This is a genomic window from Janthinobacterium rivuli, assembly GCF_009208735.1.
In the GTDB taxonomy this organism is placed as follows: Bacteria; Pseudomonadota; Gammaproteobacteria; order Burkholderiales; family Burkholderiaceae_D; genus Janthinobacterium.
Map to the genome: position 1 here is coordinate 56,133 of NZ_WFLJ01000020.1, position 57,671 is coordinate 113,803.

47 protein-coding genes, 3 tRNA genes and 2 pseudogenes (2 of these 52 cut by a window edge) are annotated in these 57,671 nt (G+C 60.8%); 24 read left to right on the forward strand and 28 right to left on the reverse strand.

All coding sequences use genetic code 11. The features are described from left to right. The 4 genes from GCN78_RS23710 to tnpB all read left to right on the forward strand — a co-directional run. On the forward strand, positions 1-4 hold the final stretch of the coding sequence (locus GCN78_RS23710) for a hypothetical protein (RefSeq protein WP_152253899.1). The gene continues 338 nt to the left of window position 1, outside the view; the window shows 4 of its 342 coding nt (coding positions 339-342); its start codon lies beyond the left edge, outside the window; its stop codon occupies positions 2-4. A 116-nt stretch (positions 5-120) separates the two neighbouring features. Continuing rightward, complete coding sequence (locus GCN78_RS23715; RefSeq protein WP_152253900.1) at positions 121-336, forward strand: ankyrin repeat domain-containing protein; 216 nt, start codon at positions 121-123, stop codon at positions 334-336. Between the two features lie 47 nt (positions 337-383). After that, positions 384-806, forward strand: a complete 423-nt coding sequence (locus tag GCN78_RS23720) for a transposase (RefSeq protein WP_152253901.1) — start codon at positions 384-386, stop codon at positions 804-806. Further along, on the forward strand, positions 803-1,150 hold the full coding sequence (gene tnpB, locus GCN78_RS23725) for an IS66 family insertion sequence element accessory protein TnpB (RefSeq protein ID WP_152253902.1): 348 nt from the start codon (positions 803-805) through the stop codon (positions 1,148-1,150). The genes GCN78_RS23720 and tnpB overlap by 4 nt, the downstream gene beginning before the upstream one ends. 88 nt (positions 1,151-1,238) lie before the next feature. Here the strand turns inward: tnpB and GCN78_RS23730 are convergent. Then, a pseudogene (locus GCN78_RS23730) lies at positions 1,239-1,400 on the reverse strand (integrase core domain-containing protein); the annotation flags it as partial. A gap of 299 nt (positions 1,401-1,699) precedes the next feature. Between GCN78_RS23730 and GCN78_RS23735 the strand changes: the two are divergent. The 6 genes from GCN78_RS23735 (at position 1,700) to GCN78_RS23760 (ending at position 5,125) form a co-directional block, all read left to right on the forward strand. After that, positions 1,700-2,116, forward strand: coding sequence for a PAAR domain-containing protein (locus GCN78_RS23735; RefSeq protein WP_152253903.1), 417 nt, complete (start codon positions 1,700-1,702; stop codon positions 2,114-2,116). Positions 2,117-2,232: 116 nt separating this feature from the next. Then, positions 2,233-2,622, forward strand: coding sequence for a DUF4123 domain-containing protein (locus tag GCN78_RS23740; RefSeq protein ID WP_152253904.1), 390 nt, complete (start codon positions 2,233-2,235; stop codon positions 2,620-2,622). Beyond that, on the forward strand, positions 2,609-2,956 hold the full coding sequence (locus GCN78_RS23745) for a hypothetical protein (RefSeq protein WP_152253905.1): 348 nt from the start codon (positions 2,609-2,611) through the stop codon (positions 2,954-2,956). The genes GCN78_RS23740 and GCN78_RS23745 overlap by 14 nt, the downstream gene beginning before the upstream one ends. 47 nt (positions 2,957-3,003) lie before the next feature. Then, positions 3,004-3,543: a Tox-REase-5 domain-containing protein gene (locus tag GCN78_RS23750; protein ID WP_226939797.1), complete on the forward strand. Its 540-nt coding sequence runs from the start codon at positions 3,004-3,006 to the stop codon at positions 3,541-3,543. Between the two features lie 4 nt (positions 3,544-3,547). Then, entirely contained in the window at positions 3,548-4,282 is a 735-nt protein-coding gene (locus GCN78_RS23755) for an immunity 52 family protein (RefSeq protein ID WP_152253907.1), read from the forward strand. 516 nt (positions 4,283-4,798) lie between these two features. Next, entirely contained in the window at positions 4,799-5,125 is a 327-nt protein-coding gene (locus tag GCN78_RS23760) for an ankyrin repeat domain-containing protein (RefSeq protein WP_152253908.1), read from the forward strand. Between the two features lie 220 nt (positions 5,126-5,345). Here the strand turns inward: GCN78_RS23760 and GCN78_RS23765 are convergent, their stop codons facing one another. The 8 genes from GCN78_RS23765 to GCN78_RS23800 all read right to left on the reverse strand — a co-directional run bounded on the left by GCN78_RS23765 (position 5,346) and on the right by GCN78_RS23800 (position 13,722). After that, positions 5,346-6,707 (reverse strand): toxin-antitoxin system YwqK family antitoxin, encoded by a 1,362-nt coding sequence (locus tag GCN78_RS23765; RefSeq protein ID WP_193316843.1) that lies wholly within the window; start codon positions 6,705-6,707, stop codon positions 5,346-5,348. Further along, on the reverse strand, positions 6,692-8,038 hold the full coding sequence (locus GCN78_RS23770; protein ID WP_152253910.1) for a toxin-antitoxin system YwqK family antitoxin: 1,347 nt from the start codon (positions 8,036-8,038) through the stop codon (positions 6,692-6,694). Before GCN78_RS23770 ends, GCN78_RS23765 begins: the two co-directional genes overlap by 16 nt. 9 nt (positions 8,039-8,047) lie before the next feature. After that, entirely contained in the window at positions 8,048-10,378 is a 2,331-nt protein-coding gene (locus tag GCN78_RS23775) for a hypothetical protein (protein ID WP_152253911.1), read from the reverse strand. Then, a complete protein-coding gene (locus GCN78_RS23780; protein ID WP_152253912.1) occupies positions 10,375-11,133 on the reverse strand; it encodes a PP2C family serine/threonine-protein phosphatase in 759 nt (252 codons plus the stop codon). The genes GCN78_RS23775 and GCN78_RS23780 overlap by 4 nt, the downstream gene beginning before the upstream one ends. Before the next feature lie 14 nt (positions 11,134-11,147). Further along, complete coding sequence (locus GCN78_RS23785; protein WP_152253913.1) at positions 11,148-11,831, reverse strand: vWA domain-containing protein; 684 nt, start codon at positions 11,829-11,831, stop codon at positions 11,148-11,150. A 280-nt stretch (positions 11,832-12,111) separates the two neighbouring features. Further along, on the reverse strand, positions 12,112-12,609 hold the full coding sequence (locus tag GCN78_RS23790; RefSeq protein WP_152253914.1) for a DUF3304 domain-containing protein: 498 nt from the start codon (positions 12,607-12,609) through the stop codon (positions 12,112-12,114). A gap of 68 nt (positions 12,610-12,677) precedes the next feature. Continuing rightward, entirely contained in the window at positions 12,678-13,160 is a 483-nt protein-coding gene (locus GCN78_RS23795; protein WP_193316844.1) for a DUF3304 domain-containing protein, read from the reverse strand. 91 nt (positions 13,161-13,251) lie between these two features. Further along, positions 13,252-13,722, reverse strand: a complete 471-nt coding sequence (locus GCN78_RS23800) for a hypothetical protein (RefSeq protein ID WP_152253916.1) — start codon at positions 13,720-13,722, stop codon at positions 13,252-13,254. 294 nt (positions 13,723-14,016) lie between these two features. On the opposite strand from GCN78_RS23800, the gene GCN78_RS23805 reads away from it, so the two are divergent. The 4 genes from GCN78_RS23805 to GCN78_RS23820 all read left to right on the forward strand — a co-directional run bounded on the left by GCN78_RS23805 (position 14,017) and on the right by GCN78_RS23820 (position 16,394). Next, positions 14,017-14,742, forward strand: coding sequence for a helix-turn-helix transcriptional regulator (locus GCN78_RS23805; protein ID WP_152253917.1), 726 nt, complete (start codon positions 14,017-14,019; stop codon positions 14,740-14,742). Positions 14,743-14,927: 185 nt separating this feature from the next. Then, complete coding sequence (locus GCN78_RS23810; protein ID WP_152253918.1) at positions 14,928-15,377, forward strand: hypothetical protein; 450 nt, start codon at positions 14,928-14,930, stop codon at positions 15,375-15,377. Positions 15,378-15,410: 33 nt separating this feature from the next. Continuing rightward, on the forward strand, positions 15,411-15,803 hold the full coding sequence (locus tag GCN78_RS23815; protein ID WP_152253919.1) for a hypothetical protein: 393 nt from the start codon (positions 15,411-15,413) through the stop codon (positions 15,801-15,803). Between the two features lie 63 nt (positions 15,804-15,866). Then, positions 15,867-16,394, forward strand: a complete 528-nt coding sequence (locus GCN78_RS23820) for a hypothetical protein (RefSeq protein WP_152253920.1) — start codon at positions 15,867-15,869, stop codon at positions 16,392-16,394. A gap of 37 nt (positions 16,395-16,431) precedes the next feature. Here GCN78_RS23820 and GCN78_RS23825 read toward each other — a convergent pair whose 3' ends face one another. Beyond that, positions 16,432-16,887 carry a tellurite resistance TerB family protein gene (locus GCN78_RS23825; RefSeq protein WP_152253921.1) on the reverse strand — a complete coding sequence of 152 codons (456 nt, stop codon included), beginning with the start codon at positions 16,885-16,887 and terminating at the stop codon, positions 16,432-16,434. Between the two features lie 323 nt (positions 16,888-17,210). Between GCN78_RS23825 and GCN78_RS23830 the strand changes: the two are divergent. Both GCN78_RS23830 and GCN78_RS23835 read left to right on the forward strand, forming a co-directional pair. Further along, a pseudogene (locus tag GCN78_RS23830) lies at positions 17,211-18,016 on the forward strand (lipid II flippase Amj family protein). Between the two features lie 35 nt (positions 18,017-18,051). Then, positions 18,052-19,749: an ATP-dependent nuclease gene (locus GCN78_RS23835; protein ID WP_152253922.1), complete on the forward strand. Its 1,698-nt coding sequence runs from the start codon at positions 18,052-18,054 to the stop codon at positions 19,747-19,749. A 114-nt stretch (positions 19,750-19,863) separates the two neighbouring features. Here GCN78_RS23835 and purL read toward each other — a convergent pair whose 3' ends face one another. Both purL and GCN78_RS23845 read right to left on the reverse strand, forming a co-directional pair. Then, positions 19,864-23,901, reverse strand: coding sequence for a phosphoribosylformylglycinamidine synthase (gene purL / locus GCN78_RS23840; protein ID WP_152253923.1), 4,038 nt, complete (start codon positions 23,899-23,901; stop codon positions 19,864-19,866). Between the two features lie 182 nt (positions 23,902-24,083). Then, positions 24,084-25,148 (reverse strand): GGDEF domain-containing protein, encoded by a 1,065-nt coding sequence (locus GCN78_RS23845; RefSeq protein WP_152253924.1) that lies wholly within the window; start codon positions 25,146-25,148, stop codon positions 24,084-24,086. Between the two features lie 324 nt (positions 25,149-25,472). On the opposite strand from GCN78_RS23845, the gene GCN78_RS23850 reads away from it, so the two are divergent. The 3 genes from GCN78_RS23850 (at position 25,473) to GCN78_RS23860 (ending at position 29,050) form a co-directional block, all read left to right on the forward strand. Next, entirely contained in the window at positions 25,473-27,098 is a 1,626-nt protein-coding gene (locus GCN78_RS23850) for a response regulator (protein WP_152253925.1), read from the forward strand. A 142-nt stretch (positions 27,099-27,240) separates the two neighbouring features. After that, positions 27,241-28,572, forward strand: a complete 1,332-nt coding sequence (locus GCN78_RS23855) for a S41 family peptidase (RefSeq protein WP_193316845.1) — start codon at positions 27,241-27,243, stop codon at positions 28,570-28,572. Next, positions 28,565-29,050, forward strand: coding sequence for a MarR family winged helix-turn-helix transcriptional regulator (locus GCN78_RS23860; protein ID WP_193316846.1), 486 nt, complete (start codon positions 28,565-28,567; stop codon positions 29,048-29,050). The genes GCN78_RS23855 and GCN78_RS23860 overlap by 8 nt, the downstream gene beginning before the upstream one ends. Positions 29,051-29,265: 215 nt before the next feature. On the opposite strand, the gene GCN78_RS23865 is transcribed toward GCN78_RS23860, so the two are convergent. From GCN78_RS23865 to GCN78_RS23875, 3 genes are all read right to left on the reverse strand, one after another. Next, positions 29,266-29,907, reverse strand: coding sequence for a TetR/AcrR family transcriptional regulator (locus tag GCN78_RS23865; RefSeq protein WP_152253928.1), 642 nt, complete (start codon positions 29,905-29,907; stop codon positions 29,266-29,268). Between the two features lie 11 nt (positions 29,908-29,918). Continuing rightward, positions 29,919-32,345 carry a membrane-bound PQQ-dependent dehydrogenase, glucose/quinate/shikimate family gene (locus GCN78_RS23870; protein WP_152253929.1) on the reverse strand — a complete coding sequence of 809 codons (2,427 nt, stop codon included), beginning with the start codon at positions 32,343-32,345 and terminating at the stop codon, positions 29,919-29,921. Positions 32,346-32,653: 308 nt separating this feature from the next. Continuing rightward, a complete protein-coding gene (locus GCN78_RS23875; RefSeq protein WP_152253930.1) occupies positions 32,654-33,700 on the reverse strand; it encodes an NAD(P)-dependent alcohol dehydrogenase in 1,047 nt (348 codons plus the stop codon). Between the two features lie 178 nt (positions 33,701-33,878). Between GCN78_RS23875 and GCN78_RS23880 the strand changes: the two genes are divergently transcribed. Then, positions 33,879-34,829 (forward strand): AraC family transcriptional regulator, encoded by a 951-nt coding sequence (locus GCN78_RS23880; protein WP_152253931.1) that lies wholly within the window; start codon positions 33,879-33,881, stop codon positions 34,827-34,829. Here the strand turns inward: GCN78_RS23880 and GCN78_RS23885 are convergent. Continuing rightward, complete coding sequence (locus tag GCN78_RS23885; RefSeq protein ID WP_152253932.1) at positions 34,811-38,383, reverse strand: hydantoinase B/oxoprolinase family protein; 3,573 nt, start codon at positions 38,381-38,383, stop codon at positions 34,811-34,813. The genes GCN78_RS23880 and GCN78_RS23885 overlap by 19 nt on opposite strands. A 132-nt stretch (positions 38,384-38,515) precedes the next feature. Between GCN78_RS23885 and GCN78_RS23890 the strand changes: the two genes are divergently transcribed. Further along, on the forward strand, positions 38,516-40,060 hold the full coding sequence (locus GCN78_RS23890; RefSeq protein WP_152253933.1) for an NAD(P)H-hydrate dehydratase: 1,545 nt from the start codon (positions 38,516-38,518) through the stop codon (positions 40,058-40,060). A 147-nt stretch (positions 40,061-40,207) separates the two neighbouring features. Here the strand turns inward: GCN78_RS23890 and GCN78_RS23895 are convergent, their stop codons facing one another. Next, positions 40,208-40,969 (reverse strand): ABC transporter ATP-binding protein, encoded by a 762-nt coding sequence (locus GCN78_RS23895; RefSeq protein ID WP_413465233.1) that lies wholly within the window; start codon positions 40,967-40,969, stop codon positions 40,208-40,210. On the opposite strand from GCN78_RS23895, the gene GCN78_RS23900 reads away from it, so the two are divergent. Beyond that, positions 40,968-41,657 (forward strand): arylesterase, encoded by a 690-nt coding sequence (locus GCN78_RS23900; protein WP_152253934.1) that lies wholly within the window; start codon positions 40,968-40,970, stop codon positions 41,655-41,657. The genes GCN78_RS23895 and GCN78_RS23900 overlap by 2 nt on opposite strands. A gap of 205 nt (positions 41,658-41,862) precedes the next feature. Here GCN78_RS23900 and GCN78_RS23905 read toward each other — a convergent pair whose 3' ends face one another. The 11 genes from GCN78_RS23905 to GCN78_RS23955 form a co-directional block, all read right to left on the reverse strand. Then, a complete protein-coding gene (locus GCN78_RS23905) occupies positions 41,863-43,788 on the reverse strand; it encodes a SurA N-terminal domain-containing protein (protein WP_193316847.1) in 1,926 nt (641 codons plus the stop codon). Positions 43,789-44,198: 410 nt separating this feature from the next. Beyond that, positions 44,199-44,275 (reverse strand) — tRNA-Asp (locus GCN78_RS23910). 17 nt (positions 44,276-44,292) lie between these two features. Further along, positions 44,293-44,369: transfer RNA gene (locus GCN78_RS23915), tRNA-Asp, on the reverse strand. Positions 44,370-44,494: 125 nt separating this feature from the next. Next, positions 44,495-44,767, reverse strand: a complete 273-nt coding sequence (locus tag GCN78_RS23920) for an HU family DNA-binding protein (RefSeq protein ID WP_010398442.1) — start codon at positions 44,765-44,767, stop codon at positions 44,495-44,497. Between the two features lie 204 nt (positions 44,768-44,971). After that, a complete protein-coding gene (gene lon / locus GCN78_RS23925; protein ID WP_152253936.1) occupies positions 44,972-47,383 on the reverse strand; it encodes an endopeptidase La in 2,412 nt (803 codons plus the stop codon). Between the two features lie 273 nt (positions 47,384-47,656). Next, positions 47,657-48,925 (reverse strand): ATP-dependent Clp protease ATP-binding subunit ClpX, encoded by a 1,269-nt coding sequence (gene clpX, locus GCN78_RS23930; protein WP_010398446.1) that lies wholly within the window; start codon positions 48,923-48,925, stop codon positions 47,657-47,659. A gap of 200 nt (positions 48,926-49,125) precedes the next feature. After that, entirely contained in the window at positions 49,126-49,743 is a 618-nt protein-coding gene (gene clpP, locus GCN78_RS23935) for an ATP-dependent Clp endopeptidase proteolytic subunit ClpP (protein WP_369811567.1), read from the reverse strand. 85 nt (positions 49,744-49,828) lie between these two features. Further along, positions 49,829-51,169: a trigger factor gene (tig, locus tag GCN78_RS23940; protein ID WP_035827113.1), complete on the reverse strand. Its 1,341-nt coding sequence runs from the start codon at positions 51,167-51,169 to the stop codon at positions 49,829-49,831. A 723-nt stretch (positions 51,170-51,892) separates the two neighbouring features. Continuing rightward, positions 51,893-51,975, reverse strand: a tRNA-Leu gene (locus GCN78_RS23945). A 174-nt stretch (positions 51,976-52,149) separates the two neighbouring features. Beyond that, positions 52,150-55,248 (reverse strand): efflux RND transporter permease subunit, encoded by a 3,099-nt coding sequence (locus GCN78_RS23950; RefSeq protein WP_152253937.1) that lies wholly within the window; start codon positions 55,246-55,248, stop codon positions 52,150-52,152. Beyond that, positions 55,245-56,408, reverse strand: coding sequence for an efflux RND transporter periplasmic adaptor subunit (locus tag GCN78_RS23955; RefSeq protein ID WP_152253938.1), 1,164 nt, complete (start codon positions 56,406-56,408; stop codon positions 55,245-55,247). Before GCN78_RS23955 ends, GCN78_RS23950 begins: the two co-directional genes overlap by 4 nt. Positions 56,409-56,697: 289 nt before the next feature. Between GCN78_RS23955 and hpnC the strand changes: the two genes are divergently transcribed. After that, positions 56,698-57,579: a squalene synthase HpnC gene (gene hpnC, locus GCN78_RS23960; RefSeq protein ID WP_152253939.1), complete on the forward strand. Its 882-nt coding sequence runs from the start codon at positions 56,698-56,700 to the stop codon at positions 57,577-57,579. A gap of 46 nt (positions 57,580-57,625) precedes the next feature. Then, positions 57,626-57,671: the 5' end (the start) of a presqualene diphosphate synthase HpnD gene (gene hpnD / locus GCN78_RS23965; RefSeq protein ID WP_139092815.1), read on the forward strand. It continues 788 nt past the right edge of the window; only the first 46 of its 834 coding nucleotides appear in the window; it begins with the start codon at positions 57,626-57,628; the stop codon falls past the right edge of the window.

A 57,671-nucleotide genomic window follows, 5' to 3' on the forward strand; every position in this document is an offset into this window, starting at 1 on the left:
GTAAAGTGAGACGCTGCTCTTCCGCTTTGCTTGGGCAATGCCTTTTAGGCAACCTCCGGCCAGGAGCAGCCATTTCCAATTGTCTATTTTGCTAACCATGTACCGAATAGCGATATCATCATGAGTAAAATAAAGGCAGCCTACGACGCCATTCAGGAGCGGCGAATTGAAAGCTTAGAGCAGCTATTACGCGAAGATTTGGCTCTACTAAACAGTCAGACGCCGTTCGGTCCTCTTTTGCATGTTGCAGCAGGTGCTGGAAATTTAGAAGCTCTCAAACTCCTCCTATCCTGTGGTGCTGACATTGATTCAAGGGACGGTACCTTTGGTGGGTAAGCGTCGGCCCACCACCGTCTTCCCTTGAACACCGCGCGGCTCCATGATTGAATTTGGGACGCAAATTGATTGTGTCCACAAATTTATTTATGGACACAATAATTCAACCAGTCACAACCAGGGCGAAACGCGGCCCGTATCGCCAGCACAGCGATGAATTCAAGCGTGCCGCCGTGGCGCGTACTCAGGTCGATGGGGCCTCCGTTTCGCTGGTCGCCCGCGAGCTGAAGATCAATGCCAATCAGCTGTTCAGTTGGCGCAAGCGCTTCGGCGACGAGGCGCTTTCCGGTAGCACTGCGCCAAGTCAACTGATGGCAGTCACAGTGCTAAACCCACCGTTGGCACCCGCACCGGCCGCTAGCGTCCCGTCCGGCGTGATCGTGCTCAGCATGGGCCAGGCCCAGCTGCGTCTGGAAGGCCTGGTCGACGTGGCCAAGCTGACGCTGTTGCTGGCGCGGCTTCTACCATGATCGGCCTGCCAGCAGGCACCAAGATCTGGCTGGCCGCCGGCGTGACCGACATGCGCGCCGGCATGAGTGGTTTGACGGCCAAGGCGCAGACGGCGCTGACCGAAGATCCGTACCGTGGCCACGTGTTCCTGTTTCGTGGCCGGCGCGGCGACATGGTCAAGGTGCTGTGGTGGAGCGGTGACGGCCTGTGCTTGCTGGCCAAATGGCTCGAGCGTGGGCGCTTCGTCTGGCCGCAGGCTGCCAGCGGCAGCGTGGCATTGACGCAGGCGCAGTTGTCGATGCTGCTTGAGGACATAGACTGGCGCCGGCCGGAACGTACCTGGCGTCCCACATCAGCCTTGTAAACGTCGCGCAGCTCGCGTAAACTCGGTCCATGCTCAGCTCAACCGTCAAGACGGTGCAGGCTTTACGCTTACTCTAGTTCTACCGGTGCATCAGGTAATGGCTGATGTCCCGTTGTGCTTCCTGTGCCGTCACGTAACCAGTTGACGGCAGCCATTCAGTTTTGAAGCTGCGGAACAGCCGTTCCATCGGGGAGTTATCCCAACAATTTCCCCGACGGCTCATACTCTGTCGTATCCGATAGCGCCACAAGCAGATGAGGGGGAGGCTGTCGAAGCCAACTGTGTCGTTATACCGCTCAAAAGCAGGCATTCTGCCGTGGTTGCTCGATCGAAAATAATACCATTTACCATCCGTTATGCCGGGGAAGGTCCAAGTCTACCTTTTACATCGGCATCAATGTCCCAATTCGCATTTAGAACAAAGAAAAGTTCATTGCGCTCCGATCCAACCGCATTATTATTCATATTGAATCGTGCTTACCTGATGCATCTGGAAAATATGCTATAAATGCAACTTATTGCGTTGCAGCACCCATTCAGGAGCATCATTTGAGCAGACCTTTCATTGTCATGGGCGACAAGACCAGTCATGGCGGCACGGTCATCAGCGCCGATTTCACCTGTGACATCAATGGCAAGAATATAGCGCGCGTCGGCGACATGACGGTATGCCCCAAATGCAAGGGCACGTTCCCCATCACATCTGGACCGGCCGACGTCGTGGACGGCAGTGGCAATGGTTATGCGCGTCACATGGATTCGACCGCTTGCGGTGCAAAACTGATTTCCGGCCAAATCACGACGATCTGGTTGGACCAGTCCAGCGTGGGCGACCCGGCTGATGTCGACGACAATGACGTGATGGAAACCGCCGCCAACATCGCCGCAAATACCGACTCCGGCATTTGCCTCGAATGCTTGCTGTCCGCTGCCGCCGCTGGCGCGACCACCGTTATCCGGGAGTGACAATATTGATTGACGTCCTGGAACGCCTGAAGCAACTTCAGCAACATCACTCGGCGCTGTGCCTGTACGCACTGGTCGACGGTGTTCAATAGGAGACACGCCGCCAAGCACGCCTGATGCAGGATGCGACGCGCCATTCGCTGTTCACCGGCACACCCGATGCGGCGCTTGCGCATGCTGGCCCGTGGTTGGTCGACGTGGCGAGATCGACGCCATCCGTTGTTGAGGATCTGGCCGTACTCGAGCACGAGGCGCCTTCTGTTACCTGGCTGTTCGCCGTACAGGACCTCGGTGGCCTGGCGCAACTGCTGCAATTACACTTGGAAACACGGCTACCGGACGGCCGCGCAGCGCTGCTGCGCTTTTGGGATCCGCGCGTGCTGGTGAAGCTGGCACAAATACTTGAGCCGGCACAGCGCGAGGCGATGTTTGGCCATATTCACGAATGGCACCTGCTGCTCGACGGCAAGAGGGCAATCATAGGGAGGCGCGATGCTGACGTTTAGCGAGGAGCAATGGCGTGCAGTGCAGACCGGCGACACCACAGATTTCGTCATCGCAGTAGCGGACCAGTTCTTGGCCAAGAGGGCCGACATGGCAAGCCAGCCAGGCCGGGCGGCCGTGATCGAGCGCATGCTGGCAGCGTATACCTACGCCATTCGAATCGGTTTCAGGTCCACGCCGCATATCGTACATCTGATGTACCTGGCGGCCGACGCGCCCGGGATCCATGACGACCCGCTGGTCGATGCCTACCTGCGCAAGCCCGGCGCCACGCCGGAGCAGCGGTTCGACGAACTGATCGCGGTAATGGATAAAAAACTGGAAGGGGAGCAATAATGCCCGCGCTACCGATATTATTTATACCAGCAGTCGTGGAGAAAATTTTGTTAGCCTTGGGTGTCGCCGCCGCAGGAGCCGTGATCACGGACGAGGCATTGCGCAAACGCAAAAAAGAGGCAGAAGAGGCAAAAGACGCCCGCGTCACGCCCATTGCGCGTGCGGAGACGCGAAGCGAAGCCAAGGAAAGATGCCGTTGCCCGCCAGACAAGGGTATGCTTATGGCTGTTCCACACAGCATGTCGCCAGCCGCGCGCGATTACCAAGCCCGGATTACTGGCTTCCTGATTGGCATGGAATGGGTGTTTGAAGGGAAGGACTTTGACGGCTTTCAATCCCGCCTGTGCTTGTTGCAGGAAGCAAAAGCGGATTATGATCAATTTTTTAAGGCAAACGGCGAATTCAGGTACGATTTTCAAGAAAATATTTTCATGAGGATGGAGTTAAAGCAGGCCACGGACCAGTCAAAGATTGTCATGCGTAACCCGCCGGCCTCGCTGAAATGGTACTTCCAAACCCCACTCGCTTACGAATATATGGAGCCCAAATTAGCTGCGTTGGGGATTACCACCTACTACGTTCCATAAAAATATGACAATAATCAATGCTTCTTATAAGCGCGATGGAACGCGCACCTCCCTCGCTTTCCGACCCAACGTCCAGGAGATCGCGACCACTATCCAGTTTTTGAATAAAACTGCGGCATTTGGGAAAAACTGGTTTCTATCGCAAGATACCAAAGAGAAGTCGTTTCTGTATCCGGTCTTCGATGCATCGGGGGAACTCACCACTGCGGCCGAAGCTGTACTTGAGGCCGAGTTCAAGGGGGAGACATCCCGATTTCTCAGCGCCTGGAATGGCGAGCTCGGAGACGGTGAGGGCGCGACTATGGCGCTTGGGTTCAGCGACAGTGACTGGCCCGCCCGGACTTTTAGGATCAGCGATAAAGGTCAAGGTGTGAAACGGCTTGGTATTGATGGAGTGAAAGAGCTACTGTCCCATATCGCGGGCGCCCTTCGGCCAGTCTTTATCACGGTTGCACGTAATCAGTATTTTAAAAAACAAGTCTTCAAAGATCGTCCAGGTGTTGGCTGGATGTTGTACCTGCCGCGAGTACTGACGACCCAGCAAGTGCCAGAAGCCCGCGCCTTGGTACCCGTCATGGCGACGGGCGAGCAAGGTAAAGACAAGCAGATCGGCACCATCATCGTGAGTGTCACCGACGAGCCTTTCAATGATGAGAATCCTGAGCACGTCAAGATCGCCAATGCCATTGAAATTCGTCTGGTCGATCAGGACTTGCTGCCTCGCTATGTCGATATTTGACGAAGGATAACTCACTTCGATGGTACGAAAATATCCTGCCATGCAGGGGATAATCACTGTTCGACAACAAGGTCAAGTCAATTGGCCTTTGGTACATCGTCCTTATCAGCAGTAGCTGCACGCTGACCGGATTTGATACGGCCTTAGTAAGAGACGGGCACGCCGCCTACTTCGACGCTTCGACCGTCCCCTCTCTGGAACCATGGGTGCGACCAGCTTTACGCTGGTCACGCCCCGTCAACCGATCACATCGTCACGCATTAACGCGGGTAGCCGAGACGCCCTTGCTCGTAAAGACGGTGTCAGCTGAACACTTGGTTGACATTGAAACCATGTTCGCGGGCGGTGCGAGCTACCGAGGCGCCCGGTAGCAGCGACAGCGCCACCCATGCGCGTTTAAACCCCAAGGGATGCTGGCGATGGTGGCCGCGTGTATTCGTGGAAATGATCGTTTGAGAATTTGTGTCTAAAATCGAAAATTGTGGGCACAAATACCGTGACAAGAGTCGATCATAAATGACGCGGTTCAGGCCGTCCAGACGGCACTGGGAAGACGCTTACGTTGGTGGTGATGGCCTAAATTATGCTGCCTCAAAGGCCCATGTGGAAGTCTGCAAATTTCTCCTAAGTCAAGGAGCCAAGTTTGATGTAAGTGAGCCGGAGAGAAACGCGTTATTCAGCGCAGTCTATGTTGGTAGTACCGAGTTGGCTGAATTATTTATTGAATATGGAATTGACTACAGCGTGGCTTATACAGGTCAATCAATGACAAACATGGATGCGAGAGCGTTTGCAATCGAACGTGGGCAAAAAGAAGTTTTGGCTGTTTTACTTACTCAATAACTTCCGCTCCGGGGCGAACGCAGCCGACCACAAAAGGCCCTGCTCGGCGCAAGCATGCCATGCGCCAAGGTCCCTTCCAGGCGGGCAACGGTGCTTGACGCCACCGGTACAGTGCTGCGACAGGACGAACGCTGGACGCCATCCAGTGTCACTCCAGTACCGGTAACTGTCTCGCAAAGGCAGGCCACGCATAGGGATCGAACGGCAGTAAATTCCCTGTTCACGGTTCCGGCATCAGCGGCTCGATGCCATCCTCCGTGTACGACATCCTCGCCGATTCCCCCGCGCACTCCCCCTGCGGCTCGTCCGCCACATAGCGGCACTCGCTTTCCACGCTGCCATCTTCCCGCCAGTGGCGCGTCCAGCCCTGGCGCTCGCCATCGGCGTATTCGATCAGCTGCCTCGGCTTGCCATCCGCATACCAGGAACGCAGCGCGCCGTCCTCGCGGCCGCCCTCGTTCCACTGTTTCTGCACGATCAACACACCAGCCCGGCTGAAGCGCTGTTCGCTGCGCAGCACGTAATGGCCGCTGTGCGTGCGCTTGCTGGCGACTTTACCGTCCGGATAATATTCAACGCTATCGCCAGCGGGCTTGCCGTCGACATAGCTTGCCGTGCTGCGCACTTTGCCATCCGGAAAATAGTCGGTACTCGGTCCCGTCCTGATGCCGTTGACATACTGGCTGCGGCTTTCCACGCTACCGTCGGGATAGAACAGCAGCAGTTCGCCCTCCGGCTGGCCCTTGCGCTGCGTCATGCGCGTGCGCAGCTTGCCATTCTCATCGAAAGTCTCCATCAGGCCATCGGCGCGGGCGCCGTCGCGGTAGGCGCGCGACGCGATGAGCTTGCCATTTTGATGGTAGCTCCGCTCCTCGCCTTCCTGCACGCCATTGCGCCAGCTGACGCGCATGGAAACCTGGCCTTCCGGGTAATAGCGCGTCTGCATGCCTTCCTGCACGCCGCGCCCATCCTGCTCCACCAACATTTCCACCTGACCATGCGGGTAAAACATGCTGTAGTTACCCACCAGCTTGCCGCGCAGGTAATCGGGAGCGTTGACCTGGCCAATCAGCCGCTTCGGCTCGCCTTCGCGCACGTGGAACACTTCGACTTGCCAAGTGCCAGGTGTCTTGCCTGGCGGCAATGGCACGACCAGCGCATAGCGCGCCTCTTCCATGACCTCGCCGCGCGACAGATTGTGATTCAAATACAAGCGCGCCTTGCCGTCGGCACAGTGCGCATCGCAGCCGCCCAGTTTGCTGACTTCGGGCATGGCTATCGCTGCGCCTGGCGCCGGACACGATCGGATGCGCATCAACAAGGGCGTCCCGTCGCGTATCAACGGCGCCAACTGCTGCTTCATGGCCGCGTATTGCTTTGCGTCCAGGCGTACGGACAAGGCATCCATACGCACCTGGCGCCCGCCGCAACCGTTATCGCTGGCCAGTGTCAGCATATCTCCGCCGGTGCTGCCTGGCGCAGCCGTGATCGCCGTGACCACTTGCCGCTGCTCGATCTCGGCATGCGCCAGCGCCGGCAACAACAGCATGGCGCCAAGCACGTGCTTCACAAGGCGCGCCATGCTTGCTCCTTGCGCTGCAGTTCCGGCGCTGGCGGCGCTTCGCCGCAGTCGCCCTCCGCCTTGCCGGCCACATACCGGCATTCATTCTTCAGGCTGCCATCCTCGCGCCAGCTGCGGCTCCAGCCATCGCGCCGGTCGTTCACGTACTCGATCGATTGCTCGGGCTTGCCGCTGGCGTACCACGAACGCGACGTGCCTTGCTCGCGCAGCTGCTTGTCCCAGTTGCGCTCCAGCACCAGCACGCCCTGCGGGCTGTAGCGCTGGAGCTTGAGCAAGGCGCCTTTATCGCCATACTGCTGGCGGCTTTGCACCTTTCCGTCCGGATAGAATTCCATTGCCACGCCCGTGGGCAGGTCGTCGACCTGCGTCATCCTGGCGCGCACGGCGCCATCCGGGTAGTAATTCGTGCTCACACCATTGTATTTGCCGTGCTGCATTTCCGAACGGCTGGAGACTTTTCCATCCGGGAAGTACGTGAGCATCTCGCCTTCCATCTTGCCACCGCGCAGCACATAGCTGCTACTCGGCTTGCCATTTTCGTCGAAGGTCTGCACGGGCCCGTCCACCCGCTTGCCCTCGCGGTACACGCTGGCCTCGCGCAGCTTGCCCGTGGCGTGAAATTGCTGGTGCGTGCCTACCGGCAAGCCGTGGTGCCAGTCGCCGCGCAACTCAAGGGTGTCGTCGGGAAAATACTTGTTGCCAATGCCGTGCTGCCGTCCCTGCCCGTCCTGCGCCACCTGTTTCTCGATCTTGCCATTCGGGTAATATGTGACATAGCCGCCCACCAGTTCACCGGAGGCATAATCGGCCCTGTTGACCTGGCCGGACAGGCGCAGCTTGTGCCCCGCCACGCTGTAAATGTCCACCTTCCACGTGCCCGGCTGCTTGCCTTTCGGCAAGGGCAACAGCAGCACGTTGGCTGCGTTTTCCTGCTCGATGGGGAAGAAGTGTTCGTGCAGGTACAGTCTCGCGCGACCATCGGTGCAGGCGGCCGGCGTGCAGGCGGCGATCTGGCGCACGATGGGCACGCTCGCATCGTCCGGACATTTTTTCAGGGTGACGAGCATGGGCGTCCTGGCGCGCATGCGTTCAGCAAGCTGAACTTTCAGCGCCTCGTAGGGCGCTTCATCCAGGTTGACGGAACGGGCATCCATGCGTATCTGCTTGCCGCCGCAAGCCGTCGTGCCGGCAATCGTGAACACATCGCCGCCTTCGCTATCTGGTTCGGCGGCAATGCTGGTCACCACCAGGCGCTGCACGATTTCCGCCTGCGACAGCGCGGGCCACAGCAAGGAGGCGCCAAGCAGCACACATAAGGTCTTGATTTTCATATTATTCCTTTACTCTTCCGGCGATACACGCGCGTCGGCCGGCACAAAGCTGACCCTGCCATTACGATAGCGCACCAGCACTTCCACCTTGGCATCCTGCAACTGGCCATGCTTGATGGCAGGCAAATAGGTCCAGCGCTTCACGCTATCGAACAGCACCTTGTTGAGCATGGGTTCCATCGGCATTTCCGCCGCCGCATGCGCCAGGCTGCCGTCGGCCCCAATCGACAGGGTCAAGCGGTTTTCGCCTGTCGCATGTTGCTTGTCGAGCACGCCGTAATCAACGGTCGTCATCGTCTCGCGCAGCACGCCCGCAGGCTGGTCCGGCAAGGGCGGCAAGGCCTTGAGTCTGGCCGCCAGCAGCGCGCCATCGGCCAGCGCCTTGTCCCAGCGTTTCTGGTAGGCCCAACCCTGAGCCAGGCGCAGCACCTTGGCGGCCCGGTCCATGCGCTTTGCCGTGGCGGCGACGCCATTGTCGGCCGGCTCGCCCGGTTCCGCCGGCATGGCGTTTTCCACCGCGTAGCGATAAGACGTCAGCTGTGCCAGCGCCACCATGTTGACGGCATCCTGCTCCTCGCCGCCGCGCAGCAGCCCCGTGGCCGCGACGCCCAGCCAGGCCACGCCATCGGTCGGGCGCGCCCACACGGCTTGTTCGAAATACTGGCGCGCCGCCTGCGGTTCGTCCAGGCTCAGGTGCATGCGGCCCATGGCCGCCGCCGCCAGATGGTCGCGCGGGTCGGCTTGCAACTGGTCGAGATAGGTATTCGCCAATTCGGGAGCGTAGCCGGGCATCGCGCCCAGGCCTTCCATCAAGGTGGTACGCAGGCGCGCGCGCACCTTGTCGCCTTCATAGCGCGACGACTTGTCTTCGCCGGCCCGGTACAGCAACTGCAAGCCGCGCGTGACGGCGCCATCGTCGCCCTTGCTGATGGCTTGCGACAGGCTGCGCACGGCCTTGCGCGCATCGGACGGCTGGAAACCGGCCGTCTTGCGCGGGCGCCAGCTGAATACTTCCAGGCCAGCCGCCTGGTCCGCTTGCGCCTGCAAGCCGGCCTTTTCCTTCACCTCATCGGGCGACGAGGTCCAGGCCGTAAAACCGATCAGGAACAGCACGATCAGCACCACCACCACGGCCCAGCCCTTGCCGCTGATGCCGCCGCCCGTGTTGCCGACAACGGGGATGGCGACGGGCGCCTGTCCCGGCGCCGTGCGGCGCGCGCTGCGTTGCTGCGGCAAGGAAATCTGTTGCTGCTGCGCCTGCACGGAGGCTTGCGCGGCCGCGACGATGACCTTGTCGCGCGCGCAGGCCGCGCAACCCTGGCCCGCAAAATGCTGGTGTTCGGGATTGACGGTACACACGACGAGCTTGCCGCCGCTGCGCTGCGCATAGCCGCGCAGCAATTGCGCCCAGTCGGCCGCCGACGGCCGCTGGGCTTGCGGCGATGGCGAAAAGGCGCGGTCGAACATGGCGCGCAGCTCGGGCGGCATCAAGGCATGGCCGCTGGTGGCGTTCGGCGCCAGCTGCTTGTGGCGTTTGACGCCATACGCATAGCAGCCGTCGCGGATGCGCCCGGGAATGTCGGTCGCCACTTGCGCATTGCCGGGCCGCCCGCTGTACGGGTGAATGCCGAAGTTGAGCAACTGGAAGATGACGACGGCCAGCGCGAAGCGGTCTTGCGCCATTTCCGTGCCCGCCGGCATGCCCTTGCGCTGGAATTCCGGCGCCAGGTAATCGGCCGTGAATTGCTCGGCAGGAAACCGCTCCGCATGGCCCTGGATGCTGAAACCGTCGCAATCGAGCATGGCGATGTACAGCGAATCGCGGTAAAAGCGCAAATTCACGGGTTTCAAATCGACCACGTAATGCTGCTGCTGGTGCAGCGCATCGATGACGGCGGCCAGGTTGGCGGCCAGGGTCAGCTTGGGACCGAGTCCCGTGGGCAGGCCTGCCGCGCGCGCTTGCCGCTCCTGCATGATGTGTTCCAGCTCGGCCGTCTGCGCCATGTCCAGCAAAGGCATGACGAAACCGGCAAAGCCGCCCTGGCCATCGAACACGGCCGCTTGCGGCCAGGCGATCTGCACGTAGCGCTTGCCGTTTTCCACTTGATCGGGCAGCTCGGGCGACAGTTCCAGCATCGCTTCGAGCTTGCGCCGGTTGGCGGCCCGGTCCAGGTGCGGGTGGTACAGCTTGGCGACCTGCGCGGGCGCGCCCGGCAACAGATACACGCTGCCCGCGCCGCCGCTCTTGACGAGTTTGCCCAAGACCAGGCTGCGGACTTTATCCAGCCAAATTTTTCCACCCGGACTCAGGCCCGGTGCCACACCTTGCTTCTTGCTCATGCGCGCAAGGCCAGCAGCAGGGTCTTGTCATCGCCCGTGATCTGGTGCGTGCGCGGGTCGGCCAGGGTGGACGCCAGCGCCGTATTGCCCAGCGCGATACTCTCGACCGTGCGCAGATAGCCTTGCACGGCATCCATGAACGGCGCGTACAAGCCCGCATTGTTCTTGCTCATGGCAAAGGGCATGCAGCCATCCGACATCAGCACGACGCCGCGCACTGGCGGGGGAATCGGCAGCAGGCGCAACTGTTCACGCCAGCGCTCGCCCGACAAAAAATAGGTTTCGTTCGCGTATTCGCCGTTGGCCGGCGGCGAGATCAGCTCGTTGCCGTCGGCCAGTTGTGCCACGCCCAGGCCATCGCCCAGGTGGAAGAAAAATCCCGTATCCGGCCCCATCACCACGCCCACCACCGTGCAGGCGTAGTCATCGAGGGTGGCGTCGGCGGCGCGGGCGATGTCGTCCAGCGCGGCGCGGATCTGCGCCAGGGTGCCGGCCAGCGCGCCGTCATGTAAATCCTGCACGGTGGCGCCCTGCTCCAGCCGCCCGGCCAGCGCCTGCACCGTGTGCGTGGCAACGAACTGCGCGCCCTGTTCGCTGAGGCGGGCCGAACCGGCGCCATCGCAAACGATGGCCACCAGAACATCGCCCACGACGGCGTGCGCGTGCGCATCCTGACAAGCGATGGCTTTATCGAGGTGGGCCTTGCCCGTGACGGACGCGCCGAACACGCGCCAGATATTCTGTTCCGCGGTCATGGATCAGCGGGCTTTCACGTATTGACGACGGACCAGCCGTCCGTCGACGCCAGCTGCGCCTGCGCGCCGGGACGCGATTGCGAAACCACTTGCATGCTGGCGCTCAGCCACAGGAACAGCTCGCGGAACTGCAAGCCTTTCAACTGCTTCACGCCGCGCTCGCCCCGGCTGGAAAACTGTCCCAGGGTATCGATATTCGCGTTGTCGCCCACGGCGATGGGGAAGATCGCCACTTTATTCGCCTGCTCGGCCGCGCGCGCCTGCTCGGCGCCCTGCTGCCAGCGGTCCGTCGGTTCGCCGTCGGACATCAAGAACAGCCACGGCCGCGTGTAGGCCACGCCCGCCTGGCGGAAACGCTGCTTTTCCTGCTCGATTTCCGCCAGCGCCAGTTCCACGGCTGCGCCGGTCGGCGTGGTGCCATTCGCTTCCAAACGGGGCGCCGTGAAATCCATGGCGTCGCACCAGTTGCTGGCGACGACCGCTTCGTCGTGCGCGCCATACTGAATCACCAGGATGCGCACGCGCTTGGCGGCGATCACGTCGGCTTTCAATTCCTGTTCCAGCAAGGCCAGGCCTTCGTTGAGGAGCGCGACAGGTTCGCCATCCATGCTGCCGGAGCAATCGAGCACGAGCACCAGTGGCGTGCGTTGTTCGGTATTGTCGACCAAGGCGACGTCGGGGATCATTATGGAAGTCATGTAATTTTGATAGAGTTGCGAAATAGCTTAGCCCCGAAGCTTACCCTATGGATATGTTTTCCATGCGTCCGATTGCTGGGGATTGCAGTATTCGATACCACAATGATAACCTTTAGGGATTCTTTCATCCCTCACCCATCGCGCGCCCGGCGAACTTGCTCTGAAAGCAACAACCTCGTACACAGCACCAGGAAGAATTCTTGGGAGAAAAGCTGATCCCGTTCACATCAGGGCCGCCTGATGATCGATATTCGTGAAGCACAGCCGCAAGTCAGCAGCTCTATTCCCAAATGATTTCCAAGGGCACGCCAGGCTCCAGCTCCGCCTCCTTGCCGGAAAGCGGATATTTTCGATGCCCCAGCGAGTATTTGCTCACGAAGACCTTGTAGCCGCCATCGTGAAGAAAATGCACGACGAACCGACCAGCATCGGCGGGAGCATACTTCGGCACCGCCACGGTTTGCTCCACGCGGACCTCCTTGCCGTTTTTTACCGTATGCATGACGATGGCCGCCTGCATCCCCGGCTTCCATGCCGCCGGTATCGAAAGGCAGCAAGTGTCTCCCCCGCCACCCTCGCCGGGAGCCAGATAACCGGCCTCCGCCGACGCACCATCGGCCAGTGTCACCATATAACTGCCGACGCCGTATTCGCCATGGTTGTAGGCCGTCAGGCTCACGGCGATTTGTCGTTCACTCCTCGCACAGCCGGCATTGAAAAGCGACAAGACCATGCACACGAAATAGGCGGCATATTTACTTTTCGAGAAAAAAATCATTTAGCCCTCAATCCAGCCAGTTATGACAGGGAATTTCATGTGCATGCAACCTCTGCCACGCAGCGTCTTCACTCCCAGATAATTTCAATGGGAACGCCCCGCTCCAATTGCGCCTCTTTCCCGGAAAGCGGGTATTTCCGATGGCCGAGCAGGTATCGGGTGACAAATACCTTGTATTTCCCGTTGCTTAGAAAATGCACGACGAACCGGCCAGCATCGGCGGGAGCATACGGGGGAACCGCCACGGTTTGCTCCACGCGGATCTCCTTGCCATTCTTGATGGTATGCATGACGATATTTGCCGTCATTCCCGCTTGCCACACGCGAGGAATGGACAGGCAGCACGTCAATCCACCGCCGCCCTGGCCCGCGTCCAGGTAGCCGGCCCCCGCGCTGGCGCCATTCGGCAAGGTCACCTCATAACTGCCAATCCCGTGATCGGTATGGTTGTAGCCGCTCAGATTGACCGTCAGATCGCGGCTTTCCTTGCCCTGCGCGGCATGCGACACGGCCATGTAAAGCCACAGGAAACCGATCAGCAGCGGTTTCATCGAAAGACAATTCTTGAGCATGGGACACCCTCGGCAATCGTGAATGAATGGCACCGTCAACTCTGCGTTTTGGTCACGGCCCAACGGTTTTCTATTTCGCCTGCGCATCCCACAACGGCGGCCCCGCCTCCCAGACGGTGTTCGGCAAGGCGTGCAAGGCGTCGTAAAAGGCGTCCAGCGAGGCGGGCGGATTTTTCATCATGGCAATGAACTGCGGCTGTTCCATCGCCTTGCCCGACGTGTAGAGCGCCAGCAGCACATATTGCGTCTGCCGGTCCAGGTCATCGATTCCCGCATCGAGCGCGCGCTGCTGGTATTTGGCAACAAAAGCATTGAGTACGCGCGGTGGCGTGTCATTCGTTTCATCGGTGATCACGCGCCGCAGATGGCTGACCAGGTTGGCGGTATCGGCAGGCTTGACTTTGCCATGCCGTGCCGCGCTGGAAGCCTGTGGCGCCGCCTTGTCGGCAGCCTGCGCCATGGCGTTGCCGCCACTACACGCCAGCGTCACGCACAGGGCCAGGGCCGGGAGCGTCGTCGGGTAATACTTGCCTGCTTGCATAATAACTTTCGATAAGTAAATGACATGCGACTCCCGCCCCACGCCCTGGGATTTATATTTTTAGCAATTTTTATATTGTATCGAGGAATTTTCAATTCAGGAGCGCGATTGCATCGGCCGCATCGCGTTGCAGTAGCGCAGTGCTTGTACTATCTTGATAGTTGCCCAGGACAGATGGCAGCGACCAGACCTTCCTCACAAAGGTGGAGCGGATCGCTGCGCAAGACCGCCCTTACCCAGTTCCGCACCTGCACGCCTGCGGCACACTGATGCAATCGGGCAATGGGAGCAAGCATGGGTACGGCAACAGATGTGGGCAAACTGATCGGCGCCATGTACGACGCCGCCTGCGGCATGGGCGACTGGCCGCAGCTCGACAGCGCTGGCCTGAACGGCCAGCAATGGCAGGAGCTCTTGCCGCATCTGCAACGCGCGCTGTGCCTGCAGCAGCGCCTGCGCGAGGCGCAGCTGGCCAGCCACTGCGCGCTGGCGGCGCTCGACGCCATGGGCGCCGCCGTGCTGGTGCTCGATGCCAACCTCGGCTTGCGCTTCGCCACCCCCGCCGGACACGCCTTGCATGCTGCGCAACTGGAACACGCCGCCGCGCCCGCCCTGATGCGCGCCGTGCGCCTGGTGATCGCCGGCGCCGATGGCGCGGCGCCATGCCAGTCGCTGCGCCTGGCGCGCAAGCAGCAAGCGCCGCTGGCCCTGACCGTCACCGCGCTGGCCGATTGCCAGCCCGCCTGCGCCCTGGTGATCGCACGCGACCCCACAAAAACGTGCACGTCCATCCCGGCCTTGCGCCAGCTGTTCGACTTGACGCAAGCCGAGGCGCAAGTGGGCAAGGCGCTGGCGCAAGGGGCCACCATCGAAGAAATCGCCGCGCAGGGCGGCATCAGCGTCAACACCGTCAAGACGCATCTGCACCACACCTATTTAAAGACCGATACACGGCGCCAGGGCGAGCTGATCGCGCTGATCCACGGCGCAACGGCGCACCTGGCCATCCTCGATGCATGAGACCGTGTCATCCGATCGGATGATGCGCGGTGCATCTTGCCTGCCTACACTGGCAAGACCGGTAGCCCGCACCTTGCAAGAGTGACAGCGGCGTGGCGGACCTGCCGGCGCGTTTTCCCTGGCACCGACAACAACTTCGCCGCGCCGGCAGCGGACGGCACCAAAGTTCAAGGATGGGTAAAAAAATGAAAACATGGATCTTGGCCGGCACCCTGGGCGTCTGCGCCCTGCTGGCAAATGCGCAAACACTCCCCGACAACCAGACCGTCGTCGTTCCCGGCGGACGCCTGCACACGATAGAACTGCCGGCACACAGGTATTTCATGAATGCGGAAACGTTTTCCCCGTTTCGCGGCGGCTATGAGCTGTCGAACGGACAAGTGCTCTACCTGCGCAATACGAGCAACATCGGCGCCTTTATGTATGCGCGCATCGATGACCAGGAAGAACATCGCATCGTCGCCACCGGCAAAGACAGCTTCGTGGCGCTCGACCAGCAACTGGCGATGCGCATCGACTTGCGCGACGACGGCAGCGTGGGCGGCGAAGTGCTGATGCGGGTGCCGGCCGCAAAAATGGCCAGCGGCGAGATCGCGCCCGCCCATGTGCAAAGCATGGGTCTGGCATCGCGCTGAGGCGGCGAGCGGCAAGCCGCATGGGTGGCAGCCATGAGCAAACAGTATTCCGTGCAACAGCAAATCGCGCTGACCCAGGCCGCCATCAAGAAGACGGCGGCCTGGTGGCGCGCCCGCCCCCTGCCCGACGCCTTGCGCCAGTGCGCGGCCAGCCATGGCGTGACGCTCGATGCGGCCCTCATGCTCGACCTGCAACTGGCCTGGCCCGACATGCCCGCCGTGTACGGCAAGCTGCTGAGCCCCGACGGCCACTTCATTCACTTCGAGATGGACCTTGACGACAACTTGCGGCCCCTGCCCGGCAGCGTGGCGTGGGATGACATCAGCGCACGCTACGACCTGACCGCACACAGACGGGGCAAGGGCGTGCGGTACGGCGAACTGTGCAAGCAAGTGCTGCAGGAATTGAATCGCGGCGCGTCCTAGCGGAACCGTTGCCTTCGCATGCTATGATCGGCGCCCCGTTCATGAGACAAATGGCAACGCCACATGCAGCACCCATCCGGCAACAACCCGATCTCGACGCTGCTGCGCGGCGGCCTGCGCCTGCTGGCCTGGCCCCTGCTGGCCCTGGTCAGCGCCGCCTGCACCACCACCACGCGCCATCCCGCGAGCGAGCCCACGCAAGTCGTCCTGCGCTTTACCTTTGACGATGGCAAGCCGATGCGGCATGAAGATCACATGGTCATGGCGCGCCAGCAAACGTATATCAAGTACTGCAGCAAGATAGGCAGCACCCGTGTCTGCGATGTCGGCATCGATATACTGTATGCAAGCGCCGACGCGCCGCTCGATGCCACTGGCGAAGTGCGCGTCACCCTGCGTTCGACCAGCCCCATCGGCGACTTGCCGACCGAACGCTGTATCAATGGCAAGTCCTACCTGTTTAATTCCGGCGACTGGATACGCGGTCCGTTTCACCAAGGGCAGGTGATCGAGATCCGCTACAAGATAAGTGCATTGAAGACGGCATGCCCGAGGTCGGAGAGCGCGCCGCCGTGGTGGGACAAGGATTAAGCTGGCCAGCCCCAGCCGGGGCCGGCTGGCCTGGCGCTTACTGCAGCTCGAACTCGCCGGGATTCAAGCCCAGCTCGCGCGCGATCTTGCTGGCCACGCGCTGCTCGTTGGCGTCGAAATTGCCGTCCGACGAAGCGACGGCGATAATCATGCGCACCAGCAAGCGCGACGCCTCCACATTCGACTTCATCTTGCCCAGCGCCTGATACGCCTTGGCTTCGCCGATATCCTTGTCGAACTCCAGCTGGCCCACATATTCCTGGAAAGCCTTGATCACGTCCGTGGTACTAAACACGGACAGCGCATCATTGCTTTCAATAAACTTCACCATCTTCTGCTTCTCTTCCGCACTGACGCTGCCGTCCGCCATGGCGATCAAGGCCGATCCCGCCATCGCGGCATGCAGGAAATCCTTGTTCTTGTACTTCAGTGCCTCGGTTTTCAGTTCGCTGGCTTTGGTCTTCAGTTTGGACAGAAAGGAATCGAAACTCATGGCGGTTCTCCTGGTTGGTTCGAATGAGGCAGCACTACAGGCTACCACTGTCACCTAGCTGGGGGCGCGGGGGCGGAATGCAAGCGCTGGAAACATGCCTTGCCTCCGCTGACCGCATGGTCCAACCCACAGGCAAAGAGCCGGGGTCAGACCCTAAGGGTCTGACCCCAGTTTCTGCCTTGGGGTGAAATTCAGCCAACGCCACACTAGCGCACATAAAACACCACAAAAGCTAGATCACGTGATAATTATCTTATTTGCAGTTGAAAAATAAGTAACTTCATGGCAGCATGGAATTACATTTTCTTTACTGCAAGGTTGTGATGGACAAGCAATTGCTGCTGATTTGCGCACTGACGTTCATCATCCACATCATCGGCACCCTCGCCTACTCCGTGCGCATCGCCGGCATCCGCACGCGGCGCATCGCCGTATCGCTGGCCCTGTTCAGCATTCTGATGCTGCTGTCGCGTACGTCGAACTCATTCCTTGGACCATTCCTGGCCAAGCGCGTGGAAACAGGCATCGACCAGCATGTGGCCGCCAGCACGCTGTTGGTAGACTTCCGCTGGCTGCTATTTTCCGCCAGCCTGGCGACCTTACTGGGCGCGATACTGATCCCCACCTTCCAGCGAGCCTTCTGCCGCGCCGTCGAGCATTTCCAGGTACACAGGTCCGTGCCGAAACTGCTGTTGCACGCAGTCTTCAAGGGCGGCTTGTCCTACCTCAAGACCTCCGCCAGCCTGCCCAAGCCCGCCAACGTCACGGGCCTGCGCGAAAAATCCGGCGTTTCCATATCCATGACGGCCATGAACGTCATCGCCACAGCCCTGTGGACGGTGGGCGTCTTCGCAGCGTTGTACGCGGGCGTGCTGGACCCCAGCGTGCGCGTCACCTCCAGCACCCTGTCCTCCATCATCAACGGCGGCGCCACCATCATGATGGCCGTCTTCATCGGCACGTGGTGTCGGACATGACGGATGACGTCATCGAGGGAAAAACCGAAGAATCGCTGTTTAGACGGGCGGTGGTGTGGCTGGTGGGGAGCAGATTGGCGGGGACGCTGATTGCACAGTTTTTGCTGGTGCCGTCGGCGGTGGTGATTGTGGGGGTGGCAAACGTTTGGTAAATAACAATATATTTTTAAATTTTAAACCACTTAATATGAAACTAGAATCCATCAAGATAAGAAACTTCCGCACAATAAGAACCGAACAGACTATAGATCTAAGTAACGGCCTAACGATAGTCGGCCCAAATAGCAGCGGAAAAACAAATATTTTAAAGGCCATTGAATTAGTATTCACTGGATACGAAAACTCAGCAGGCTATAACTATGATTCAGATTTCTCCTTCGACTCATCCGGCCAAACCAGTATCGTTGCCAATTTCAGCGGCGACATTCAAGGCGAAGACTCTGATTTCTTCGTTATATACAAGGAACTTTGCTTATTACTAGAAAAAGAAATTGATGTACTTCCGAAATTTTCTTTATATCTATCATTCGCCTCAAAATCTAGCAACCCTAGCTATAGACTATTTTCAAATGAAAAATACAAGACTGGAGCACAAGCAAAATTCTCAAAAAAACAAATTCAAGCAATAAATTTACTTCTAAATAAATTCATCTGCCACTACGTACCATCATCGAAGAGCATAAATGATTTATATTCCTCCCTTTTATTGCCATTCGTTAAAAAATCCATATCAAAAATAATAGATGAAAAAAATGCAGAAATTAAGATAAGACTAAAGGAAATATCAAGTCATTTGGATTCTCAACTGAAAATAGCAGGTCTTGGGCACATAAATTCAGAATTTAGGTACCCAAGCGATTCACTTGAATTGTTACTGGGATCTTTTGAGTTTCATTTATCGGACCCCTCTTCGACTCCAGTCGATAGAAAAGGTATGGGAATTCAAGCAGCATCTATATTGGCATCATTTCTTTGGATCACAAAAGAAGAAAGAATATCAAAAAAGAATACAATATGGTTAATTGAGGAACCCGAGTCATACCTTCATCCGCAATTAACAGAATCTTGCCTAGGCATGCTCAATGAGATCGCCAAAGAATCCTTACTTGTCTCTACAACACATTCTTTAGGATTTGTTGACAAAAATCCGAATAAAATATTAGGAACTGAAGTAGTAAACGCTGAGACAAAAACCAAGACATACAACAACTATCTTGACGCCACCAACTCAATCAGAAGATCATTAGGTGTAAAGTTCAGTGATTTTTATAATCTAGGATTAATAAATATATTTGTCGAAGGCAAAAGCGATAGAGAAATTTTTAGTTGGGCCTTAGAAAAAATAGCTGACGATGGGAAAGGAAATCACTTATGGAGATACTTAAGAAATGCAGATTTCTTAGACTTCACCGGGGTATCCGGCCTAGAAGGATTCATGAAAGCCACATATGAATTTATTCAAAAAGAACGCCCAGTAATTGTGGTTATGGATGGCGATGATGCAGGACAAAAAGCACTTAAAAATCTACAACAATATTTCGGCCAAAAGAAAATCCCGTTTGAAGCAAACAAAGATTCCATAAGCCTACCAACCGGTTTTACTCTCGAGGGTCTTTTCCCTCATGATTGGATTGCAACTGTGTATGCAGAACATCCAAACTGGTTTATTAGCTACTTAATAGATGTCGATGGGAAATTACAGTCATTTGACATGAAAACTGAAGCAAACAAAGATCAATTGAGAAAATACCTAGTCAATAAGGCTGAAATTTCTGAAAATTATGACTGGGCAGAAAAATTTAAAAAAATATTTTCAGTATTAGATGTGGAACTCGAAAAAAAATACATAAAGTTATACGGACACGAAATAAATCCCGCAACGTAAACTTACTTACAGCAATATTAGCAAACAAAAAGCCGCTGTCTCCCGACAGCGGCTTTCTCATTCCTGCCCCAGCAGCAGCGCCTTGAACCAAGACGCCGCGCCGCAACTAGCAAATTACCCCACAAACTTCCGTGCATTCCTGAACATGCGCATCCAAGGCGAATCCTCGCCCCACGCTTCAGGGTGATACGACTGTTGCACGCTGCGGAACACGCGCTCCGCGTGCGGCATCAGCACCGTGAAGCGGCCGTCTGGCGTGGTGACGGAGGTGATGCCTTCCGGCGAGCCGTTCGGGTTGTACGGGTAGGCTTCCGTGGCGGCGCCCTTGTTGTCGACGAAGCGCATGGCTTTGGTGACTTGGGTGATGTCGCCCGTTTGCGAGAAGTCGGCGTAGCCTTCGCCGTGGGCGATGGCGATGCCGGCTTGCGTGCCAGCCATGCCGTTGAAGAAGATCGATGGGGAATCCATCACTTCGACCATGGCAAAGCGGCCTTCGAATTTCTCCGACTTGTTGCGCGTGAATTTCGGCCAGGCGTGGGCGCCGGGGATGATGGATTTCAGGTTGCTCATCATCTGGCAGCCGTTGCAAATGCCCAGGCCGAAGCTGTCCGTGCGGTTGAAGAAGCGCGCGAACTGTTCCGCCAGGCTGGCGTTGAACAGGATGGTTTTCGCCCAGCCCTCGCCCGCGCCCAGCACGTCGCCGTACGAGAAGCCGCCCACGGCGATGACGCCCTGGAAGTCGTCCAGCTTGACGCGGCCCGCGATCAGGTCGCTCATGTGCACGTCGACAGCCGTGAAGCCTGCCTGGTGCATCACGTACGCCGTCTCGATGTGCGAGTTGACGCCCTGCTCGCGCAGGATGGCGACGCGCGGACGCACGCCGGTGGCGATGAATGGCGCGGCGATGTTCTCGTTCTGGTCGAAGGTGACGATCGGCGACATGCCCGGGTCTTGCACGTCCAGCAGGCGGTCGTATTCGGCGTCCGCGCAGGCCGGATTGTCGCGCAGGCGGGCGATGCGCCAGCTCGTATCGCTCCACAGGCGGTGCAGTTCCGCGCGCGGCTGGGTGTAAATCAGCTTGGCGTCGCGCGTGAATTCGATGACGTCGCGGTCGTTCAATTTGCCGATGATATGGCTGCAGGCGCCCAAGTTGAACGTGCGCAGCACGTCCATGACGAGCGATTTTTCTTCCGCGCGCACCTGGATCACGGCGCCCAGCTCTTCACTGAACAAGGCGCGCAGGGTCAGTTCGTTGCGGCGTTCCGCTACCTGGCCCGTCCAGTTTTTGGCGTCGCCCCAGTCGCTGGAATGCTCGCCTTCCATGGTCAGCATGTCCAGGTTGACGGACATGCCCGTGTGGCCGGCGAAGGCCATTTCCGTCAGGGTGGCGTACAGGCCGCCGTCCGAACGGTCATGGTAGGCCAGCAGCTTGTCGTCGCTATTGAGCTTTTGAATGGCGGCGAAGAAGCCTTTCAAGTCTTCCGCGCTGTCCACGTCCGGCGTCTCATTGCCCAACTGGCCCATGACTTGTGCCAGCGCGGAGGCGCCCAAACGGTTCTTGCCGCGACCCAGGTCGATCAGGATCAAGGACGTGTCGCCCTTGTCCGTCTTCAGCTGCGGCGTGAGCGACTTGCGCACGTCCGTCACTGGCGCGAACGAGGACACGATCAAGGACACCGGCGACGTGACGGATTTCGCCGCGCCCGTGCCCTCGTCTTTCCACGTCGTGCGCATCGACAGCGAATCCTTGCCGACGGGGATGCTGATGCCCAGCGCCGGGCACAGGTCCATGCCGACGGCTTTGACCGTGTCGTACAGGGCCGCGTCCTGGCCAGGCTGGCCGCAGGCGGCCATCCAGTTGGCGGACAGCTTGATGTCGGAGATGTCGGCAATCGCTGCGGCGGCGATGTTGGTGACGGCTTCGCCCACGGCCATGCGGCCGGATGCTGCCGCGTCGATGACGGCCAGCGGCGTGCGTTCGCCCATGGCCATCGCTTCGCCCAGATAACCCTCGAAGCTCATGGTGGTGACGGCGCAATCGGCCACCGGCACTTGCCATGGTCCCACCATCTGGTCGCGCACGGTCATGCCGCCCACGCTGCGATCGCCGATGGTGATCAGGAAGGATTTGTCGGCCACGGTCGGCAGCAGCAGCACTTTTTGCGCCACGTCCTTCAAGTCCATGCCGGTCAAGTCAATCGCGGGGAAATCGTTGGCCACGTGGACCACGTCGCGCTGCATCTTCGGCGGCTTGCCCAGCAAGACGTCCATCGGCATGTCGACTGGCTCATTGCCCAGCTCCGGGTCGATCAGTTTGAGTTGACGCTCTTCGGTGGCCACGCCCACGGCGGCGAACAGGCAGCGTTCGCGTTCGCACATGGCTTTGAACAGCGGCAGGCTTTCCGGCGCGATGGCGAGAACGTAGCGTTCCTGCGATTCATTGCTCCAGATTTCCTTCGGCGCCATGCCGGATTCTTCCAGCGGCACTTTGCGCAAGTCGAAAATCGCGCCGCGCTTGGCGTCGTTGGTGATTTCCGGGAAGGCGTTCGACAAGCCGCCCGCACCCACGTCGTGGATCGAGATGATCGGATTGTCCGCGCCCATTTGCCAGCAGGCGTTGATGACTTCCTGGGCGCGGCGTTCCATTTCCGGATTGCCGCGCTGGACGGAGTCGAAGTCCAGGTCAGCCGTGTTGCTGCCGGTGGTCATCGACGAGGCGGCGCTGCCGCCCATGCCGATGCGCATGCCCGGGCCACCCAGCTGCACCAGCAGGCTGCCGACGGGGATGTCGTTCTTGTGCGTGTGCTGCGCCGAGATATTGCCGATGCCGCCGGCGATCATGATCGGCTTGTGGTAGCCGAAGACGGCGTCTTTGTCCGTGCCGACGTTCTGTTCATACGTGCGGAAGTAACCGCCCAGGACCGGACGGCCGAATTCGTTCGAGAACGCGGCGCCGCCCAGCGGGCCTTCAATCATGATCTGCAGCGGCGACGCGATGCGCTCCGGTTTGCCATATTGCTCGGCGTCCGTGCGCGATGCCAATGGCGCCGTCACGGAGGCGGCCGTTTCCCAGCTGCGCACGGCGTCCGGCAGCGACAGATTCGATACGGTGAAACCGGTCAAACCGGCTTTTGGCTTGGCGCCGCGGCCCGTCGCGCCTTCGTCGCGGATCTCGCCGCCCGCGCCCGTGGAGGCGCCAGGGAATGGAGAGATGGCCGTCGGATGGTTATGCGTTTCCACCTTCATCAGGGTGTGCGTCAGTTCGGTCGACGCCGCGTATTCGTGGTTTGCACCGCGCGGGTAGAAGCGCGACACCGTGGCGCCTTCCATGATGGACGAGTTGTCGCTGTAGGCGACGACGGTGCCCTTAGGCTGCAGTTCGTGCGTGTTCTTGATCATGCCGAACAGCGATTTCGGCTGCGCCACGCCGTCGATGGTCCAGTCGGCGTTGAAGATCTTGTGGCGGCAATGCTCGCTGTTCGCCTGCGCGAACATCATCAATTCCACGTCCGTCGGGTTGCGGCCGGCCTTGGTGAAGGCGGCGTCCAGGTAGTCGATTTCGTCTTCCGACATCGCCAGACCCAGTTCGACGTTCGCCGTTTCCAGCGCGGCCTTGCCCTGCCCCAGCAAGTCGATCGATTCCAGCGGGCGCGCTTCCAGGGTGCGGAACAGGTCCTTGGCGTCGTCGGCGCTGCGCAGCACGGATTCCGTCATGCGGTCGTGCAGCAGGTCGGCCACGGCCTGTACCTGCTCGTCCGTCAATTTGCCGGCGCCAATCGCGCTGCCCAGGATGCCCGATTTCAGGTTGATGCGGAAAGCGATGCCGCGTTCGACGCGCTTGATGTGCGCCATGCCGCAGTTGTGCGCAATGTCGGTGGCTTTCGAAGCCCACGGCGAAATCGTGCCGAAACGGGGGATGACGAAGAATTCTTCGGCGGCGCCTTCCGTATTGTCGGCGTGGGCCGGCTCGCCGTACGTCAGCAAGGCGCCAAGGCGCGTGCTGTCGTCGTTGCTGAGAGGCGCGCTGGCATCGATGAAATGGACATAGCGTGCTTGTACGGCAACAATCGCAGGCGAGACGGCTTGCAGTTGGCTTAACAGACGGTGGCTACGGAAATGGGACAGGGCATTGGAACCCGGCAGTATCAACATGATTGGAAGGTGGTTGATGCAGCGTGGCTGCGGGTTAAAGGTAGGTATGACAATATCTTTCGTACGGCAAATTTCCTTTGCGCGCATTATACCCGTTTTACCCCTGCCTTATGACCGGAACTTGGGGCTTTGCCCCCCTTTTGCCCCGCAAAGCGGCCATTTTTGACACGACAACAACAACCTCAGGCGATCACATAGCGGTTCTTGCCCTGGCGCTTGGCCAGGTACAGCGCCTCGTCGGCCAGGCGATAGCTGTGCCCCAGTTCCTTGCTACGGTCCAGCTCGGCCACGCCCACGCTGATCGACACGAACTGCGCGGCCAGGAAAGCCTGGCTGACGGCGTCGACCAGGGCGCCGGCAAAGGCACTGGCCTCGTCGCGGTTGCCCGCATAGACGATGGCGAATTCCTCGCCGCCCAGGCGCCCGCACAGATGACCATGCGCCTTGTCGGCGATGATGGCGGCCGTGCGCATGAGCACCGCGTCGCCCGCGTCATGACCCTGCTGGTCGTTGATGAGCTTGAAATCGTCGATATCGATCATCAGGAAATGCAGCATGCCGCCGTGCAGTGCGCCATGCATCTGCTGGGCGCGCTGCGTGAACATGCGGCGGTTGTTCAAGCCCGTCAGGCCGTCCTGGAAGGCCAGCCGCGTCAATTCCACCTTGGCGTGATAGTTGCGCAAACGCAATAAACTGAAGCTGACATTCAACGCCAGCCCGAACAGCACGCTGACGGCGATCATCAGCGGCGCCCAGGATTGGTCGGGCAAGCCCGCGTTGACCGGATACAGGCCATGGCCCACGTTCCACCACACGCCCGCCACCACGGCGAGGTAGCTGAGGCCGCCATTGAAGATGGAGGCGATGGCCAGGGTCATGAAGACGCCCACGGGCAAGACCCAGAAGCTGGCGTGCTGGACGGCGTCGGCCATGGTGCGCAAACCGAAGGTCAGGGCCAGCACGGCGCAGGCGCCGGTAATCGTCAGCACGGGCAAGGTGGTGCAGCGGTAGCGCACGATCAGGCTCGTCAACATGCCCAGCAACGCCAGCACGGCATGCGTCAAATTTGGATGGTAGGCAGGCGGCATCAACAGCCAGGTCAGGCTGTAGGCGATGATGCCCAGCACTTGCGTGACCAGGCCGACCCGATGCAGCTCGGCGAAATACGTATGCTGCTGTTCGCTGTTGCCGCCAAAAGCGAGGGGGACGGCGATGCGCCGCAGCGAGGAAAGGTCAGGAACGCGCATACGGGTATCGACACCAGAAAGAGATCAGCGCCCGGTACAGCCTTGCGCAAGCCTGGCCGCAATCTGGTGCGGCGTTCAACGTTAGTTGCAATTAGGATACTATCACGCTGATGAACTATCTGTAGCGCAATGCTGGTGCGGCGCATGAATACGGGGCCTCGCCGTCACGAAATACAACGCCGCCCTGCCCCGTGCCCGATTGCATGCATTTTGCTGGCAGTGTCGGGCGCCTTTGCAGTATGCTGATAAAAAACAATACTGCCAGGCAGAGACATATAAGAAGAGTTCCCGCAAATGACCGAACAGATGAACGAGAGCTGAACAATGCCAGAAACTAGCGACTTATCTGTCCTGATCGTCGACCCGAACCCCAGCATGCGGGGCAATCTGCACAATATGCTGAACCAGGCCGCCATCACCAAGGTGGAATATGCCGTCAATTCCGGCACGGCCATCCGCCTGTTGACGAAGAAACCGTTCGACATCATCCTGTGCGAATACGATCTTGGTAGCGGCACGGACGGCCAGGATGGCCAGCAATTGCTGGAAGACTTGCGCCATCACAAGCTGATCGGCCTGTGGACGATCTTCATCATGCTGACCTCGGAGGCCATCCACAGCAAGGTGATCAGCGCGGCAGAGCTGACCCCGTCCGACTACATATTAAAACCGTTCACCGTCGACGTGCTGAGCGGACGCATCGCGCGCGCCATCGAGCGGCGCGCCATGTTCCTGCCCACGTATCAGCTGATCGACAAGGGCGACTTGCGCGAAGCCGTGAAAAGCTGCCGCGCGGCCGAACTGCAGTACCCGCGCCTGGCGGCCGATTTCACCCGCCTGCGCGCCGAGCTGCACCTCACCCTGGGCGAATGGAAGGAAGCGGAACAGCTGTACGCCGACATGCTGGCCACGCGGCCCATGGCCTGGGCCCATCTGGGCCTGGCGCGCACCCTGTTCGAACAGCAGCGCCACGAAGAGGCGCAGGATGCGCTGCTGGAACTGGTGGAAACGTATCCCCGCTTCATGGCCGCCTACGATCTGCTGGCGCAGAACCATGAAGCCATGGGCCAGCAACTGCAGGCGAAGAAAATCCTCGAGGATGCCGTGGCCATCTCGCCGCACATGGTGCGCCGCCTGCGCCACCTGGGCGGCATCGCCTATGACACGGGCGACATCGGCGCGGCCGAACGGGCCTACAAGCAGGTGGTGACGAAAGCGAAGTACTCGGAATTCCGTGACCCGGAAGACCACGTCAACCTGGTGAGAACGCTGGTCAAGAAAGGCGACGCGCCGCAGGCGAGCGGCGTGCTGCGCGACATGGAACGCTCGCTGCGGGGCGGCGCCAATGTGGAAGCGTGTCGCGCCATCTCGGCCGCCATGCTGCATGAATTGTCGGGCAACGACATCGCCGCCGCCAACGAGCTGCAACTGGCCGCCGCCGCTCTGGACACGGCGCGGGGCCTGTCGACGCAGCTGAAGGTGGGCCTCGTGCAAAGCTGCCTGAAGAACAACCTGGAGCAGGCCGCCTCGGACGTCATGATGAAGCTCGTCAACGAAGCGGACAGCGAAGTGACGATGGAAGCGGCCGTCGACGTGTTTGAAAAGGCCGGCCGCCACGACCTGGCGCAAGGCATGGGCCAGCAGATCAGCAACCAGGTGCAGGAACTGATGCAGGATGCGGCCAGCAAGTCGGAAAGCGGCGAGCTCAAGGGAGCCGTCTTCGTGCTGCGCCAGGCCCTGCGCAAGACGCCGGGCAACCTGCCCGTGCTGTTCGCCTCCGTCGACGCCATCCTGCGCCAGCTCAACATGCTGGGCTGGGAAGCCCCGCTGGCTGAGCAGGCCCAGCACCAGATGCAGATGATCCGCAAGATCGACCCCAAGCATCCGCAGCTGGAGTCGCTCAGGCAGCAGTATGCGGCCACGCAGCACAAATACGGTATTGCCACCTGAAACTGCCGTAACCCCGTCACTGCCACGGAGATTGGACGGAAGCGGCAGTGTTTGCTCCCAACATCGACGCCGGAGAATTTTTCTGCAATATATTGCACAATATATTGTACTATCGGGTTTCACCGAGGGAGGTAACATCAGCATGCGCCATCACCTGTTTCTGCTTCAAACGCTGTCGGCACTGTCCATCCTGTGCGCATCGAGCGCTTTTGCCGAGGCGCCGGGCTTCTCACGAGACGAAAAAGGCGCGATCATCGCCTCCCTCGACACCACCCTGAATGCAAACTACGCATTCCCGGACATCGCGCGAAAAATCAGGCCTGTGCTTCAGGAACATCTGAAAAAGGGAGCGTATGACTCGGCGACCACGAAAGCAGCGTTTGCGAGCAAGCTGACCGACGATCTCATCAAAGTCAGCGGCGACCTGCATTTCCTGGTGGCGACGGACCCGGAATGGATCGCGGAATTCAAGGCGAAGGCCAAGCCGGCGCTCAAGGCCAAGATACGACAAGAAGAAGCGAGCCGGCTGGAGGAAACCAATTTCGGTTTCGATGAAGTCGCTCGCCTGGCGGGAAACATCGGTTATATCCGCTTCAGCTATTTTGCCGATCCGGAATTTGCCTATGATACGGCGGCCTCCGTCATGCGCTTCGTGGGCAATACGGATGCCCTTATCATCGATTTGCGCTATAACAATGGCGGACATCTGGAAATGGCGCAATTTATAGCGAGCTATTTCTTCTCCAGCGAGAAAGACCAGCTGCTCTTCGACTACTATTACAACGAGGATGGCAAGCGTATCCAGCGCGGGCAATGGGTGCTGCCGGGCTTGCCCGGCAAGCGCATGGTGGACAAGCCCGTTTATATCCTTACCGGCTCCACGTCGTTTTCCTCCGCGGAGTGGTTTTCCTATGCGATGAAAAAGCTCGGGCGAGCCACCCTGATCGGGGAGCGGACCGCTGGTGGCGCGCATCCGGTGGCACGCAAGCCGCTCAATGATGATTTTTTCGTGCAAGTGCCGATCGGCCAGATCCAGGATCCCGTTGACCATGGAGACTTCGAAGGCGTCGGCGTGCAACCCGATATCGCAAGCCCCTCCATTCGCGCGCTGCCAGTGGCGCACAAGCTGGCGCTGGAACATCTGGCGAAGACCGATGACGCCAGGCGAACGGAGTTTGCCTGGCTGCTCCCCGGCTTGACGGCGGCGATCGAGCGCCCCCACATCGATGCCGCGACGTTGACGAAAGCCGTCGGAAAATATGAAGGACGCCAGATCATTCTGGACAATGGCACTCTTTACTATATCTGGCGCGATCGGTTCCGCGTCGCGCTTGAGCCGATAGGCCCCGACCTGTTCGCGGTGGAAGGCGTATCGGATTTTCGATACCGCTTGCATACTTTGAACGGGAAAGTGACGGCGCTGGAACGCGTGAACAAGGATGGCAGCATCCAGAGGTACCCGCGCCTTGACTAAGCAAACGCATTCCCCCACCGAGATCGATGACGCCGTGTTTCTCGGCCGCGCTGTCGAACGGCTGAGCGTCCTGATCGCCGAGCAATCCAAAACCGTCTTCGATACGATGGGGATCGTCATCCCCGTTCGTTCGTGTTCGCTGATGACGGTTCTTGCAACGCTGGGCGAGGCCTCGGCGTCGGATCTGGCGCGCGAACTCGGACATTCGCACCAGTTGGTCATGCAAAAGATACCCAAGCTGCTCCGTCTGGGCCTCATACAGTATCGGAACGATGACAATGATGCGCGGCGCCGGATATTGATGCCCACGGAGGAAGGCTTGTCGCAGCTTGCGAAATTCGAGCAGTGCACGCTGCTGATTCGGGAAGCCTATGCCGGCTTGTTTGCCGAGGTGGGGAACGTCAGGCAATTCGTGGACCGGGCCACCGATGCGCTCAACGAAAAGCCGCTGGACAAGCGCATAACGCCCCAGGCTTGACGGCGGCGCTGGCAGGTCGATGATGAAACCGGCGCACAGGTCGGCCACGAAGGCACCATGCTCCCTTGGCGTCAAGCTGGAACTCCCCTTGCGTGTAGCTTTTCCAAAGGTTGTTAATAAATTCAACATCCAGCTTGTTCTTGCATGCCGGCGCGATCAGGCCCATATCGTCCGATCGCCTGGTCACGTAGCCCGGATTGCGCGGCGTGCCGACCTTATTCCGGCCGACGCGCCACCCGCGCCACCACCAGCTCGATCAGCTCCGCGATCAAGGGCCGAAACGTGGCCGCATTGCCGCCCTGCCCCAGCATCACGGTGCGCGTGGTCAGGTGCGAGAAGACGGCGTCAAACAAAATTTGCGGCAGGTTGGACAGCGAGGTGTCGGGCGCGATGCGGCCCTGGGCGCGCTGCTGTTCCAGCAGGCGCAAGATCAATGCGTGCCACACTTGCGGACCGTGCTCGTACCAGGTCAGACCCACGGCCGGCACGGCGGCCGCGCCCGTGACGACGAGGCGGTAGAAATCCACGTGGCGGGGGCTGGTGACGACGGCCACCAGTTCATCGAGGATCAGCTGCAAGCCCTGCTCCAGGCCGACTTGCGAGGTGTCGAGCCGGCGCAGCGCGATGATGAAGTCGGCACACAGGTATTCGACCACCGCCACCAGCAATTCCTGCTTGCTGCCGAAGTAGCGGTAGGCCGTGGCTTTCGAGCCGCCGGCCGCGGCCACGATGGCGTCCATGCTGACGCCGTCGTAGCCGGCGGCGAGGAACAGGTCCGCCGCCGCCACCAGCAGCTTGCGCCGCCGCTCCTCGCTTCGGGTAGTCGGGGAAGCTGGAACGGTGCGCAACTGGGGCATGAAGCAAACTCTTACTGTGTCTTGGGAAGCGCGTATGCTATCACGTAATCTCCCCGGTCCGGGCTCTGGCGGGCGCCGCCCGCCACCACCACGACGTACTGGCGCCCCGACCTGGGCGACACATACGTCATCGGCGTGCCTTGCGAACCGACGGGCATGCGCGCCTTCCACACTTCGCGGCCCGTGGCGATATCCATGGCGCGCAAATAATAATCCTGCGTGCCCGCATAAAACACCAGGCCCGACGCCGTGCTCACGCCGCCGCCCAGGGTCGGCATGCCCAGCGGAATGGGCAGCCGCGCGCGCACGCCATTGATGACGGCATCCTGCACCGTGCCGGCCGGACGCTCCCATACCTTCGTGCGGGTCTTCAAATCGATGGCGGCGAACACGCCCCACGGCGGGCTTTGGCAAGGAATGCCCAGCGGCGAATTGAAGGCCTTGTGGTCGATGACGAACGGCGTGCCATCCATCGGATAGGTGCTGCCCACGCCGTGGCCCGACGTCAGCTTGGCCACGTCCACCGTCTCGCGCGGCACCAGCTTGACCACTTGCGGCATGCGGATATCGTTGACGAACATATAGCCATTGCTTTCATCGACGGCCGCGCCGCCCCAGTTGAAGCCGCCGTAGTAGCCCGGGTAGATCAGCGTCTCTTTCGTACTCGGCGCCGTGAACTCGCCCTGGTAATTGAGCTTGCGGAAGCTGATGCGACAGGCCAGCTGGTCGAAGAAGGTGGCGCCCCACATGTCGCGCTCCGTCAGCGTTTGCGCGCCGAGGGCCGGCATGCCGGTGGAATATGGCTGCGTTTTTGACACCCAGTCGCCGGCCGCGTGCTCCTGCGGCACGGGCTTTTCCACCACGTCCGCTATCGGTTTGCCCGTGCGGCGGTCCAGCATGAAGATCTGTCCACGCTTGGTCAGCTGCACCAGCGCTGGCGTCTTGCCACCCTTGCCGTCCGGGACGTCGTACAGGGCCGGCTGCGCGGCCACGTCGTAATCCCAGATATCGTGGTGGACGGTTTGATACGTCCAGCGCTCGCGGCCCGTGGCCATGTCGAGGGCGACGATGGCCGACGTATATTTTTCCGTCAGCGGCGGACGCTTGCCGCCCCAGAAGTCCGGTTGCTCGTTCCCCGTCGGCAGGTAGACCAGGCCCAGTTCATCGTCGAACGCGGGCGCCGACCACATGTTCGGCGTGCTGCGCGTGTAGGTCTGCCCTTCCGGCGGCAGCCTGGTGATGGCCGGATTGCCCAGGTCCCAGGCCCACACCAGTTCACCCGTGTCGGCGCTGTAGGCGCGCACGACGCCCGATGGTTCATCGGTGGAACGGCCGTCGAAGACCCAGCCACCGAGGATAATCAGGTTGCGCGCGATGGTCGGCGCCGACGTGTAGGCGTAGTACGGCACGTTCATCTTGACCTTGCCCAGGCCGACGGTGAGGTCGACGGAACCCTTGTCGCCGAAACCCTCGCACCGCTTGCCCGTCCGCGCATCGATCTCGATCAGGCGCGCATCCATGGTCACTTGCACGATGCGCTTGGCGCAGGCGCCCGCTTGCGGCGCGCCGGCCGCCTGCATGCCGTCAAAACGGAACGGCTTTGTCACCTTGGCCGGCTCGTAATAGCCGACGCCGCGGCAGCGGTTCCACGTTTTGGTGTTGGCCGGCTTCGGATCGAAGGTCCAGCGCTCCTTGCCCGTGTCCGCGTCGAGCGCGATGACCTTGCTCGTCGGCGTGCACGTATAGATGGTGTCGCCGATCTGCAGCGGCGTGTTTTGCGATTCCGACGCGCCCTCGGCCAGCTCGCCCGAGCGGTAAGTCCACGCCACCTGCAGCTGGTCGACGTTGGCCTTGTCGATCTGCGTGTACGGCGCGAAGCGCGTGCCTTTCGGCCCATTTGCATAGTGCGCCCAGTTGGCGCTGCCGTCGTTGACGGCCGCCACGGCATCCTGCCGCGGCTGCGACGTGGCCTCCAGCACGCCGTGCGGCTTGAACATGGCAGCGAAACCGGCCACCAGCACGACGGCAAACAAGGCGGCGAAACCGCGCGACTGGCCCGTATGCCTGCGCCCCGCCAGCCATGGATGCAGCAAGGCGGCGGCCAGGCCGATGACGAGGAATGGCGCCAAACGCGGCACCATGGGCCAGAAGGCGAAGCCGATTTCCCATACGGCCCACAGCAAGGTCGCCAGCACCAGCGCGGCGACGATGCCGCTGGCCAGCGGCTTGCGGCGCCAATACAGCACGCCCGCCAGTATTAAACCGAGACCGGCCAGCAGGTAGTACCAGGAACCGCCAAGGGTGATGAGTTCGATGCCGCCCGCCGCCAGGGCCAGGCCGGAAAAGCCGAGAAAAACGCCAAAAACCGCCAGGGCAAGGCGCTTGCCCCTGGAGACCGCCGGGATCGCCGCCGCTCCATTCTTTGTTGAAGTGTCCATTTTTTATCCATGACGCCTCCCCTGCCCAGGCAAACACGTCGGGGATGGCTGATTTTTTGAAACCACGTAGTGAAACTGTACTGTACGGTTTCATTTTATGCCGATTTTTAACGCAAGGAAAGAAAAATTGATGCAGGAGCTTGATCTTTGGCGGGGATGGGGAAAGTCTGGCGAACCGAATCCGCTTCTGGTTTTTCGGGAAGCGTTCATGGAACGCTCGAAAAATGCCCAGGGCTAGGCGCCGCGTCGAAAACAGTACGAATGTACGGCGAGACGCGGCAACAACGCCCTGGGCTTTTTCTCGAGCGTTACAAAGAGGCCATGTCGATCACGAAGCGGTATCGCACATCGCTTTTCACGACGCGCTCGAACGCCTCATTGATATCCTGGATGCGGATGATCTCGATGTCGGACACGATATTGTGCTTGCCGCAGAAATCCAGCATTTCCTGGGTTTCCTTGATCGAACCGATCATGGAGCCGGACAGGCTGCGGCGCGCGCCCACCAGGCCGAAGGCGCTGATCGGCGGCACGGCGCCGTCCGGGATGCCGACGATGACCATGCTGCCATCGACTTTCAGCAGGTTGATGTACTGGTTCCAGTCGATGGACGCGCCCACCGTGCAGATGATCAGGTCGAACGTGCCGGCCAGCTTGCTGAACGTTTCCGCGTCGTTGGTGGCGTAGTAATGCGTGGCGCCCAGGCGCAGGCCGTCTTCGCGCTTCGACAAAGTCTGGCTCAGCACCGTCACTTCGGCCCCCATGGCGTGGGCGATCTTCACGCCCATGTGGCCCAGGCCACCCATGCCCAGGATGGCGACCTGCTTGCCAGGGCCGGCCTTCCAGTGGTTCAGCGGGGAATACAGGGTGATGCCGGCGCACAGCAGCGGCGCGGCGGCGTCCAGCGGCAGGTTGTCGGGAATCGACAGCACATAGCCTTCCTTGACGACGATGCTGTCCGAGTAGCCGCCCTGCGTGGCCGTCTTGCCGTCCGCTTCGACGCCATTGTAGGTCTGGATCAGGCCTGGCATGTACTGTTCCAGGTCCACGTTGCGCGTCTTGCAGGTGGTGCAGGAATCGACGAAGCAGCCCACGCCCACGTGGTCGCCCACCTTGAACTTGCTCACATTGGCGCCAACGGCCGTGACGACGCCGGCGATTTCATGGCCGGGCACCATGGGGAAGGCGGCGCCGCCCCATTCGTCGCGCGCCTGGTGGATGTCGGAATGGCACACACCACAGTATTTGATCGAGATGGCCACGTCGTCTGCGCGCGGGGCGCGGCGCTCGAACGTGAACGGTTGCAGTGCGGAAGTCGGGCCCAGTGCGGCGTAGCCTTTGGCGATGGTGGTCATGAAAACTCCTGTATCTATATGTGTGTGACGAGGGGAACGCGTGCCATGCATGCGATTGCACAAGTGTGCCCGAGAAGCCCGTCCGCCGTTACCGCGATCCTGCAAGACCTTTGCACGATCCTCCAAATCTGCGTAAGATCAGCCCCTGCCCTCCCTCGCCTGACGCATACTGCCACCCATGCCTACCCTGCTCCCGCCCCAAGACGAAATCGCCGCCCTGATCAGCCGCCACGCGCCGCGCACGGGCGACTACGCGACGGCCATCGGCCACCTCACCTTCCACCGCCAGTCGTCCGTCACGGAGTCCCTGTTCCATGCGGCGCGCCCCAGCGTGGCCATCATCGCGCAGGGGGCGAAGGACGTCACCCTGGGCACGGAAACCTTCCACTACAGCCGCATGCAGTATCTGCTGACCTCCGTCGACCTACCGGTGCAGGTGCGCGTGGTGGAGGCGAGCGTGGACAAGCCGCACCTGTGCGTGGTGCTGGGCATCGACATCGCCGACGTGGCGGCGCTGCTCGACAGCGAAAGCGCAGCTGGCACCGCGCAGCAGAAAATCCTGCCCGCCACGCGCGGCATATCCGTCAGCGACGTGTCGCCCGAGCTGCTCGACGCCATGCTGCGCCTCGTGCGCCTGCTCGACAAACCGGAGGAAATCGCCGCACTGGCGCCCTTGATCCGCCGCGAGCTGACCTACCGCCTGCTCAATGGCCCCGTCGGCGCGCGCTTGCGCCACATGGCGCTGGCCAGCAGCCAGTCGCACCAGGTGGCGCAAGCCATCGACTGGATCAAGCGGCATTACGCGCAGCCGCTGCGCATCGAGCACCTGGCCGGCATGGCCAACATGAGCATGTCGTCGCTGCACCACCACTTCAAGGCGATCACCGCCATGACGCCGATGCAGTACCAGAAGCTGCTGCGCCTGCAGGAAGCGCGGCGCTTGATGCTGGTCGAGCAGATCGACGCGGGCACGGCCGGCTACCGGGTCGGCTACGCCAGCGAATCGCAGTTCAGCCGCGAATACAGCCGCCAGTTCGGCCGCGCGCCCATGCGCGACGTGGGCCAGGTGCGCGCGCAGCTGAGCGGCGCCAGCGCCAGTACTGACCTGGCCTATTCCATCTTGCCGTAACCGCCGCCGCCCGGCGTCTCGACGACGAACACGTCGCCCGCCTGCATGTCGGTCTTGCCGATATGCGCCAGGTGTTCCAGCGTGCCGTCCGCGCGCTCGACGTAATTGCGTCCCAGCGCGCCCGCCTCGCCGCCGGCCATGCCGAACGGCGGGTAAATCCGGTTGTTCGACAGGATGGCCGCCGTCATGGGCTCGAGGAAGCGCACCCGGCGTACGCCGCCATTGCCGCCGTGCCAGCGCCCCGCCCCGCCCGACCCTGCGCGAATGCTGTAGCTGTCCAGGCGCACGGGGAAGCGCCACTCGAGGATTTCCGGGTCCGTCAGGCGCGAATTGGTCATGTTCGTCTGCACCACGTCCGTGCCGTCGAAGCCGGGGCCGGCGCCCGAGCCGCCCGATATCGTCTCGTAGTACTGGTACTTGGCGCTGCCGAACGTGAAATTGTTCATCGTCCCCTGCGAGGCCGCCATCGCACCCAGCGCGCCATACAGGGCGTTGGTGATGCAGGTCGAGGTTTCCACATTGCCCGAGACGACGGAGGCCGGATACTGCGGGTTGAGCATGGAACCGGGCGGGATGATCACGGTCAAGGGTTTCAAACAGCCCGCGTTCAGGGGAATCTCGTCGTCGACCAGGGTGCGGAATACGTACAGCACGGCCGCCATGCAGACGGCGGACGGCGCATTGAAATTGTTCGGCAACTGGGCGGACGTTCCGGTGAAATCGATGGTCGCGCTAAGCCCGGCCACGTCGACCCTGATCGCCACCTGGATGCGCGCGCCGTTGTCCAGGTCCAGCGCGTAGCTGCCATCCTTCAGGGTCGTGATGACCCGGCGCACGGCTTCCTCGGCGTTGTCCTGCACGTGGCCCATGTAGGCCTGCACCACAGGCAAACCGAAATGCGCGACCATCTTGCCCAATTCCTCGGCCCCCTTCTGGTTGGCCGCCACCTGGGCGCGCAGGTCGGCCAGGTTTTGCCGGGGATTGCGGGCCGGCCAGCTGGCGCCTGCCAGCAGGGCCAGGGTATCGTCTTCGCGCATCACGCCAGTGGCGCCGTCGACCAGCTTGAAATTGTCGATCAACACGCCCTCTTCCTCGATGCGCGTGGAGTCGGGAGGCATGGAGCCGGGCGTCGTGCCGCCGATGTCCGCATGGTGGCCGCGCGAGCCGACGTAGAAGAGGATGGATTCCCCCTTCTCGTCGAAGACGGGCGAGATCACCGTCACGTCGGGCAGATGCGTGCCGCCGTGATAGGGATCGTTCAGCATGAAGACGTCGCCCGGCCGCATGGCGCCCGCATTGCGCGTCATGACGGTGCGGATGCTCTCGCCCATGGAACCCAGGTGCACGGGCATGTGCGGCGCATTGGCGATCAGCTGACCTTGCGCGTCGAAGATGGCGCAGCTGAAGTCGAGCCGCTCCTTGATGTTGACGGAATGGGCCGTATTTTGCAGGCGCAGGCCCATCTGCTCGGCGATCGACATGAACAGGTTGTTGAAGATTTCCAGCATGACGGGATCCGCATTGGTCCCCATGGCGACACGCCCGGGCAAGGCGGCGATCCTGCGCAAAATCAAATGGCCATGCGCCGTGACGTCGGCGCGCCAGCCCGGCTCGATGACGGTGGTGGCGTTGGCGTCGCTGACGATGGCCGGGCCGTCGATGGCGTCGCCGGGACGCAGGCTGTCGGCCGCATACAGGCCGCTGTCGCGCCACGCACCGGCGCAATAGATCTGCACCGTGCGCAGCGGCGCCAGCGCGCCAGCGCGCGCCGCGTGGACCGGCGCGGCCGGCTGGGGCGCATCGGATGCGCCGATGGCTTCCACGGAAATGGCCTCGACGATCAAGGCGCGCGTGGGCATCAGGAAGGAGAAACGCTTCTTGTAGGCCGCTTCGAACTGCGCCTGCATGCCGGCGGCCGTATTGAACAGCACGACGAGGGCCGTATCCGTGCCTTCATAGCGCAGGTGCACGCGCGATACGAGCGCGATGCGGTCCGCTGCCACGCCCTGGCGCAGCAGGTCGCCCCGCGCCAGCTCGCCCAGTTGCGCGACATCGCGCGCCAGATCCGCGCCCAGCGCCGCCTCGATGGCCTGCTCGCGCATGGCGCTCTGGTCGGCCAGGCCCATGCCGTAGGCCGACATCACGCCCGCCAGGCCGTGGATGAATACCGTGCGCATGCCCAGCGCATCGGCCACCAGGCAGGCGTGCTGGCCGCCCGCGCCGCCAAAGCTGGTGAGCGTGTATTCCGTGACGTCGTGACCGCGCTGCACGGAAATCTGCTTGATGGCGTTGGCCATGTTGCCCACGGCGATGGCGACATAGCCTTCGGCCACCTGTTCCGGCGTCGAGTTCACCGTGCGCGCCAATGCTTCGAACTGGGCGCGCACGGTGGCCGCGTCCAGCGCTTCATTGGCGTCGGGGCCGAAGACGCGGGGAAAGAAGTCGGGCTGCAGCTTGCCCAGCATGACGTTGCAGTCGGTGACGGCCAGCGGGCCGCCGCGCCGGTAGCTTGCGGGCCCCGGGTTGGCACCCGCGCTGTCCGGCCCCACCTTGTAGCGGGCGCCGTCGAAATGCAGGATGGAGCCGCCGCCCGCCGCCACCGTGTGGATGCTCATCATGGGCGCGCGCATGCGCACGCCGGCGATCTGCGTCTCGAATACGCGCTCGAACTCGCCCGCGTAATGCGACACGTCCGTCGAGGTGCCGCCCATGTCGAAGCCGATGACTTTATCGAAACCGGCCAGCGCGCTGGCCCGCACCATGCCGACGATGCCGCCGGCGGGGCCGGACAAAATGCTGTCCTTGCCCTGGAAGGCGCGCGCATCCGTCAAGCCGCCGTTCGACTGCATGAATTGCAGGTGCACGCCGGGCAGCTCCATCGCCAGCTGGTCGACATAGCGGCGCAGGATCGGCGACAGATAGGCGTCGACCACGGTGGTGTCGCCGCGCGCCACCAGTTTCATCATGGGGCTGACCTCATGCGACACGGACACCTGCGTAAAACCGGCTTCGCGCGCCAGCTGCGCCACCCGCGCCTCGTGCGCGTGATGGCGGTAGCCGTGCATCAGCACGATGGCGATGGCGCGCACGCCGCGCGCATGGGCCTGTGCCAGCGCGGCGCGCGCGGCCGCCTCGTCGAGCGGCGTCACGACGTCACCGTGGGCGCCCACCCTTTCATCGATCTCGATCACGTCGCCATACAGCAGTTCGGGCAGGATGATCTGGCGCGCGAACAGCTGCGGGCGGTTCTGGTAGGCGATGCGCAGCGCGTCGCGAAAACCGCGCGTGATGGCCAGCACGGTGGGTTCGCCCTTGCGCTCGAGCAGCGCATTGGTGGCGACCGTCGTGCCCATCTTGATGGCGCCCACCAGTTCGACGGGCAGCGGCGCGCCTGGCGCAAGCCCCATCAGCTGGCGCATGCCGGCCAGCGCCGCGTCGCGGTACTGGCCCGGGTTCTCCGACAGCAGTTTGAAGGTGGCCAGGCTGCCGTCAGGGCGGCGCGCCACGATGTCCGTAAAGGTGCCGCCCCGGTCGATCCAGAATTGCCAGTCCATCGTCCTGCCCCCATGCTTATGTGAGATGGCTATTGTAGCCGCCAAACAGGGGCGCGTTTCAGGCGTGCGCGCCTTGCCTTTCGTCCGCTTCGGCCTTATGTTGAAGATATGCTGACTAAGGGAATACGCTCCATGAACCTGATCGACTCCGCAACACCGCTGTATGCCATCGCCGAACTGCGCGCCATCGAACAATCGGCCATGCGCGACCTGCCGCAAGGGCTGCTGATGCAGCGCGCGGGCCAGGCCGCCGCCAGTGCCGCCCTGAAGCTGCTGCACGCCCAGGAAGATGGCGACGGCGCGGGCCACCGGCGCGTACTGGTGCTGGCCGGCCCCGGCGACAACGGCGGCGACGCGCTGGAAGCGGCCGCGCACCTGGCCGGCAGCGGCACCGAGGTGCTCGTCTGGCTGGCGCCCGAGGCGCAAGCCACGTCGCCCGAGCGCGAACAGGCGCTGAGCCGCGCGCGCAACTGCAGCGCGCACTGCATGGAGGCGGCGACCAGTACGGCGTCGGCCGCGGTGGGCGCGGCGCCATGGCACCTCGTCATTGATGGCCTGTTCGGCATCGGCGCCTCGCGCCCCCTGGATGGCGAATGCCGTGACATGGCGCAGCTGGTCAACAACCTCGATTGCCCCGTGCTGGCGCTCGACGTGCCCAGCGGCCTGCACGCGGACACGGGCGCCATCGACGGCGTCGCCATCCGCGCCACGCATACGCTCACCTTCATCGGCGACAAGCCGGGCCTGCACACGGCGAATGGCCGCGACTATGCGGGCGAGGTGGAGGTGGCAAGCCTGGCCATAGCTCCTGCCCTGCTGCCGCCCGCCAGGGCCCAGCTGGGCGGCCTGCACCTGTTCGCCCGCCAGCTGCAGCCGCGCCGGCAAAACACGCACAAGGGCAGCTACGGCAGCGTCGCCATCATCGGCGGCGCGCAGGGCATGGCCGGCGCGCCCATCCTGGCGGCCCGCACGGCACTGCACGCGGGCGCGGGTCGCGTGTATCTCGCTTTTCCCGACGCGCCGCCCGCGTTCGACAGCGGCCAGCCGGAACTGATGTGCCGGCACGCCAGGGACGTGGATTTCTCGGGCCTGCATTTTGCCGCGCTGGTGGCCGGCCCCGGCCTCGGCGACAAGGCCGGCACGGTGGAACTGCTGTTGCGGGCGTTCGAGAGCGACAGCCCGCTGTTGCTGGACGCCGATGCGCTGAACCTGATGGCAGCCGAGCCGGAACTGCAATCGGCGCTGGCCGTGCGCACGGGCGCGGGGGCGACGATTTTGACCCCGCACCCGCTGGAAGCGGCGCGCCTGCTCGACATGACGGTGGCCGAGGTGCAGGGAGACCGCCTGGCCGCGGCGCGCCAGCTGGCGGCGCAGCTGGGCGTCATCGTCGTCCTGAAAGGTTCCGGCACGGTGATCGCCGCGCCGGACGGCAACGTCGTCGTCAACAGCACGGGCGGCCCCGCGCTGGCCACTGCCGGCACGGGCGACGTGCTGTCCGGCCTGTGCGGCAGCCTGCTGGCGCAGGGCTGGCCGGAATGGGAAGCGGCGCTGGGCGCCGTGTGGCTGCATGGCGCGGCGGCCGACGCGCTGGTGGCGGCAGGCAGCGGCCCGATCGGACTGACGGCCGGGGAATTGATCCCGGCCATCCGCCGGTTGATCAATGCCTTGTCAGTGTAATAACGACGTATTACAAGGAATGTCACGACGCCTGACAGTACCGTAGCGAGCGTCAGTGATTTGTGGCCGAGAAGCGCAACTGTGCTCTAGCACAGTGAGCATCGCCGGCCGCAAAGCGCGACGCGCAGTAGGTAATGTCAGGTGTATCTAGATCAGCCGGCCCGCCGAGATCGTAATCGTCCGCCCGCAACGCGCCGCGATCGAACTGTCGTGGGTGACGAGCACCAGGGTCGAACCGCGTTCGCGGTTCAACTCGAACATCAGCTGGATCACGGCTTCGCCGGTGGCCGCGTCCAGGCTGCCCGTCGGTTCGTCGGCGAACAGCAGCGGCGGCTGCGTGACGAAGGCGCGCGCCAGCGCCACGCGCTGCTGCTCGCCGCCGGACAGGTATTTCGGATAGTGTTTCAATCGGCTGCCCAGGTTGACCCTGCCCAGCATCGCTTGCGCCTTTTCCTTCGCCTGCGGGTCGCCCCGCAGTTCCAGCGGCAGCATGACGTTTTCCAGCGCCGTCAGGTGAGCCAGCAGCTGGAAGGACTGGAATACGAAACCGAGCTTCTCCTTGCGGAAACCGGCGCGGCCGTCTTCGTCGAGGGCGAAGATATCGGTGCCGTCGAGGATGACCTTACCCTCGCTGGGCGTATCCAGGCCGGCCAGCAAGCCCAGTAAAGTGGACTTGCCGGAACCGGAGGCGCCGACGATGGCCAGCGTCTCGGCCGTTTGCACGGTAAAATCGACGCGATGCAGGATGGTCAGCTCACCATCGGCATCGGGTACGCGCTTGGCCAGCTGGACCACTTCGATGGCCGGCCGGGCATTTTGGCTGTTTTGACTGTTGGGTGCGGCGGGCCGCTGGGCCGCCGCGTCGGACGGGAGAAAACTGGTGGAAGTCGCTTTAGGGAATTCGGGCATGCTGATCTATCTTAAAAAATTTCGTGAACAAATAAGTGTCAAGGGCGATAACCGCCTGCGACGGCGCACCCTGGCCTTGCTTCCTGCGGCAGCCCTGCTCCTGGTGTCAGGCATGACGAGCGCCTATTCTGCACCAAAAACGCTGCTGGTGCTCGGCGATAGCCTGTCGGCCGAATATGGGCTGGCACGGGGCACGGGTTGGGTGGCGCTGCTGGAACAGCGGCTGGCCGCGCAGAAGAACGACACGCGCATCGTCAACGCCAGCATCAGCGGCGAGACCACCAGCGGCGGCCGCGCGCGCCTGCCCGCCCTGCTGGCGAAGCACGAGCCCGACGTCGTGCTGATCGAACTGGGCGCGAACGACGGCTTGCGCGGCTTGCCCGTGGCGGCCGCCGAAGCGAATCTGCGCGCCATGGGCGAGGCGGCCAAAAAATCGGGCGCGCAGGTGGTGCTGGTGGGCATGCGCATGCCGCCCAACTATGGCCGCGCCTATGGCGAGCAGTTTTATGGCGTGTACGGCAAGCTGGCGAAGGAATGGAAGGCGCCGCTGGTCCCCTTCATGTTCGAAGGCATCGCCGACCAGCCGCAGCTGTTCCAGGCCGACCGCATGCACCCGAACGCAAAGGCGCATCCGACCATCCTGAAAAATATCTGGCCGCAACTGGCGCCGTTGCTGAAAGCCAAGTAAGCCGGCTCAGAAGCTCGCTCAATTTTCACCCCGTAGGCCGAACTGCCGGGGTCGGACCCTCAGGGGGAATACGCTCCAATGGAGCGTATTCCGATCACGAAGTGACCGACCCCAGTCTTGCGCCCTTGGGTTAAACAAGGTTCACAACTCGCAGACAAAAAAAATAGCCGCTCTAGGAGCGGCTATTTTCATGCGTGCAAACTGATTATGGCGCTTCCGGCGCTGGGGCGGCTGGGGCGGTGACCGGCTTGACGATCTTCACCTTGGCCTTGGCTTTCAGGTACTCGACGTAATCGAACATTTCCTGTTGTGCCAGGATGCCGCTGATCTGGTCTTTCTCTTGCTGGCGGCGTGCCGCGTCCACTTGCGCCGGCTGCTGCACCTTGGCGATGCGGTAGATGCCGTAGCCCAGGGCTGGCAGGTCCACGCCCACATAGGCTGGCAGCTTGCTCGTGTCCGCTTTCATGACTTGCGCGATGGCGGCACGGTTGATGCCGTCTAGCTTGCTGCGCGACACCCATTGCGCCGCGCCGAAACCGCTCGCGTCACCCGAGGCCTTCAAGGCGGCCAGCTTGGTCTCGCCCGCCTTCTTGGCCAGCTTTTCCGCTTCTTCCAGGGTCACGCGCTGACGGATCATCGCTTCGACTTCGGCCAGCGGACGCTTCGAGGCAGGCTTGAATTCCACCACGCGGCCGGCGATCAGCACGTTCGGTGCGACGGTGACGGCTTCCGTGTTGCGCTTGTCTTTCAGCGAGTCGTTCGAGAAGATGGCGGTCAGGAACTTGGCGTTGTTGAACGGCGCCGTGCCCAGTGCTGGCGACGGTGTGCGCGACAGGTTGGCGACGGTTTCCACTTTCAGCTTCAGCTTGTCGGCCACCGGCTTCAGGCTGTCCGATTGCTCGTAGACCGTGTTGGTGAACGTTTCCGCCATTTCCGAGTATTTCTTGGCGGCGAATTGCTTGCGCAGGTCGGCCGTGATTTCGCCGCGCACTTCATCGAGCGCACGCACGTGCTCTGGCTTGAGCGAAGTGACCGTCAGGATGTGGAAGCCGAAATCGGAAGCGACGACATCGCTGATTTCGCCTTGCTTGAGTTTTGAAACGGCGTTCAGCAGCGGCGTTGGCAAACCGTCCTTGCCGATCACGCCCAGGTCGCCGCCCTGCTCCGCGGAGGCAGGATCTTCCGACTTGGCCTTGGCCACGGCGGCAAAGCTGGCTGGCGCCTTGCGCACGTCGGCCAGGATGGCTTCAGCCTTGGCCTTGGCGGCGGCCTTGTCGGCGGCCGAGGCGTCTTTCTTGACGGCTACGAGGATGTGGCTGGCCTGGCGCGCTTCTGGCGTCGTGTAGGCTTTCTGGTTCTTCGCGTAATAGGCCGTCACGTCGGCGTCGCTGACGTCGACTTGCTCGCCGGCGGCGCTGCCGTCCAGCACGACGTACTCGATCTTCGCTTGTTCCGGGATTTCGAAGAACTTGCCGTTCTTGTCATAGAAAGCCTTGATCATGGCGTCCGTCACTTTGACTTCCGGCACGTACTGGGCGATCGGCAACAGCAGTTCCTGCACTTCACGCTCTTCCGAGGTGATGTCGGACAGGCGCTTGGAGACGGTGTTCGGCGCGAAGGCGGTGCCTTGCACGGCGCCGGCCAGCTGCTGCAGGGCCAGGTCGCTGCGGCGGCGCGCATCGTACATCTGCGGCGTCATGCCTTGGGCGGCCAGCATGGCCTTGTAGCGTTCCAGGTCGAATTTACCGTCCGGCAAGGTCAGGCCAGGGATTTCCAGCACTTCCTTTTGCAGCACGGCATCGCTGATGACCAGGTGGCTACGGCCCACTTCGGCGGCCACGGCGCGCTCGGCGATCAGGTTGTCGAGGATGCTCTGGCGCGCTTCCGGTGTGTCAAACATTTTCTGGTCGAACTGCTCGCCCATCATCTGGCGGTAGCGGTCGATCTGCTGGCGTTGCGCTTCTTCATATTGTTGCTGCGTAACGACCTGGTCGCCGACCTTGGCGATGGTGTTCGCGCCGTCGCCGAAGCTTTGGTAGCCGCTGATACCGACCAGTGCAAAAGACGGGACGATGACCAGCATCAAGAGAAACTGCATCAAGCGTCGATGGGTACGAATAAATTCAAACATGGTCAGCCAATTCGGGATGAGTGGATCACTATAAAAAAAGGCGAACATGCGTTCGCCTTGATTTCTTCGGCGGAATGGACGGGACAGATGTCCACTTCCCCTTTAGATTCAACAACTTGGCGCTGGAACTAAAGCAGGATTCTGACGCCCAAGCCATTATCTCCTGATTCTACAATGCCCATAGCGCTATAGCAAGAGTAAATCAGGGCGCGCGCCCTGCCCTGGCGCCGCCTGGACGGCAAGGCGCCGGACTCGGGCATTTAACCCGACGCGGCTTAAAGGGGATGTAAACGCCGGCGTCTTTATTCAAAACGGCACGATGGGATTTTAAAAGCAGGCGCGCCGAGATAATCTGGCGCTGGAAAAGAAAAACCCGCGCTACTTATTCAGCAGCGCGGGCTTCTATATTCTGGCGGAGCGGACGGGACTCGAACCCGCGACCCCCGACGTGACAGGCCGGTATTCTAACCAACTGAACTACCACTCCTTGAGAGCGTATTTTTTTGGCGGAGCGGACGGGACTCGAACCCGCGACCTCCGACGTGACAGGCCGGCATTCTAACCAACTGAACTACCACTCCGAAAAATACACAGTACTACTTGCATTTGTATCCAGGGCTGCGATTCGTCGAACTTCAACCCTGAAATCGCGGCACCCGAGAGCGCCGCCAAATGTTTCCGGTGATTGTCACCTCACCGAAGTCCGTTAGTTTACAGCATCCTTCAAAGCTTTACCAGCTTTAAATTTTGGAACTTTTGCTGCTTCGATCGTGATCGCTTCTTTGGTACGCGGATTGCGGCCGGTACGCTCAGCGCGTTCGCTGACCGAGAAAGTGCCAAAACCAACCAGCGTCACGCTGTCGTTGTTTTTCAAAGTTTCCGTCACGCCGCCGATAACAGCGTCGAGAGCGCGCGCAGCGGCGGCTTTGGAAATGTCAGCTTTTTCAGCAATGTGGTCGATCAATTCAGTCTTGTTCACTAGCATCCCCAATTACAAAGGTATAAAACGTTTACCGTATCGTTGCGGCACTTTTGGCACCACAGCTGTCCGGCGAAAAAAATGTGCAGGCGTATTAAACAAGCCACACTGTATATGTGTCAAGCGCTTTGGGGGCGCAATTCACGTTTCAATATAAAACAAGCGCTCTAAAAGCGCTTGTTTGGGGAAAACAGGGGTAAAACGTTAGTGTTTTACTACCTCACCGGCCGTGTCAGGCTTGGCCGCAGCGGCCGTGACAGCCTCCACCGCAGCGACGTCCGCCAACGCTTCAGGCATGCGTTCGAGGGCGATTTCCAGCACTTTGTCGATCCAGCGCACGGGTACGATCTCCAGTTTGTTCTTGACGTTGTCCGGAATGTCGGCCAGGTCTTTCACGTTTTGCTCTGGAATCAGGACCGTCTTGATGCCGCCGCGATGGGCCGCCAGCAGCTTTTCCTTCAGGCCGCCGATCGGCAATACTTCGCCGCGCAAGGTGATCTCGCCCGTCATCGCCACGTCGGCGCGCACGGGGATGCCCGTGAAGACCGACACCATCGCCACCGTCATGGCCGCGCCAGCCGAAGGACCGTCCTTCGGTGTCGCGCCTTCCGGCACGTGGATGTGGATGTCGCTCTTCTCGAACACGTCCGCCTTGATGCCCAGGCGCTGTGCCCGGCTGCGCACCACCGTGCGGGCTGCCTCGATCGACTCTTTCATGACGTCGCCCAGGGTACCCGTGCGGATGATGCCGCCCTTGCCCGGCATCGACACGGCTTCGATGGTCAGCAGATCGCCGCCCACTTCCGTCCATGCCAGACCGACCACCTGGCCTACCTGGTTTTCTTTCTCTGCGACACCGAAATCATAGCGGCGCACGCCCAGGAATTTATCCAGGTTCTTCGAGTTGACGATGACTTTCTTGTCGGATTTCTTCAGCAGCAGCATCTTGACCACCTTGCGGCAGATCTTCGACACTTCCCGCTCGAGCGAACGCACACCGGCTTCCCGCGTGTAGTAGCGGATGATGTCGCGCAGGGCCGACTCGGCCACCGAGATTTCCTCTTCCTTCAAGCCATTGTTCTTGATCTGCTTCGGCAACAGGTAACGCTGCGCGATGCTGGTCTTTTCATCTTCCGTGTAACCGGACAGACGAATCACTTCCATGCGGTCGAGCAAGGCTGGCGGAATGTTGTACGAATTCGACGTGGCCACGAACATCACGTCGGACAAGTCGAAATCGACTTCGATGTAATGGTCGGAGAACGTGTGGTTCTGTTCCGGATCGAGCACTTCCAGCAGGGCCGACGACGGGTCGCCACGGAAATCGGCGCCCATCTTGTCGACTTCATCGAGCAGGAACAAGGGATTGCGCACGCCGACTTTCGACAGCGATTGCAGGATCTTGCCCGGCATCGAGCCGATGTAGGTGCGGCGATGGCCGCGGATCTCGGCTTCGTCGCGCACGCCGCCCAGGGCCATGCGCACGAACTTGCGGTTCGTCGCGCGGGCGATGGACTGGCCCAGCGAGGTCTTGCCAACGCCCGGAGGACCGACGAAGCACAGGATAGGCGCTTTCAGCTTGTCGACGCGCTGTTGCACCGCGAGGTATTCCAGGATGCGTTCCTTGACCTTGTCGAGGCCGTAGTGGTCGCCTTCGAGCACTTTTTCCGCATTCGCCAGGTCGTTATTGACCTTGGATTTCTTTTTCCAAGGCAAGTTGACCAGGGTGTCGATGTAGTTGCGCACGACGGTGGCTTCGGCCGACATCGGCGACATCAGCTTGAGTTTTTTCAGCTCGTTGGTGGCCTTGTCGAGCGCTTCCTTCGGCATTTTTGCCGAAGCGACTTTTTTCTCCAGCTCGTCGAGGTCGGCACCATCTTCGCCCTCGCCCAGTTCTTTCTGGATCGCCTTGACTTGCTCGTTCAGGTAGTACTCGCGCTGCGACTTTTCCATCTGGCGCTTGACGCGGCCGCGGATGCGCTTTTCCACCTGCAGGATGTCGAGCTCGCCTTCGAGCTGGCCCAGCAGGTGCTCGAGGCGCTTGGCCACGCTGAAAATTTCCAGGATGACTTGTTTTTGCTCCAGCTTCAGCGGCAGGTGCGCGGCCACCGTGTCGGCCAGACGGCCGGCATCGTCGATGCCCGACAGCGAAGCGAGAATTTCTGGAGGGATCTTTTTGTTCAGTTTGACGTACTGGTCGAACTGCTGCACGATCGCGCGGCGCATGGCTTCGACTTCCGACTCGTCGCCCGGCTCGGACTCGAGCGGCGTCAGGTCGGCGATGAAGTGCGTCGGCGCATCGCTGATATGGTTGATGCGGGCACGCTGCGCGCCTTCGACCAGCACCTTGACGGTGCCATCGGGCAGCTTCAGCATTTGCAGGATATTGGCGACACAGCCAATTTCATAGATGTCCGAAGGAGACGGCTCGTCCTTCGCGGCTGCTTTTTGAGCGGCAAGCATGATGCTCTTGCCCTGCTCCATCGCAGCTTCCAGTGCCTTGATCGACTTTGGACGGCCAACGAACAGCGGTATCACCATATGCGGGAAAACGACGACATCCCGCAACGGCAATAACGGCAGTTGAGTTTGCTCAGTTAATTTGGAAGTTGTCATGGCGTACCTTATAGAAAGCGTGTTTACGATGTTGGCGCTCGCTGCCAAAACACAAGACCGGCGAGAATAAATAATTCTGTGAAACAAACATAAAGTCTATTTCGCAAAACACACCCGCATGACTGTAACAAATGCAGTTTTCACAGTAAAAAAGCCACGCGCAGCTAAGCGCCGCGAGTGGCTTTACGATTGAAGCCTGCACTCATTGATTTAAATTGTACTGCCATGCATTAAGGAATCAAAACCCTTTTTATGCATTTGTCTCGGCAGTTTTCAATTTTCTCCGGAGGCTTTGGCAGTCTCTTGATAAATCAACAAAGGTTTGGCGCCACTGGTGATGGTATTTTCGTCGATAACGACCTTCACCACATTTTGTTCGCTCGGCAGTTCGTACATGACGTCCAGCAAAGCATGTTCCAGAATGGAACGCAGGCCACGGGCGCCGGTCTTGCGCGCCAGCGCCTTCTTGGCGATCGCATGCAGGGCGGCAGGACGAATCTCCAGTTCCGCGCCTTCCATCTCGAGCAGCTTCGAATACTGCTTGATCAGCGCATTCTTCGGCTCGACGAGGATCTGGATCAGCGCCTCTTCCGTCAATTCCGCCAGGGTGGCGATGACGGGCAGACGACCCACCAGTTCCGGGATCAGGCCGAACTTGACCAGATCTTCCGGTTCCGCTTGCAGCATCAGTTCGCTGGCCGAGCTTTGCGACTTGCTGCGCACCGTGGCCGAGAAGCCGATGCCGCTCTTTTCGGAACGGTTGGCGATCACTTTCGACAGGCCGTCGAAGGCGCCGCCGCAGATGAACATGATGTTGGTCGTGTCGATCTGCACGAAATCCTGGTTCGGGTGCTTGCGGCCGCCTTGTGGCGGCACGGAAGCCATCGTGCCTTCGATGAGTTTCAGCAAGGCTTGCTGCACGCCCTCGCCCGACACGTCGCGCGTGATGGACGGATTGTCGGACTTGCGCGAAATCTTGTCGATCTCATCGATGTAGACGATGCCGCGCTGGGCTTTCTCGACGTCATAGTTGCAGCTTTGCAGCAGCTTCTGGATAATGTTTTCCACGTCTTCACCCACGTAACCGGCTTCGGTCAGGGTGGTGGCGTCGGCGATCACGAACGGCACGTTGAGCATGCGCGCCAGGGTCTGTGCCAGCAGGGTCTTGCCCGAGCCGGTAGGACCGACCAGCAAGATGTTGCTCTTGGCCAGTTCGATGTCGTCTTTCTTGCCCAGGTGCTTGAGGCGTTTGTAATGGTTGTACACCGCCACCGACAGGATGCGCTTGGCAGTCTGCTGGCCGATCACGTACTGATCGAGCAAGGCGGCAATTTCTTGCGGCGTCGGCAGGTCGGATTTGGTACCGGTCACCGTCTCGATGCTCGACGTTTCATCACGGATGATGTCGTTGCACAGGTCGATGCACTCGTCGCAAATGAAGACGGACGGGCCGGCGATGAGTTTCTTCACCTCGTGCTGGCTTTTGCCGCAGAACGAGCAATACAGTAATTTTTCGCCGCTAGAGGATTTTTTGTCTGACATAAGGCATTTTGGTTGGAACTGCATTAACAATATTGCAAAATCGCAAGCCGGATAATGGTTGCCGCCCGTAAAGGCAACACCCCATGGCGCAAGTCAACAACGCGCACAAGCTCCATGCTACCCGAAATAAAAGCGAAACGCCCGAACGTTTGAGCGCCCGGGCGTTTACTTACGTACTTAGCAATACCGGTAGGGGCTCATCAAGCGCGGCTGGTCAACACTTTGTCGATCAAACCATACTCAACGGCCTCGTCGGCGGACATGAAACGGTCGCGGTCGGTGTCCTTGGCGATCTGTTCGATCGTCTGGCCCGTGCGCTCCGCCATGATGCCGTTCAAGCGGGTGCGCAGGTAAAGGATTTCCTTCGCCTGGATCTCGATATCGGACGCCATGCCTTGCGAACCACCGGACGGCTGGTGAATCATGATGCGCGAGTTCGGCAGCGAGAAACGCTTGCCCTTGGCACCAGCGGCCAGCAGGAAAGCGCCCATCGAAGCGGCCATGCCCGTGCACAGGGTCGAGACGTCCGGCTTGATGAACTGCATGGTGTCGTAGATGGCCATACCGGCCGAGACCGAACCACCTGGCGAGTTGATGTAGAGCGAGATTTCCTTTTCCGGATTTTCGCTTTCCAGGAACAGCAGCTGGGCGACAACCAGGTTGGCCATCTGGTCATTGACCGGGCCGACCATGAAAATCAAGCGTTCCTTCAGCAGGCGCGAGTAAATATCATACGAGCGCTCGCCGCGACCGCTTTGTTCCACCACCATCGGCACCAGGCCGAGCATCTCTGTGTCCAGCGCTGGATTACGGTTCATACCTGTCATTTCATTTCCTTGTGAAGCAGTTAGGGGATACCGCCCTTACCTTGCGGCAAGAGCAAGCATCCGGATACCAACTGGTTTACGCTTGTGCGTTGCTTCCCATCAGTTCGTCGAAAGCAACTGCTTTCGACGTGACTTTCGACAGGCCCAACACGTAGGTGACGACGTTTTCTTCCAATACAAGGGCTTCGATCTCACCCAGACGACGACGGTCGCTGTAGTAGTACTTCAGCACTTCGCGTGGATCTTCGTAGCTTTGGGCGAAATCTTCGATCTGCGCCTTGACTTGCTCAGGCGTAGCCTGCAGCTTGTTGTCGCCCACCAGTTGCGACAGGATCAGGCCCAGGCGTACGCGACGCTCGGCTTTTTCCGCGAACAGTTCTGCTGGGAAAGGCACGTCCTTGACGTTCATGCCGCGCTGCGCCATGTCCTGGCGGGTCATTTCGGCCAGGCGCTCGGAATCCTGAGCGATCAGCGTTTTTGGCACTTCCAGCTCAGCAACTTTGATCAGCGCGTCCATGACGGCTTCCTTGTTGCGTGCTTTCACGCGGCCAGCGACTTCACGTTGCAGGTTGACTTTGATGTCTTCGCGCATTTTGGCCAGGTCGCCATCGGCAACGCCCAGCGATTTGGCGAATTCGGCATCGACTTCCGGCAGGTGCGCCCATTCCAGCTTTTGCAGGGTGATGGTGAACGAAGCGGTTTTGCCGGCAACGTCCTTGCCGTGGTAATCCTCAGGGAACGACAATGGGAAAGTCTTCGACTCGCCCACTTTCAGGCCCAGGGTCGCTGCTTCGAATTCCGGCAGCATGCGGCCTTCGCCCAGCACGAAGGCGTAGCCTTCAGCTTTGCCGCCTGGGAATTCAACGCCGTCGATCGAGCCGACGAAGTCAACGGTCACGCGGTCGCCATTGGCAGCGATCGGCTCACCGCCGTCGCCGTGTTCGCCAGCTTCGCCCTTGGTGTGGAAGTGCACGCGCTGCTTGCGCAGGATGTCGATGGTCTTGTCGATTTCGGCTTCCGACACGTCGGCTTGCACGGTTTCGATTTCAACGGCCGTCAGGTCGCCGATGGCGACTTCCGGATACACTTCGAAGGTGGCGTCGAAAGCCAGCTGGCCTTCGGCTGCTTCTTCTTTCGGCACGATGTTCGGGAAACCGGCCACGCGCAGATTGTTTTCGTTGGCGGCGTCGTTGAACGCACGGCCGACTTTGTCGTTCAGCACTTCCGATTCAATTTGGTAGCCGTATTGTGCTGCGACCATTTTCAACGGCACTTTGCCCGGACGGAAGCCCGGTGCCTTAGCCGTACGGGCTTGCACTTTCAGGCGCTTCTCAACTTCCGTGCGGACGTCCGTCAGCGGGAAGGAGATCGTGATACGACGTTCGAGTTTGCCCAAGGTTTCGACTGCAGTTGCCATGTAAAAAATCGTCCAAAAAATAAACACTGTTGGTGCGAGAAAAGAAGACCCGACCCCTTGCGCCATCACTGGCGGCAAGACATGGGTCCAGCTTCACTCGCTCGCATATTCATCTGTAAAAGCACTGCAAGCAGGACAATGGACCTGGTCTACCCGGCTGAGGGAAAACCCGCACCAGGCACCAAACAATCCGCCGCTTCCAGTACTGCGACAGGGCTCCGAGCGTCCAGCCTTGCTTCTAAGTAAATGCAGGGCCGGCCATCATTCGGTAAAGCGTGGCATTATAACAAAGGACTTCGGGAAAGTGGCTGGCTTTGCAGCCCGGCCACAGAGGATACAAGCGGCGGCGAACGAATCGCCACAGCCTGGATGGCCCTGTCTTTACTCTTGCCCCGGCATTCTATATTTCGCCAGAGACAGGCTTTCCAGCCTGCTTCGTTCATTAGTATATGCGAACTGTCGCTCCGTCCGAAACAAAGAAATGCGCTCTTGGCGAAGATTTCGAGCAAAAAACCTTTGATTTACCTCAATTTGGCCATTTTCCAGGCAGATCGCCGCCCATACCCCGCCCTATCCTGCCATGCCGGGCGAAAAATAGCGCGATGGAAGACGCGTCCCATGACGAAAACACGGAAAGGACGGGAAGAAAAACAGAAAGATGCCTGCAACGAGGCTGAAGAACAACTTGATGGTGCTGCACGTCCGGGCTGGAACGACCCGGATTGGTGCGGATGGGGAGACTCGAACTCCCAAGCCGAAGCACTGGCTTCTAAGACCAGCGTGTCTACCAATTCCACCACATCCGCATTTTTACTACTTTGCACTGCTTGCCACAGGCGGCTCCCCTGATTTTAACAACTCGGGAACGATCTGGCTACCGTGGACTAAACGAGCAAGCCCTCGGTAAAGCAAAGGCGGCATTCTACTGGATTTCCCAGAGGAATGCCGCCTTTTTTATGCCTGCACCCTGGCGCTGGCTGCTAGCCTTCTTTTGCGCTTACCGGCTCCGGCTTCCTGACCCGGAACCAGGCCGCATACAGGGCCGGCAGGAACAGCAGAGTCAAGGCCGTCGCGAGGATCAGGCCGCCCATGATGGCGACCGCCATCGGTCCCCAGAACACGGAGCGCGACAGGGGGATCATGGCCAGCGCGGCGGCTGCCGCCGTCAGTACGATGGGGCGGCAGCGGCGCACGGCCGAGTCGATGATGGCGTCCCATGGCGCCGAACCATCCTGGATGTCTTGCTCGATCTGGTCGACAAGGATCACCGAATTGCGGATGATCATGCCGAACAGCGCGATGACGCCCAGGTTGGCCACGAAGCCCAGCGGACGGTGCAGCAGCAGCAAGGCAAACGCGGCGCCCGCCACGCCCAGCGGCCCCGTCAGGAAGACCAGCAGAGAGCGCGAGAAACTGTGCAGCTGCAGCATCAGCAAGGTGAAGATGATGAAGATGGCCAGCGGCAGGTTGGCGGCGATCGACGCCTCCGCCTCGCCGCTGTCGGCCGCCACGCCTTTCACGGTGATGCGGTAGCCGGCCGGCATCTTGGCGCGCAAGGCGTCGAGCTGCGGCGCCAGCTGCGTCGACACGGTGGCGCCCTGGATGCCGTCGATGACGTCCGACTGCACGGTAATGGCCCATTCGCGCTTGTCGCGCCAGACGACACCCGGTTCCCACACGAAATGCGCGCGGGCCAGCTGCGAGATGGGCACGGACTTGCCCGTTGCCGTCGGAATATTCGTGTCATTCAACACGGAAATCGTCGCCCGCTCTTCCAGCGGCTGGCGCACCTGGATATCGATCAGCTTATTGTCTTCGCGGAACTGGCCGATGACGGTGCCCGACAGAATCGTATTGGCCGCCTGCATCACGGTTTTCGAGGTGACGCCCAGCGCGCGCATCTTGTCCTGGTCCAGGTCCAGGCGCAGCACTTTCACCGATTCATTCCAGTTATCGTTCACGCCCAGGGTGTTCGGATTGGCGCGCATGATGTCCTTGACCTGGTCGGCGATGGCACGCACGCCCGCCACTTCCGGTCCCGTGACGCGGAACTGCACGGGATACGGCACGGGCGGTCCGTTCGGCAACAGTTTTACCCGGCCCCGCACTTCCGGGAAATCCTTCTTGAAGACATCGACGATTTGCTGGCGCAGGCGTTCGCGGTCGGCCAGGCTCTTCGGCAAGACCACCACTTGCGACACATTCGTCTGCGGGAAGATCTGGTCCAGCGGCAGGTAGAAACGGGGGCTGCCCGTACCCACATAGCTCGTCACGCTTTCCACGCCGTCCAGTTTGCTGACGAAGGCCTCGAATTTCTTCACCTGTTTCTCGTTCGCGGCAAACGTCGTGCCTTCGGGCGACCACAGCTCCACCATCAGCTCGGGACGGCTGGAATCGGGGAAGAATTGCTTCTCGATAAAGTTAAAGCCGTAAATACCCAGCGCAAAGATGGCCAGGGTGGCGGCGATCGTCGTCTTGCGCCACTCCACGCACCAGGTGACGGCGCGGCGGAAGCGGCGGAAGTTCGGCGTGTCGAACAATTCATGGTCGTTGTGCGCGTGCGGCTTGACCTTCAACAGGACATAGCCGATGTAGGGCGTGAAGACGACGGCCACCACCCACGAGATGATCAGGGCCAGCGCATTGACGGAGAACAAGGAGAACGTGTATTCACCGGCGGCCGACTTGGCCAGGCCGATGGGCAGGAAGCCCGCCACCGTGATCAGGGTGCCCGTCAGCATCGGCATGGCCGTCGACGTGTAGGCGAACGTGGCCGCATCAAAGCGCGACATGCCCTCTTCCATCTTGCGCACCATCATCTCGACGGCAATGATGGCGTCATCGACCAGCAAGCCCAGCGCGATGATCAGGGCGCCCAGCGAAATCTTGTGCAGATCGATGTCGAGCAGGCGCATGAACAGGAAGGTGACGGCCAGCACCAGCGGGATGGTCAGCGCCACCACCAGACCCGGCCGCACGTCGATGCGCAGCGGCTTCGTGTGCAAGCCCAGCGCGACAAAGCTGACGGCCAGCACGATCAGGATGGCTTCGATCAGGGTATGCACGAACTCGCCCACGGAAGCGGACACGGCTTCCGGCTGGTTCGACACGCGCTGCAATTCTATGCCGACCGGCAATTCGCTCTTCATGCGCGTGACGGTTGCCTGCAAGGCCTTGCCCATGTCGATGATGTTGCCGCCCTTTTCCATCGACACGCCCAGGCCGATCACTTCCTTGCCGTTGAAACGCATCTTGTCCTTCGGCGGATCGACGAATTCGCGCTTCACGGTGGCAAAGTCGCCGAGGCGGAAGGTGGTGCCGTTGGCGCGCAGCTCCAGGTTTTCCAGGTCCTTGACGGTCACCATGGCGCCCGTCACGCGCACTTGCAGATTGTCCGTCGGCGTCACCAGCACGCCCGTGGCGTTGATGCTGTTTTGCTCGGACAATTGCTGCACGATGGCGTCGAACGGAATGCCCAGCTGGGCAAATTTCTTGTGAGAAAAGATAATATTGATCTTTTCATCTTGCACGCCGAACAGTTCCACCTTCGACACCTGCCCCACGGCCAGCAGCTCCTGGCGTACCTTGTCCGCGTAATCCTTCATTTCCGCGTAGGTAAAACCGTCGCCGGACAGGGCGAAGATGGAGCCGTAGGTGTCGCCGAACTCGTCATTGAAGAACGGGCCCACGACGCCGGCCGGCAAGGTGCCCTTGATGTCGCCGATCTTCTTGCGCACCTGATACCAGGCGGCGGCCGTTTCCTTGGGCGGCGCCGATTCGCGCAGCTCCAGCAGGATCAAGGTCTCGCCCGGCTTCGAATAACTGGTGATTTCATTGATGTACGGCGTTTCCTGCAGCTTCTTTTCCAGCTTGTCCGTCACCTGCTCGGCCATCTGCAAGGCGGTGGCGCCGGGCCAGTACGCCTGCAGGACCATGGCGCGGAAGGTGAACGGGGGATCTTCATCCTGGCCCAGGCTGGCATAGCTGAGCATGCCGCCGATCAGCAGCACGGCCATCAGGTAACGCGTCAGCGGAATGTGTTCGAGGGCCCAGCGCGACAGATTGAAGCCGCCCTTCATTTGGCGGCCCCTACGCTGACGGCGGCAGCGGCCACGTCGGGCTTGCTGGCCAGTTCGGCGCCGAGGATGGTCACTTTCTGACCAGGCTTGAGCAGGTTGACGCCGGCCGTGACCACGGTCTGCCCCGCTTTCACGCCCGAGGTCAGCAGCAATTCATTGCCCGCCACGCCGCCCACCGTCACCGGCACAAGCTTCACGGCCCCGTTTTCCACCACCCACACGGAACTTTGCGACTTTTCATTGAACAGGGCCGTCAAGGGCACCTTGATCTGCGGCGTGGCCGTCTGCGAGGCGAACTGCACCACGGCAGTCATGCCCAGACGGGCCTGCGGCGCGTCCGGGATGCTGACCTTGGCGATATAGGTGCGCGTGGCGGCATCGGCCACGGGCGACACTTCGCGTATCTTGCCCGGCAAGCCCTGCTTCGGGTCGGCCCACAGGCGCACGACCACATCCTTGACGCCGCGCAAGGTTTCCACCTTGTCTTCAGGAATGCCGATCACGACTTCCTTTTCGCCGCTCCTGGCCACTTGCACCACGGGCGTGCCAGGCGCCACCACCTGCCCCACTTCGGCCTCGATGCGCGTGACAACGCCATCGACGTCAGCCAGCAAGCTGGCGTAGCCGGACTGGTTCGCCTGGCCCCGGTACAGGGCCTGGGCCGCTTCCACATTCGCCTGCGCCGCCTTGTAGGTGGCTTCCTTGCCGTCGAGCACGGCCTGGCTGACGAAATTTTTCTCGCGCAAGTCCTGGTAGCGCTTGAGTTCCGCGCGCGCCAGGTCGCGGCTCGTTTCCGCGCTGACCAGCGACGCCTTGGCCTGTGCCTGCGACAGTTGCAAGTCGACAGGATCGAGCTGCATCAGCACTTGCCCCTTCTTGACGCTGGCGCCCACGTCCACCTTGCGCGCGACGATCTTGCCGCCCACGCGGAAGCCCAGCTGCGATACGACACGGGGCACGACCTCGCCCGCCAGCTCCGCACTCACGTCAACATTACTGCTAGACAACACGATCGCGCGCACGGGACGCACGTCTTCCACTTTGACGGCAGGCTTGGAACAGGCCGCCAGGGTCAGCGCCAGGGCGGCGGCGGCAGTCAGCCGCAGGGCGGGAAGTGCGGATGCGCCGGTCTCGCGGCGCAGGGTTTTCAGGGCAAACAAGGTATTTTCCTTTACTATGCGGGCTGTAATATTTTTATGCGGAGAAACTTTTTGCTTGCCCTTTGGGCCAAGCCAAACTTTTTCGCACGCGATATCCTTAAATTTGTGACAATACCAGCTTGGTCATGACCGGGAGTGATTTCCCCCTAATGACTTTCTGGTTATTAATTATAATCGTGCCTAAAAGTTTTTAGTGACTTTTGCGTCATTAATCTTGAGACGTACAACGTCCGGCCACCTTCCAGCGTTGGGGGTGCCGGAAAAACTGCAAGACTAGAGAAGTGTGTTCATGCCTGTAGACCATTACGAAAATTTTCCTGTTGCATCATTTTTACTGCCGCGCCGCCTGGTGCCCGCCGTCGAAGCCATCTATGCTTTCGCCCGCAGCGCCGACGACCTGGCCGATGAGGGCGACGCCACGCCGGCCGAACGCCTGGCGGCCCTGCACGCCTACGAAGAGGCGCTGGGCCGCATCGCCCGCGAAGAGGGGCATGCGGGCGAGAACGCCGCCATGTTCGAACGCCTGGCTGCCGTCATCACCAAACACCAGCTGCCCCTGAAGCCGTTTCACGATCTGTTGTCAGCATTCAAGCAGGATGTGGAAACGACGCGCTATGCCAGCTACGACGACGTGCTCGATTACTGCGCCCGTTCCGCCAACCCCGTGGGACTGCTGATGCTGCACCTGTATGGCGCGGCCGATGAACAGAATGTACGCGATTCCGATGCGATATGTTCAGCTTTGCAACTAATTAATTTCTTACAAGACGTCGCCATCGACCAGCAAAAAGAGCGCATTTACCTGCCGATGGAAGACTTGACCCGCTTTGCCGTCTCCGCCGCCGCCTTCGAGCGGCCCGAGGCGCACGGCAAGTGGAGCGCCCTGATGCGCTTCGAAGTGGCCCGCACGCGCGCCCTGATGCTGTCCGGCGCGCCGCTGGCCCTGCGTTTGCGGGGGCGCATCGGCTGGGAATTGCGCCTGGTCGTGCAAGGCGGCTTGCGCATCCTCGAAGCCATCGAAGCCGTCAATTACGACGTGTTCCGGCGCCGTCCCAAGCTGGAGAAACGCGACTGGCTGATCATTTTCTGGCGCGCCCTGCGCATGTCGCGCAAGAGCCTGCATCAAGAGACACAAGTAAAAACGGCTTTTCCCCCGTCGCCCACTCTGTAAGACGATAGAATAGCGGCTTCGATCTGCAACCCTTGCTCTTTTGACTATGTCTCCCGACGAATACTGCCAACAAAAGGCCGCCCAGAGCGGCT

Coding starts and splice junctions, on each gene's coding strand:
- GCN78_RS23790 (WP_152253914.1), bottom strand. CDS start 12,609: ATGATTTTTTTCTCGAAAAGTAAATATGCCGCCTATTTCGTGTGCATG.
- hpnC (WP_152253939.1), top strand. CDS start 56,698: ATGCCTGTAGACCATTACGAAAATTTTCCTGTTGCATCATTTTTACTG.
- GCN78_RS23745 (WP_152253905.1), top strand. CDS start 2,609: ATGCTGACGTTTAGCGAGGAGCAATGGCGTGCAGTGCAGACCGGCGAC.
- lon (WP_152253936.1), bottom strand. CDS start 47,383: ATGACAACTTCCAAATTAACTGAGCAAACTCAACTGCCGTTATTGCCG.
- GCN78_RS23845 (WP_152253924.1), bottom strand. CDS start 25,148: ATGCGCGTTCCTGACCTTTCCTCGCTGCGGCGCATCGCCGTCCCCCTC.
- GCN78_RS23865 (WP_152253928.1), bottom strand. CDS start 29,907: ATGCCCCAGTTGCGCACCGTTCCAGCTTCCCCGACTACCCGAAGCGAG.
- GCN78_RS23820 (WP_152253920.1), top strand. CDS start 15,867: ATGCAGCACCCATCCGGCAACAACCCGATCTCGACGCTGCTGCGCGGC.
- GCN78_RS23740 (WP_152253904.1), top strand. CDS start 2,233: ATGCAGGATGCGACGCGCCATTCGCTGTTCACCGGCACACCCGATGCG.
- purL (WP_152253923.1), bottom strand. CDS start 23,901: ATGTTGATACTGCCGGGTTCCAATGCCCTGTCCCATTTCCGTAGCCAC.
- GCN78_RS23875 (WP_152253930.1), bottom strand. CDS start 33,700: ATGACCACCATCGCCAAAGGCTACGCCGCACTGGGCCCGACTTCCGCA.
- GCN78_RS23715 (WP_152253900.1), top strand. CDS start 121: ATGAGTAAAATAAAGGCAGCCTACGACGCCATTCAGGAGCGGCGAATT.
- GCN78_RS23905 (WP_193316847.1), bottom strand. CDS start 43,788: ATGTTTGAATTTATTCGTACCCATCGACGCTTGATGCAGTTTCTCTTG.
- GCN78_RS23850 (WP_152253925.1), top strand. CDS start 25,473: ATGCCAGAAACTAGCGACTTATCTGTCCTGATCGTCGACCCGAACCCC.
- GCN78_RS23800 (WP_152253916.1), bottom strand. CDS start 13,722: ATGCAAGCAGGCAAGTATTACCCGACGACGCTCCCGGCCCTGGCCCTG.
- GCN78_RS23900 (WP_152253934.1), top strand. CDS start 40,968: ATGCTGATCTATCTTAAAAAATTTCGTGAACAAATAAGTGTCAAGGGC.
- GCN78_RS23885 (WP_152253932.1), bottom strand. CDS start 38,383: ATGGACTGGCAATTCTGGATCGACCGGGGCGGCACCTTTACGGACATC.
- GCN78_RS23785 (WP_152253913.1), bottom strand. CDS start 11,831: ATGACTTCCATAATGATCCCCGACGTCGCCTTGGTCGACAATACCGAA.
- clpP (WP_369811567.1), bottom strand. CDS start 49,743: ATGAACCGTAATCCAGCGCTGGACACAGAGATGCTCGGCCTGGTGCCG.
- GCN78_RS23755 (WP_152253907.1), top strand. CDS start 3,548: ATGACAATAATCAATGCTTCTTATAAGCGCGATGGAACGCGCACCTCC.
- GCN78_RS23880 (WP_152253931.1), top strand. CDS start 33,879: ATGCCTACCCTGCTCCCGCCCCAAGACGAAATCGCCGCCCTGATCAGC.
- GCN78_RS23855 (WP_193316845.1), top strand. CDS start 27,241: ATGCGCCATCACCTGTTTCTGCTTCAAACGCTGTCGGCACTGTCCATC.
- GCN78_RS23770 (WP_152253910.1), bottom strand. CDS start 8,038: ATGAAAATCAAGACCTTATGTGTGCTGCTTGGCGCCTCCTTGCTGTGG.
- GCN78_RS23760 (WP_152253908.1), top strand. CDS start 4,799: ATGACGCGGTTCAGGCCGTCCAGACGGCACTGGGAAGACGCTTACGTT.
- GCN78_RS23780 (WP_152253912.1), bottom strand. CDS start 11,133: ATGACCGCGGAACAGAATATCTGGCGCGTGTTCGGCGCGTCCGTCACG.
- GCN78_RS23815 (WP_152253919.1), top strand. CDS start 15,411: ATGAGCAAACAGTATTCCGTGCAACAGCAAATCGCGCTGACCCAGGCC.
- tig (WP_035827113.1), bottom strand. CDS start 51,169: ATGGCAACTGCAGTCGAAACCTTGGGCAAACTCGAACGTCGTATCACG.
- GCN78_RS23825 (WP_152253921.1), bottom strand. CDS start 16,887: ATGAGTTTCGATTCCTTTCTGTCCAAACTGAAGACCAAAGCCAGCGAA.
- tnpB (WP_152253902.1), top strand. CDS start 803: ATGATCGGCCTGCCAGCAGGCACCAAGATCTGGCTGGCCGCCGGCGTG.
- GCN78_RS23895 (WP_413465233.1), bottom strand. CDS start 40,969: ATGCCCGAATTCCCTAAAGCGACTTCCACCAGTTTTCTCCCGTCCGAC.
- GCN78_RS23765 (WP_193316843.1), bottom strand. CDS start 6,707: ATGGCGCGCCTTGTGAAGCACGTGCTTGGCGCCATGCTGTTGTTGCCG.
- GCN78_RS23890 (WP_152253933.1), top strand. CDS start 38,516: ATGAACCTGATCGACTCCGCAACACCGCTGTATGCCATCGCCGAACTG.
- GCN78_RS23835 (WP_152253922.1), top strand. CDS start 18,052: ATGAAACTAGAATCCATCAAGATAAGAAACTTCCGCACAATAAGAACC.
- GCN78_RS23950 (WP_152253937.1), bottom strand. CDS start 55,248: ATGAAGGGCGGCTTCAATCTGTCGCGCTGGGCCCTCGAACACATTCCG.
- GCN78_RS23810 (WP_152253918.1), top strand. CDS start 14,928: ATGAAAACATGGATCTTGGCCGGCACCCTGGGCGTCTGCGCCCTGCTG.
- GCN78_RS23795 (WP_193316844.1), bottom strand. CDS start 13,160: ATGAAACCGCTGCTGATCGGTTTCCTGTGGCTTTACATGGCCGTGTCG.
- GCN78_RS23870 (WP_152253929.1), bottom strand. CDS start 32,345: ATGGACACTTCAACAAAGAATGGAGCGGCGGCGATCCCGGCGGTCTCC.
- clpX (WP_010398446.1), bottom strand. CDS start 48,925: ATGTCAGACAAAAAATCCTCTAGCGGCGAAAAATTACTGTATTGCTCG.
- GCN78_RS23805 (WP_152253917.1), top strand. CDS start 14,017: ATGGGTACGGCAACAGATGTGGGCAAACTGATCGGCGCCATGTACGAC.
- GCN78_RS23775 (WP_152253911.1), bottom strand. CDS start 10,378: ATGAGCAAGAAGCAAGGTGTGGCACCGGGCCTGAGTCCGGGTGGAAAA.